Origin of the sequence: Salegentibacter sp. BDJ18, from assembly GCF_017579965.1 — a bacterium.
In the GTDB taxonomy this organism is placed as follows: Bacteria; Bacteroidota; Bacteroidia; order Flavobacteriales; family Flavobacteriaceae; genus Salegentibacter.
In genome coordinates this window covers 57,672-114,627 of record NZ_JAFLQX010000014.1, presented here as the reverse complement: position 1 = coordinate 114,627, position 56,956 = coordinate 57,672, and the positions used below count along the sequence as shown (strand labels likewise).

Sequence of the window (56,956 nt, the reverse complement as noted above, 5' to 3'; positions counted from 1 at the left end):
ATTGAAAACGGAGGGAAAAATGTGATTTTATCGGTTCCCCCAGAAGACGAAGAAATTAAAATGGTGGTTTTAGGAGTAAATGAACATATCCTGGACGGCACTGAAAAAATAATTTCAAATGCCAGCTGCACCACGAATAACGCAGCGCCAATGTTGAAGTTAATTCACGAAAATTTTAAAGTCCAACAGGCTTATATTACCACGATACATTCGTATACTTCAGACCAAAGTTTACACGATAAACCTCATCGCGACTTAAGAAGAAGCCGTGCCGCAGCACAATCTATAATCCCAACAACCACGGGAGCAGCAAAAGCCTTAACTGGCATTTTTCCTGATATTAGTGATGTTATTGGAGGTTGCGGAATTAGAGTTCCTGTACCAAATGGTTCTTTAACCGATATGACAATAAATGTAAGCAAAGAAACCAATATTGAAGAAATCAATAAAATCTTCAAAAAAGCGTCCGAAAGTTCGTTAAAGGGAATTCTTAGTTATACCGAAGATCCAATAGTGTCTATTGATATTAATAATAATCCGCATTCCTGTATTTTTGATGCCCAAATGACGTCGGTAATTGATGGGAAATTAATTAAGATAATTGGTTGGTATGATAATGAAATCGGGTATTCCAGTCGTCTTATCGATTTAATTTCTATCGTTAATGATAAATAACTATATTTATCTCAATTAAGCTTTTAGCTGAATTTCCCGAATGAAGAACTTTACTCTTATACTACTTCTCGCATGTTGGTGCTCGTTCGCTTATGCAATTCAGCAAGATGAAACCGAAGATTCTCAAATAACTAACGAGAGAATTCAACAATTACTTAACGATGCCGAAGTTTCGGTAAATATGTTAGATTTTGATAATGCTATAGAGCAATTAAATTCTTCCCTGGAACTTTCAAAATCTATTAACGATAAACGTGCTATTGCACTTTCCAGCAGTATTCTCGCCAAACTTTATTACTTAAGGCACGATTTTGATAAAGCCATTACCGAGCTGCAACGAGCAATTTCGATTCAAAGAGATATTGAAGACCAAAATGGTTTAGCATATAGTTATGTAAATTTTGCCAAGATTTTAATGGGACAAAAAGATAAGGAAAGAGCCAATCGCTACCTGAATCTTGCTGAAGAAATCTATCTAAAACTCGATAACGAAGTATACCTTGGTATTGTAAATTTAAACCGTGCCATCATAATCCTTAATACGGAAAATGAACCAGCAAAAGCATTAAATCTTCTTCAACAGGCAAGGACCACACTTTCAGAGACCGATAAGAAATATGAACTTTCTCGCCTCTATTATTATACTGCCCGGGCTCATTTAGAATTAAAAAATTATGCATTAGCCAAAGAAAATAATAAACGTGTTTTAGAGATTGCCTATGCTCAAAATTTTGGAGGGATGATTATGTCTGCCAATAAACTAATGAGTAAGCTATACGAAGAAACCGGAGACTTTGAATCTTCATTAGTTTTTCTACAAAAAAGTTTTGCCCGCAAAGATTCTATAATCGCTATGAATAATGCAGTACTGGCCGAACAGGTTAATGCCAGATACGGTGTAGATGCGTTACAAAGTAGCCTAAATGAATTAAGTCTTCAAAACGCAGAACAGGAAAGAAATTTAAAAGTGAATAAGCTAACCACAATTTTAAGTGTGGCTCTTATCACTATTTTATCACTTTTAACCCTTTCTCTATATAAGAATAATAATTTAAGAGCGCGCGCTAACGAGTTGCTGCAGAAGAAAAATGCCGAACTTACAAAAGCCAAGGAAAATGCTGAAAAAGCTTCCCTCGCTAAAGCGCAATTTCTCTCTACAATTACCCACGAGTTAAGAACTCCTTTATATGCAGTAACGGGGCTTACCCATTTATTGTTAGAAGAAAGCCCTACCGAAAATCAAAAAGAACATCTTAATTCGCTAAAATTTTCTGGGGAATACCTGCTTTCACTTATCAATAATATACTAGATCTAAACAAATTAGAAGCGAACAAAGTGGAGATCATGGAAGCTTCTTTTGATCTTAAAAAACGAATTTCGGATGTTTTGGTAGCTCTAAAGAATTCGGCTGATGAAAAAAATACCAAAATCCATTTTAATTACGACGATTCTATTCCGCAGGAATTAAAAGGCGATCCGCTAAAAATTTCCCAGATTCTTATAAATCTTATCGGGAATTCCATAAAGTTTACTGAAGACGGTGATATTTGGATCAATGTTTCTAAAAACAGTCGGGAAGGGAGTTTTGTGCTGCTGGATTTTGAAATAAAAGATAATGGGGAAGGCATAAGCAAGGAGAAACAGAAAGCTATTTTTGAAAATTTCACCCAGGGCTCTACTCAAATTAACCGCAAGTTTGGAGGAACAGGTCTAGGCCTATCTATTGTGAAAAACTTACTGAGTTTACTGGGGAGTGAGATAGATTTAAAAAGCGATTTAGGAGAAGGGTCTACTTTTGCTTTTCAGTTAAAATTTGAAGCTAAAGAGGTTGAAAACCAACTTAACAACAGCCCAAGAATTGAAGCCGAACCCTTAGAGGATAAATTAGAAGGAAAAAACATACTTATTGTAGAAGACAATAAGATTAACCAAATGATTACCCGTAAGATCTTGGAAAAGCAAGGGGTAACTTGTGAGGTGGCAGATAATGGAACTATCGCGATAGAAAAAACAAAAGAAAAAGACTACGATCTTATTTTAATGGACATTCATATGCCGGGAATTAGCGGGATTGAAGCTACAAAAGAGATTAGGAAATTTAATACTGAAATTCCTATCGTTGCCTTAACCGCAGTAACCTTAGACGAAAACCTTGATGAGTTCTTCTTAAATGGCTTTAGTGATATTATCCCGAAACCTTATAAAACAGAAGAATTCTTCCTAAAAATTAACAGGCAATTAGCAATTAGGGAAAGTGCCGTTTAATCCTTTGGCACGCGCTTTGTAAATTCAGGCTTAATTGAATTATATATCAAAGAAAAACATATATAGTTTGAATTAGCCAAAATAAAAATGAGGTGTGAATTCACCTCATTTTTTATGTGCAAAACTCAAAATTTCCTGTTTAAAAACTTCTTCTTTATTTAAAAATGCAGTTTTTACTGGTAAATAAAATAGCTGCCCATTTTCAAAATTCTCGCGTAGTCTAACATAATCTTTCTCGGTGGTTAAAAGCAATGGTTCCTTTTGTAAACGGGTTATTTCGGCTTTGGTAAAATTATGATGGTCGTTAAAAGCCAGGTGTTTAAAATCAAGTTCTTGTGCTTCCAGGTAATCTGTGAGAGGTTTAGGGTTCGCTATTCCGGTAACGAGGGTAAAATTTTTATCCTTTAAACTGCTTAAGGGAGCTATTGTAGTTTCAGAAATAATTTCTTCATCGTAATCAATAAAACTAAAATAAAGTTGCTGATAATTCTGTAATTTAAGCTTAACCCTAATCGATTCCATTTCGGCCGTGGTGAGATTTGGAGGGCACTTTGTAACAACTACTATTTTTGCGCGTTCTGCACCTACTGTAGGTTCGCGTAAATATCCGGTGGGTAGCATAAAATCGTTTACATAGAGATCGCCGTAAGCGGTGAGTAAAATATTGAGTCCAGCCTGTACTTTTCTATGCTGAAAAGCATCGTCCAGTAAAATAATTTCGGCATTTTCCTGCTGAAGTTTATCAATCCCATTCCGCCTGTTGGCATCTACCGCAATAAGTGCATTTTTAAACTTTCTTTTAAATTGTAAGGGCTCATCCCCTACTTTTGTGGCAGTTTCCGTTCCGCTTAATAATCTATAACCTTTGCTGCTACGTTTATACCCCCGGCTTAACGTAGCTACTTTAAATTCAGGTAGTAAAAGCTTCAGCAAATATTCTATCATTGGAGATTTTCCGGTTCCTCCTGCATTAAGATTTCCCACACATATCACTGGAAATTTATAAGATGTAGATTTTAGAATTCCGGAGTTATAAAAGAAATTTCTGCTCCAGGTTACAAATCCGTACAACAAAGCAAAAGGAAGTAGCATTTTTCGTAAAATCTTCATACAGGGCAGGCTATAATAATTATATTTGAAGTTGGGCTGAAATTAACTACTACGAAATTAATAAAAAGCAACCTGCTAAGTTTATAAAAACCAAAAAAACAAGATGCTTGTAAAAGAAGTTATTGATATAATTGAAGAATTTGCGCCAACGGCGTACGCCGAAGATTTTGATAATGTAGGTCTTTTGGTGGGCGATAAAAATGCTGCTGTAACCGGCGCGCTTATCACTTTAGACACTTTGGAGACAGTGGTAGATGAAGCTATTGAAAAAAAATGCAACCTTATTATTAGTTTTCATCCTATTATTTTTTCGGGTTTGAAAAAGCTTACCGGGAAAGACTACGTAGAAAAAACAGTGATTAAGGCTATTAAGAACGATATAGCTATTTATGCCATTCACACCGCACTGGACAATCAATACAAGGGTGTGAACGATATGATTTGCGAAAAAGTGGGGTTAAAAAACCGGAAAATTTTAATTCCGCGGAAAGACAGCATTAAAAAACTTACCACTTTTGTTCCCAATAAACAGGCTTCAGCAGTAAGAAAAGCGCTTTTTGAAGCTGGGGGAGGAAGTATTGGAAATTATGATAATTGCAGCTTTAATTTAAAAGGAGAAGGCAGTTTTAAGCCTAATGAAGAAGCCAATCCGGTAATAGGAAAACGCGGGGAAGTTCATTTGGAAGTAGAAACACAAATTAGTCTTATTTATCCATCTATTATTGAGAAAAAGCTGCTTCAGGCACTTTTTAGCGCTCACCCATATGAAGAAGTAGCTTATGAAGTAAGTGCTTTAGATAACGAAAATCAGCATTTGGGAATGGGAATGATTGGGGAATTAGAAACCCCTGAAAATGAAAAAAGCTTTTTAGAACGCATAAAAAACGAATTCAATTGTGGCTGTATAAAGCATTCTCAATTACGCAGAAAACCAATTAAAAAAGTAGCAGTTCTGGGCGGTAGCGGAAGTTTTGCTATAAGTAAAGCAAAAGCTGCAGGAGCCGATATTTACCTTACCGCAGATTTAAAATATCACGATTTTTATAAAGGTGATAATGACTTCATTTTAGCCGATATTGGACACTACGAAAGTGAGCAATACACAAAAGATTTATTACATTCTTATCTTACAAAAAAAATTAGTAATTTTGCACTTATTTTAGGAGAGACAAACACCAATCCAATCAAGTATATATAACTATGGCAAAAAAGAACGATGTTACTGTAGAAGACAAGTTAAGAGCGTTGTACGACCTTCAACTGGTTGATTCCAGAATTGACGAAATAAGGAACGTACGCGGTGAGCTTCCGCTGGAAGTGGAAGATTTGGAGGATGAAGTAGCCGGATTGAGCAAGCGTTTGGACAAAATGGATGCCGATATTGAGGTAATTGAGAATGATATAAAGAGCAAGAAAAATCTTATTGATGAGTCTAAAGTGACCATGAAAAAGTATGCCGAGCAGCAAAAAAACGTGCGTAACAACCGTGAATTTAATGCGCTTAGCAAAGAGGTTGAGTTCCAGGAACTGGAAATAGAACTTGCCGAAAAACACATCAAAGAATACCGCGCTCAAATTGAGCAGAAAAAAGAAGTTATCGAGCAAACTAAAGAGCGTCTTGAAGAAAGGAAAAAACACCTTGAACACAAGAAAAGCGAACTTAACGAGATTCTTGCCGAAACTGAAAAAGAAGAGCAGGCGCTAATCAAGAAATCTGCAGAATTCGAGAAGAATATTGAAGATCGTTTAGTAAATGCCTATAAAAGAATAAGAAGCAACGTTAAAAACGGACTTGCTATTGTACCCGTAGAACGTGGTGCTTCTGGAGGTTCTTACTTTACCATTCCGCCACAGGTAATTATGGAAATTGCCGGTAGAAAGAAGATTATTACCGATGAGCATAGTGGTAGAATCCTGGTAGACGAAGAACTTGCAAAAGAAGAGCAGGAAAAAATGCAAAACCTTTTTGCTAAAGTTTAATTAGCAGAAAAGAAATAAATACAATAAAAAAAGCCTCCAATTTGGAGGCTTTTTTAATGGTTAATAATTGCTGAACTGAGCTGAATTTATTTTAATCGTGACAGTCTATCGCGCAAGATTCAATTGATGTAAACCAACCTTTACCGTTAGTTAAAGCAACTGTAGGAACTCCGTTAGTATTAGCGCAAACTTCTAAAGCTGCTCTACAATTCCTTAATTGTTCTTCCTGGGAGAATTCTATCATAGCTCCAATAACGGGTGTAGTTACACCAATAACCGGTTCATCGTGCCATTTGTTTGAAGAAGCATTAGCGTTACCCGGTTTGTACATTAATGATCTAAGCACTTCCCCGGTACTTAATTCTGCATCAAATTTCACGAAACCGTTTTTTAATTCTTCAAAATGTGAAAAAATTAAATACTCATCGGTTTCAGGATTCGTTATTTTAAGTCCTTCTACAGCGTGTTTGTTTTGACTGGCTTCAAATGATAACTCATTTACGAATTTGAAATTAAAATCCCTGTCCTGGCTAATAAATTTGGCGGTTTCACCGGTTTTCTTAAAAATATAGGTAGCCGATTGGATCTTAAGAACGCCGTCATTTTCTAATGCTAATTCCTGTTCTAATTCCTGATTGGCAGCCGGGTTTTCTTCAGAATCTGTACTGCAGGAATGCAGGATAACACTAAGTAATAAAATACTTAAAAGTGATTGTGTAATTTTTTTCATTTCGATTTTGGTGTTAATTAGTTATTCTATTTTAAATCAGTTAATTTTCGCTGGAACTGCTTTTCTAACTTAAAAATCTTAGAAGTTACAGGCTGGCTAATGCTATATTTCCTATGTAATTCATTTTTTAAACAGTCTCTATAAATTTCCAGCTATAAGCAACTGATTATTATGTAAATCTATTAAAATTTGTTAATTTATTTGAAATTCATTTAATAAATTATTCTATTAAAATTTTATATTAAGCTGCACCTCTCAAATTACCCAAAATTCGAGGTTTTATATTGATTAACAAGCTTTTCACATTTTTAATCTATTTTAAAGCTACCTTTATTTCTACTAACTAAAACCCTTAATTATGAGATATTATGCAAGCCTACTTTGCCTAATTTTAGTGTTAGTATCCTGTAAAAACCAAGATAAAAACCCGGAAAGTGATCCTAATTTTAAAACGGAACAAACTGAAAACAAAAGCACTTCAGAGGTAAATACTGAAAATTCTACTTCAGCAAATTCAAATTATAATAAAAGTGAAAAAGAAACCTTAGAAGCGCCAGATACTAATAACAACGAAAACGAAGCATCTTCTTCTATATTAATTGATCCCGGCGCTACTTATATAAAAGTAGATGAAAGCGATGCAAATTGTAGTTGCTACTGTCTGGAATTAGATATGAATAATAATACAGAATTATGCCTGGCTGAAAATGAAATGTATATCAATGCCCGATATGCAAAAACAGGGAATTCAGTTAATATATTTTATGTGAGGCCATCTAACAAAAACACTAATAAAGATCTGCCCTGGAAAGATTTTGATACCAATACCCCTATTGCCGTTTTAAGTCCCGCCGACAATGGTAATATAGAATTGGACTGGAAAGGTTTTTACATAGATGGTGAACTTGCGGTAGATTACGCAATTTATGGCAAAAAAACACTTGAAGGAACTTATAAAAAACAATAATTAATGAAACGATTTTTCTTACCTACATTTATATTTCTATTAATTTCCTGCGGAAATAACGCCCAGCAGAAAACAGTTACCAAACCCGAAATTGCTAACGCCGATCCTGTGGAAGTACCGGCAGAAAATGGATATGAAAAAGCCTATTTTGCCAGCGGATGTTTTTGGTGTGTTGAAGCAGTTTACGAAAGTATTGAAGGCGTGAAGGAAGCTGTTTCCGGTTATGCCGGAGGGCATACAAAAAACCCAACTTACGAATCCAGCAATACAGGTAAAACCGGTCACGCTGAAGCTGTAGAAGTTATTTACGATCCAGAAGTGGTAAATTTTGAAACTTTAGTAGAGGTTTATTTTGGTTCGCAAGATCCTACGCAGGTAAACGGCCAGGGACCCGATATTGGTTCGCAGTACCGTTCTATTATTTTTTATCAAAATAAGGAGCAAAAAGATATTATAAACAAGGTAAAAAATGAAGTAGCAAAAGATTATGAGCAACCCATTGCTGCTGAAATTTTACCATTCCAAAAATTTTGGGTAGCAGAAAATTATCATCAAAATTACGAAAAGAATAATCCTAACAATCCTTATATTCAAAAGGTTTCTATTCCAAGATTAAACCGCTTTAAAGAAAAATTTCCCGAAATCCTGAAAGATAATTCGCATTAATTTTCGTTTTAAATTTTCTAAACACTTTTTAATAATAAATATATTCGGCTTTATTTAATAGGGCCGAATATGTATTTTTACCACAGAAATAGTTTAGGAAAAACCAGGAAACCTTTCGGCTAAAAAACTTCGGTTCCCTGATGTATTTCAAATAACACAAACTGATTAAAACAACAGATAAACAATGAGCATAACAATAGAAAACATTCTCTTAATAGGCTCTCTGTTGTTATTTATTAGTATCCTGGCGGGAAAAACATCTTATCGTTTTGGCGTACCTACATTAGTACTTTTTCTTGCAGTTGGAATCCTCTCAGGATCAGAGGGAATTGGTGGAATTTATTTTAACGACCCACAACTCGCTCAATTTATAGGAATTGTTGCCCTTAATTTTATTTTATTTTCCGGGGGACTTGATACCAGCTGGAAAACTATAAAACCGGTCATGTGGCAGGGAATTTCTCTTTCCATTCTAGGGGTTTTATTTACTGCGGTAAGTGTTGGCGTTTTTGTTTGGTACATCACAGATTTTACCATTTACGAAGGCTTATTGCTTGGCGCCATTGTTTCTTCTACAGATGCCGCCGCCGTATTTTCAATTTTAAGGGCTAAAAATCTTGCGCTAAAATCTAATTTAAGGCCAACTCTGGAGCTGGAAAGTGGTAGTAACGATCCTATGGCCTATTTTCTTACCATTGCCTTTTTAGGTTTGGTGGTGAACCAGGATCAAAGTATTTATAGTATTATTCCGCTTTTTCTTCAGCAAATTTTAATTGGTGCCGCGCTCGGATTTATCTTCGGAAAGCTAAGCAAATTGGTAATTAACCGTATAAAATTAGATTTTGAAGGTTTATATCCCGTTCTCGCTATCGCGCTAATGTTTATTGTATTTTCTGCTACTGATGCACTTGGTGGCAACGGATTTTTAGCGGTTTACTTAAGCGGAGTTTACCTTGGAAACCATAACATTATTCACAAAAAGACCATCATGCGAATGTTTGATGGGCTTGCGTGGTTAATGCAAATTGTACTATTCCTTACTTTAGGATTGCTGGTTTATCCGTCGCACATTGTTCCGGTTATAGGCGTGGGTATTTTTATTTCAGTGTTTTTAATATTTATAGCAAGACCCCTGGGCGTTTTTTTAAGTCTAATATTCTTTAAAATGAAAATGCGCCGCCGTTGGTATATTTCCTGGGTGGGGCTTAGAGGAGCTGTACCCATTGTATTTGCCACTTATCCGCTACTTGCGGGAATTGAAAAGGCCGATATGATCTTTAACATCGTATTTTTTGTCTCCTTAACTTCGGTATTAATCCAGGGAACTACATTATCTGTGGTGGCACGCTGGCTGCACGTGGCTTTACCAATGAAGGCCAAACAAAAATCGCCGGTAGATGCATTTATGGCCGATGGTGCTAAATCTTTTTTAAGAGAAATTAATATTCCGGAACAAAACCATTCGGTAGGCAAAAGAATTGTAGAATTACAATTTCCAAAGAAAGCGATAATCGCCATGATTTCCAGAGACGATCAATTTATTACTCCCAACGGAAATACGGTTATTGAAGCCAATGATATGCTGGTTGTTTTAACCGAAGATCACAGAACCATGGAAGGTGTTTATGAAAGCCTGAATATAGAACCAGATTTTGAAGAAAAATTAGAATGAAAAAGCCGGTTTGTTATCCAGTAGGTTAAGAATTTTATTTTCAACTTCAATAGAATCCCATTTATTTTCAATCCCTGAAATCTCCATCACCTCGTCCATAATTTTACGTTGATAATCGCCAATCGCTAAAGCTTCAGCATAAGGTTTATCAGAAAAAGTAACCCGGGAATACAAAGGTACCCAGGTGTTGGGATGTTTGTTAGAGAACCAATTTTCAATCTTCTTCCGCAGTAGAAAATCGGGATCTGCAGTTTTGCTGCTCATTTCAATAAAATTACGGTAGCTAAGTTCTGCAATGGCATCTGTATTGGGTTTTCGGGCTTTCTGGTATTCTTCAAAAATACTTTCCCAATCGTTCCCGTATTTTTTCATTTTTTGGTTTAATACCAGAATATCTTCAAAACCCGCATTCATTCCCTGCCCATAAAATGGTACAATTGCGTGCGCTGAATCTCCAACCAAAGTCACTTTTTCCCAATAAGACCAGGGATAACATTTTATGGTAACCATACTACTGGTTGGGTTTTTAAAGAAATCCTTTTTTAAATTTTCAATCTCCTGGTTAATATCTGGAAAATGTTTCTGAAAAAATAGCTCGGCATCGGTTTCGGTCTTGATGCTTTCAAAAGAATTTTCGCCTTCAAAAGGCATAAATAAAGTACAGGTAAAACTACCATCTAAATTAGGCATTGCAATAAGCATAAATTCCCCACGAGGCCAAATATGAAAGGAGGCATTATCAAGCTTATGGCTTCCATCTGGGTTGGGCGCAATGCTCAATTCTTTGTAACCAACATTTATAAAATGTTGCGAATAATTAAACCTGCTTTGCCTTTGCATTTTATGTCTAACCCGGGAAAAAGCTCCATCGGCACCAAAAATAAGATCAAATTTATATTCTTTCCACTCCCCTTTTTCACTCTCACCGGTATACAATTTGGCTTCAGCCATATCTATATCCCAAACTTTTTCTTCAAACCTAAAAGTGGTCCCGGCATCTTCGGCCAGGGTGATCATTTTTCGGTTTAAAACCCCACGGGAAATAGAATAAATAGCTTCTTCCTCTTTTCCGTATTTCTGAAAATAAAGTGGTTTATCGTTAACGTGCATCGCCCTTTTATCTAAAGGAAGCGCCAGTTTTTTAATTTCATCTTCTATGCCGGCAGCCCTTAAAGATTTCCAGCCGCGGTTAGACATGGCTAAATTTATTGACCTACCGGAAAATTCTACATTTCTAATATCCTTTCTGCGGTCAAATACCTCAACTTCATGGCCGGCTTTTCTAAGAAAAATAGCGAGTAAAGATCCAACCAGGCCTGAGCCAACAATGGCGATTTTTTTGGGTGTTTGCATAAATTCTTGCTGTACATTTTCCAGAAAACGGTTATTAGAAAATGCAATTTTAAGTTACGAATTTACTTATTTCTACTCAATTTAAGGCTCTCTCAGCTATTTAAGAAAAACCTATTTACCATTTAATTAACAGCACTTACTATATGCTTCCCTTAAATTTAATATTAAAATTCAATTAATATGCATAGTACTCAAGCCTTACTAAAATCGGTTACTATTGGAGACCTAGAATTAAAAAACCGGATTATTATGGCTCCAATGACCCGTAATCGCGCTGATAATAAAGATAATGCACCTTCCCAGTTACACGCCGAATATTATGCGCAACGCGCCGGTGCCGGACTTATAATCTCTGAAGGTTCTCAAATTTCTGATGCCGCAGTGGGTTATATAAATACCCCGGGAATTTATACCGAAAACCAGGTAAAAGGCTGGGAAAAAGTAACTGAAGCTGTTCACAAAAATGAAGGAAAGATATTTTTACAATTATGGCATTGCGGCCGTATTTCTCACCCTAAATTTCACGATGGAGAAAAACCATTGGCGCCAAGCGCCGTGAATCCAAATACGCAAGCTTATACCCCAGATGGCTTTGAAGACACTGTAGAACCACAGGCGATGAGTGTAGCCGATATAAAACAAACCGTCCTGGATTTTAAACACGCCGCAGAAAATGCCAAACGTGCCGGTTTTGATGGGGTAGAGATTCACGGCTCTAACGGTTATTTAATTCATCAATTTCTCAATAAAAATGCAAATATTAGAACCGATGATTACGGGGGAAGTATTGAAAACCGGGCACGTTTCTTTTTTGAAATTCTTGAAGCTATAAGTGAAGTTTGGCCAGAAAATAGAATTGGAGTAAGGTTTAATCCTTCGCTAAACGACGCCTTTGGAATTACAGCTTCAGAAGAATCAATTGCAACCTTTGATCACATAATTGAAAAATTAAATGCTTACGATTTAGCGTATTTACACCTCTCTGAACCTTTTACAGATGTTAGCCAGATAGATTACCTGGAAACAAACATTGCAAAACATTACCGCCCTATTTATAAAGGAAAATTAATGATTAATGCAGGCTTTGATCAGGAATCAGGAAATAAAGTTATTGACGAAGGTAATGCCGATATGGTTTCATTCGCTAAACTTTTTATTTCTAATCCCGATTTACCAGAGCGCTTTTCTAAAAATGCACCTTTAGCCGATTGGGATGAAGATACTTTTTATACGCCGGGCTCAAAAGGTTACACAGATTATCCCGAATTCGATTCTGAAAAACCTAAATAGAAAAATTCTTAATTTTAGATTAAATCTCCTTAAAAGCAGGTTAATTGCAGGAAACGTCTAACCAGAAAAAAGTAAATTTAATATTCAACCCTATAAAACTTAAAATATGGATGAGTCGAAAATTGAACAAATGAGGTCCACTTTGAATAAGCTGGAAGATATTAAAAACAGCCAGGAAAGCATTATTGATAAAATTAATCATGTGATTACCGATTTGTTTCAACATCCCGATAAAGAATTGGAGAAAGCAATGAACAGTGCGCACCAGAAATCTTCAGATAACGTAGATGCGGTTCGCGAGGCTATGGAAGAATATGAAATGAGAATTAATAAACTGGAAAATCAAGGCTAATCAACTTTTAAAGAAAAGCTAATGGTTACAGTCTTAAGATGACTAAAGCATAAATTTGCCGATAACAGGTATTTTTATTTTTAGTCATCTTTTTTATTAAACAGATTCTTATGCAACATATTACTTCAGCAGAAATAGGGGAAATGGAAAAACTTTTCCGTCTCAACCTAATTAATAGTGTAACCGGTTATAAATCTGCCAACCTTATCGCTACAAAATCAGAGCAAAAAGGAGTGAATGTAGCGGTTTTTAGTTCGGTTACTCATTTGGGAAGCAACCCCGCATTACTTGGTTTTATTACCCGGCCAACTAAAGAGGTAGCCCGGAATACCTATAAAAATATTAAAGAGAATAAATATTTTACGGTAAATCATATTCAGAAGGATATGATAGAAAGCGCCCATCAAACCGCTGCTAAATATGATGAGGAAATTTCTGAATTCCAGCAAACAGGCCTGGAAGAAGAATATCTGGACAATTTTTTTGCACCCTATGTTAAGCAGTCTAATGTAAAATTAGGATGCGAATACGTGAATGAATACTACATTAAAGAAAATGAAACGGTAATGCTTATTGGCGCTATTAAGCATATTTATTTTGATGAAAGTATACAGGCGCCAGATGGCTGGTTAAGATTGGACGATGCAGAGACTGTGGCTATAAATGGTTTAGATGGTTATGCCCTTCCTAATCTTTTAGATCGCTTTCATTATGCCAGGCCGGGCCAGGAGATCAAGTCGTTTTTTAGGCAAGAAGACTAACCTATTCTAATTAAACTCACTGCACAGATTACCTGTATATCTATATTATTCAAAAATTTTAACATTTGAGTTAAACACTAGTTAAAAGCTATTCTTCCAAGTAACATATTCTATAAATTCGTTCATAGCTAATTATTAAAACTATAATATGAGGGATTTAATTTGGCTTATTGTAGTGATCCTTATCATAGGATGGCTTATAGGATATTTTGGTTTTGGGGAAGCCGTAGGAAACCTAATCCATATTTTATTAGTCCTGGCCATAATTGGTATTTTATATCGCTTAGCAACCGGTAGAAGACTGTAAACCAAAAATTTATATTTTTCAGTCTTTTTAAAACACAAATTTATTTATTAACTTGTATAAACAATTAACCAACGTAGCATAGCTACACAAAACCAACCAGTATGAGAGATTTAATATGGCTTATCGTAGTATTATTAGTAATAGGATGGCTTATTGGCTATTTTGCATTTCCAGATTTGGGAAGCATAATCCACATTCTAATTGTTATAGCCGTTATCCTAATTTTGTATAAATTATTAACCGGGCGCCGCCTGTAATTAATAATTTTTTCGAATCTTATAAACCCTTTGAGAACATCAAAGGGTTTTTTGTTTTATCATCTAAACCTAAAAGTTTGCCCATACCCTATTTACCAGCTAAATCTTATCTTCGAAATTAAAAACTAATATGTGGAACTTAAATAATAAATATGCCCTGATTACCGGTGGCACTAAAGGAATAGGTAAAGCTGCAGTTCTGGAATTACTGGAATTGGGAGCAGAAGTACTCTTCACTTCCAGGACACAAAAGGATATTGACCTGCTGTTAGAAGAACTAAAACAATACGATAAAAAAATACACGGGCTGGTAGCTGACGTTACTGTAGCAGAAGACCGACAGAAAGTGCACAATTTTATTGATAAAATCTGGGGCAAACTGGATATTCTGGTAAATAATGCCGGGATAAATATCAGAAAAAAAGCAAATGATTATTCTGAAGAAGAGTTTAGAAAAGTAATGGAAATAAATCTTAATGCTCCTTTTCAACTAAGCCGAAAACTTCACTCCCTACTTCAAAAAAGTGGCAGTGCAAAGATTGTAAATATAGCGTCTTCTGCAGCGCTCCAGGATGTTGGTACTGGTACGCCTTATGCAATGTCTAAAGCTGGATTATTACAGCAAACAAGAAGTCTTGCAGTAGAATGGGCCGCAGATGGAATTCGGGTAAACGCAGTATCACCCTGGTTTACGGTTACGCCACTCACCCAGGGACTTTTAAGCGAAAGCGACAGAATGGATCCTATTATTAGAAGAACGCCTTTAAAACGAGTTGCAGAAGCTGGCGAAATTGCCTCGATTATTGCCTTCCTGGCAATGGACAAATCGTCTTATATTACCGGGCAAAATATTATCGCAGATGGTGGAATGAGCATTAATGCAATATAAACCCAGTTTTTTGTATCTTTAATGGAAAACCAACACCATGAAAAAACTACTACTCGTTACTTTTCTATTTTCAGCATTTATAAGCTGTAAAAATAACGAAACCAAAATAGGACAGGAAGTTGACACTGAAGCCGAAAAAAGCATTGAGCAACAAATAGCCGAAGCACACGGATTAAATAATTTTGAAGAAGTTAAGGAAATTCAATTTACTTTTAATGTAAAGGTTGGGGATTCCCTTAGAACCAGCCGGGAATGGACCTGGAAACCCAAAACCGACGAGATTAGACTTACCGAAGGTGATATTAGCCGCACTTACACCAAAACCGGCGATATTGCTGAAGAGGATAAAGATATAGACCAGAAGTTTATCAATGATTCTTACTGGTTTCTCTTTCCATTCCAGATGGTGTGGAGTGACGCGGAAATTTCTGAAGAAAAAACCGGCCTGGCCCCAATTAGTAAAAAAGAGATGAAATATCTCGAGGTTTCTTATAAAGGTGAAGGCGGCTATACTCCTGGTGACACTTATGTAGTTTATTACGAAGACGATTATTTATTAGAGGAATGGATCTACAAATCTGCAGATGGGCAGCGGGAAATGCCTACTACCTGGGAAGATTTTGAAGATTTCCAGGGCTTAAAAATCTCTAAATCCCATAAATCTCCCGATGGTAGTTTTGAATTATTCTTTACCGATATTGTAGTAAAATAAAGATTGAAATAAAAAAGCCACGAACTCATTAATCGGTGAATTCGTGGCTTTTTATTTTTTTCTAAAAGAGATTTTAATATCTTAAACCGCTCAAAATTTCCCCGGCTCCTTCTGCCGGTTTCCAATTAGAATCGGGTTCAAAATAATTCCATAATAAATTTGAAATCTCCCTTTGTAATTGCCAGGCTTCATTATTCTCCTCCCAGGATTCATCTTCATTATTCTTTGTGGCTATATAACACACATAATCTCCAGAAGGCGCATTAACCATAAAAAGTTCAGACCTCGATTTATTGACCATACCCTGCTTTGCCGCTGCCTGCACATATGGCGGCACTTGTGACAAAGCATAATCCTGGTAAAAAGAATTGCCAAGCAGCCTATACATTTCGTCACTTGCCGCAGCACTTACCAATTCTCGTTTTCTAATTTGTTCTAGAATTGAAGCCATTTCTCGCGGAGTAGTTTGTCCCCAGCCATATTTTTCCCAGTCTTTATCACGACCTTCCGTTCTTGAGTTTACCCGGGTGTGCTCCAGGCCAAATTCAGCCATTAATTCATTAATAGCTTCTCCGCCACCGGCAAGTTCTTGGTTCCATAAAGAAGTTACATTATCACTATAACTAATCATTAAAGCCACCAAAGTTCTAAGATCGGTTGTAGTGCTGTCTTTATAAAATTGCATTAAACCCGAACCACCATAAATTCTATCTTCTGAATAAACCAACGAATCTTTATAGCTTAATTCTCCCTTTTCAATCTTATCAAAAATCTTTACCAGGATTGGCACTTTTACGATACTGGCGGTAGGGAAAATAGTATCGGCATTTATTGCAGCTTCTTTCCCAGTCTTTAAATTTTTCACATAAACACCAACATCACCTTTAAATGATTCTGTAAGTTCTTTTAGTTTCTGTTCAAGTTCAGTGTCAGTTTTAACCTGTTGCGCCTGACTTACGGCAAGAGACAAAACCGCCATAAAAATGCTAAGTATTAGTTTTTTCATCCTAAAAAATTTCAAATTATACACTGACGCTAATTCATTTTTCTTTTCTCTATCTTCTATTCTCTAATCTCTCTATCCTAGAATTCCTCTCTTCAAAATTTGCCCAAATTGAAACATATCTTCAAAAGAACAATAAAACGGCGCCGGGGCAAGTCTGATTACATTGGGTTCCCGCCAATCGGTTATCACGCCATTTTTCATTAAATAATTGAATAATTCCTTTCCTTCCCCGTGTAAAAATACCGAAAGCTGGGTACCACGCTCTTCCTGATTTGACGGAGTAATTATTTCAAAACTGCTATCAACTTCCTTATCAATTTCATGTAAAACAAATTCAAGAAAAGCCACGATCTTATTTCTTTTTTCAATCAGTGCAGGCATTCCAACCTCCTCAAACATTTCCAGCGATGCTAAATAAGGCGCAAGAGCTAAAACCGGAGCGTTAGAGATTTGCCAGGCATCGGCACCGGTCTCGGGCTGAAATTCGGGTTCCATTAAAAAACGGCGCTCTTTATTGTGTCCCCACCAACCTTCAAAACGTGGAATGTCTTTTTGGTTGTGATATCTTTCATTTATAAAACATCCGGAAGCATTTCCCGGGCCGCTATTCATATATTTATAACTGCACCAGGCAGCAAAATCTACCTCCCATTCACTAAGTTTTAGTTCAATATTTCCTGCGGCGTGGGCAAGATCCCAACCTACAAAAGCGCCAATTTCGTGTCCTGCTTTGGTAATTTTTTCCATCTCCAATACCTGTCCCGTGTAATAATTAACACCGCCGATTAAAACCAAAGCGCACTCCTCTCCTACTTCATTGATCTTTGCTATAATATCTTCAGTTCTAAAATTATTTTCACCTTCGCGCCTTCTAATTTCAACAATAGCGTCTTTGGGATCATACCCGTGAAAACGCACCTGGCTCGAGATCATATACTGGTCACTGGGAAAAGCTTTTTCTTCACATATAATTTTATAGCGTTTTCCTTCTGGTCTATAAAAGGAAACCATTAGTAAATGCAGGTTTACCGTAAGGGTATTCATTACCGTAACCTCAGCTGGTTTAGCACCAACAACTTTAGCCAGTTTTTCTGAAAACCTTTCGTGATAATCCCACCAGGGTTTTTCGGCATAAAAATGACCTTCTACGGCAAGATTTGCCCAATCGGTCATTATTTCATCTACATATTTTTTTGCTGATTTTGGTTGCAGCCCAAGGGAATTTCCTGTGAAATAAATTACATTTTTCCCTTCGTGCTGCGGGAAAATAAATTGGTCGCGATATGATGCTATTTTATCCTGAGAATCCAGTTCCCGGGCATATTCTAGTGTATTTTGAAATTGCATGTGTGGTTTTAGTTTGAAGTAAAAATACAATTTATTGGCAGAAATCTCCCGAAGTGAAAACCAAGTGGTATTTGTGTTAAAAGCTATTATTTTAAAAACATTAAATTCTCTAAATTTGGTAAAAATTGAATCTTATGCATTTTCTTCCTGAAGCCATAGACCAGTATATTTTAGAACATTCGGCTAAAGAACCTGAGTTTTTGGCAAAGCTTAATCGCGAAACCAATCAAAAAGTTTTGCAACCACGAATGTTAAGCGGAAACTACCAGGGAAGAATTTTGAGCCTTATTTCTAAAATAATCGCTCCAAAAAGCATTCTGGAAATTGGAACTTATACCGGTTATTCAGCTTTATGCCTGGCGGAAGGTTTACCTAAAGAAGGGATTTTGCATACGATAGATATTAATGAAGAATTATACGATTTTCAGCAGAAATATTTTCAGGCTTCAGATTATAAAAATAAGATCAAACAATATATTGGTGATGCTCGGAAAATAATTCCGCATTTAGATCAAAAATTTGATTTGGTTTTTATCGATGCAGATAAGCCCAACTATCCTGCTTATTTCGATTTAATTATTGAGAAAATGAATCCCGGCGGCGTTATTTTGTCAGATAATGTTTTATGGAGCGGAAAAGTAGTAGAACCCGTTAAAGCCGAAGATGAATCTACCCAAGCGCTTTTAAAATATAATAAAATGTTGGCAGAAGATGAACGCGTAGAAACCGTGATTTTACCTATTCGCGACGGATTAACTTTAACGCGCGTTAAATAAAGCGTTTTCCAGATCGTTGATAGAGCATAAAGAAAATAATTGCGAAAATAATTCCTACAGCCGCACCTACTAATACATCACCGGGATAGTGAACGCCCACATAAATTCGACTCAACATAAATAATAACGGCCAGATAAGCACTACCCAAATCCAGGGGTATTTATCTTTTAATGAAAGGATAAAAAATAGGGCCGCAGCGGCAGAAACCGCAGAATGCCCGGAGAAAAAACTATAGTTATCTGGAGTTTGTAGAATTCTAATAACATCAGCAATTTCGGGTTGATTGTTAGGCCTAAGACGTAAAAAAAAGTTTTTAACAACGTTGGTAAAACCATATGTTGAAAGCGCTGTGGCAAGAATAAACAAAGTGGTAAAAAGTGCCTTTTTCCAGTGAAAAGCCACAAAATAAAGAATAAAAAAAGTGATATAAAGCGGGATCCAGTTTTGGATGGTAGTTACGGTAATCCAAAAATTATCGTAGGTTTCAATTCCCAGTCCGTTGAGATAAACAAACAGCTCTCGATCCCATTGTTTTAGCTGTTCTAGCATAAAAAGTGATTAAAATCTACGTTTTACTGAACCAGTAATCTCGTCTATATCTTCTTTTACTTTATCAATCTCACCTCTCACATCTTTAGAAATATCGGTATCAATGCCTTGCTTTTCGGCACTTTTCTGAATTTCGGATTTAATATCGTTAGAGGCATTACGAAGCATTTTCATCCCTTTACCCATACCACGGGCTATATCGGGAATCTTATCGGCACCAAAAACCATTACCAGAATAAACAGGATAAATGCGATCTCGGCACCACTAATAAAAAGAGGTATGATGTTCATATCAAAACAAATATAGCCACAAATTTAAGCATAAAAAAAGCCGACTCGTTAAAGTCGGCTAAATTTATTTTAATTTCCAAGACTCTCCTTGAATTCTTCAAATTTACTGGTAGTTTCTTCTTTAGGCCAGGTATTGTTACTTACATCAACATCGGCCGTTTCTAGATTTGGATCTACTACCATTTTTATAATTTCTTTATTGGTAGCGATTGCTTTTGTAGCCACCTCATCGTTCATTCTCCAAAGCTGTACTGGATATCTTTTCATTTCTGTGGAACCATCGGCATAAGTGAATTCTACGATTAAAGGCATTGGGATTCCTCCCGGTTTTTCGAAAGTCACCTGGTAGAAGTATTTAGGATCCTTTAGTTTTGCTCTTTCTTTTTGGGTAAAGTTATCCATCACATACTCTTTTAAAGTAGGCGAATTTTCTAAACCCGAATTTCCTTTTAAATTTTCATCAAAATCTTCGCTGTCTTCTTCTACTACATAAATAGCATCAATTTCTTCTGGATCTGCTCCATAACGCTCCAAAATTTTTTTTCCTTCTTTAGTTGCATTATCTGTGATATATAGTTTCTTAACTTCTTTAATTCCCATATCTACATTATGCGTAGTATAAAACCACCCTCTCCAAAACCAGTCTAAATCTACTGCTGAAGCATCTTCCATAGTTCTAAAGAAATCTTCTGGTGTTGGGTGCTTAAACATCCAACGATGTGCAAATGTTTTATAAGCGTGATCAAAAAGCTCGTGTCCCATTACAGTTTCACGTAAAATATTAAGCGCGGTTGCAGGCTTACCATAAGCGTTATTTCCTAACTGGTATACATTCTCCGGGTTAGACATAATTGGCGCGATATATTTTTGGTTTCCTTTCATATAAGGAACAATTTTCGCGGGAATTCCTCTGCGAGAAGGATATTGTTCTAAAGGCGTAATGGCTTCAGGATATTTCTCTCCAAATTCCTGCTCGGCAAGAAACTGGCTAAAGGTATTTAAACCTTCGTCCATCCAGCCCCACTGGCGTTCATCACTGTTTACAATCATTGGGAAGAAGTTATGCCCAATTTCATGAATAATTACACTTATCATCCCGAATTTAACCCTATCGGAATACGTTCCATCCTCATCGGGACGGCCATAATTCCAGCAAATCATAGGATATTCCATTCCCTGGTTTCTAGCGTGAACCGAAACCGCTTTATGATATGGATATTGAAAAGTTTGCTTAGAATAAGATTTTAAAGTGCTGGCTACTGCCTTTGTAGACCATTCTTCCCAAAGCGGATTTCCTTCTTTAGGATATAAAGAAACCGCCATTACATCTTTACCACCAACATCTGTAGCCATCATATCAAGAATAAATTTTCTTGAAGTAGAGAATCCAAAATCCCTAACCATTTCGGCTTTATATTTCCAGGTTTTGGTTTTATTAGAAAAAGACTTTTCGGCTTCTTCGGCTTCAGCTTGAGTTCTAACTATTACAGGCTTATCGTAAGATTTCCTTGCCTGTTCATAACGGCTCATCATTTCTTTGGTATAAACATCCTTGCGGTTTTGAAGTTCTCCTGTAGCCTCCATAATATGATCTGCAGGAACGGTAATATTCACTTCGTAATCACCAAAAGGAAGGGCAAACTCACCACTGCCCCAAAATTGCATATTCTGCCAGCCTTCAACATCGTTATAAACCGCCATTCTAGGAAAGAATTGTGCAATTACATAAGCATTGTTTCCATCTTTAGGAAAATGCTCGTATCCGCTTCTTGCTCTATCGGTAATATGATTATTGATATTGTACCACCATTTCATTTCAAACTCAAAAGATTCACCGGGCTCTAAAGCCTCTTCCAAATCTATTCTTAGCATCGTTTGATTTATGGTGTAATTTAATTTATCACCATCGTGAGTTAAACCTACAATATTGAAGCCGCCGTCAAACGACTCTTCCAAATGCTGATTTACAAAACGCTGCGGAGTAGCCACGGGACTCATTCCACTAGGATTTCGCTCTAAAGCCGGTGCATCTTTTTTACGTACGTTTTGGTCTAATTGCACCCACAAATACTCTAGTTTATCGGGAGAATTATTATAATAAGTAACCTCTGCCTCACCATCTAAACGGGTATTTTTATCGTCTAAAACGATATCCATTTTATAGTCGGCCTGGTTTTGATAATAAGCTTCTCCGGGAGCTCCGGCACCGGTTCGGTATTGATTGGGAGTTGCGAAAGTCTCGTAAAGTTGTTTAAACTTATTGTTATTTTCGTGACCTTCCTGTTTAGGTTGCTGCTCTTCGGCTTCCGGTTCCTGGGCCTGAAGACCGCTTACAAAAAGCATCACTAAAGCGAAACTTAAGAGTCTTAATTTGTTCATCAATTATGTTTTAATTTAAAGATTGTTAAAAATAAATATTTTAATCAGGTTTTCCTTAAGGAAATGTGAGTTTTTCTGTCTCTTGCTGCCGCATAAGTAATAAACTTTTAGTTTTGTTATTTACTTTTACGTGCACCACGTTTTTCTGGTCATCAAAAAGATCGGTTAAAATCTCGTTGGTGACTTCAATTTCATCAAAAGCAGCTACGTTTTCTACTTCAATATAAAGCACCAGTTGATCGGCATCGTATTCTTTTCCCAAATAATTAAGCTGAAGCTCTTCGCCATTTATTTTCAACCTTAATTTTTGATTAAGATATTTAGAAATATGTTCAGTTACCGCGCCTTCTTCTGCTTCTTGAGAAAGCTGAATATCAGCATCAAAACGTTCGTTTAAAACATTCTGAAAATCGTCTATAAAAACCCTGGTAATAATTTGTAAACTTTGCTCCTCGTTATTGTATTCAATCTCTGTAACGCTTAGGTAAAACTCGTGAGCGCCAGATTTAAATGCTGAAAGCAAAAAAAAGCTGGCCAGGATTAGGCTTATTTTTCTCATTAATCTTTTTCTTTTCTTTAACAAATATTAATCCAAAGCACCTAAAGCTTTAAAGATCTTCCTCCAGTTTAATTGTAAAATTGTTTTGCTGAAGTTTTTCACGATCTATTACAATCGTTTTCTTTTTATATTGAACCGAAGAAAAAACTAAAGAATCACCTATGTTTACCGCTACAGAAAAATGACCTGAAAGTTCACTAACTCCCCCTTTTTGCCGGGTAATGTTAATTATGTGAACCGGAGATAAAAGTGGTTCTTCGGTAATTATTTGGCCTGAAAAAATAGTTTCTTGCTGGGAAAACACAGCAAAAGGTAGCAACAGTATAAAGAAAAAATTAATGCTTTTAATCCTTGATAAACTCATTATATTCTGGAAGCTTTTCTTTAAGGAACTCCATTAAAACCAGGGGATCATTTTTTTTGACTAATTCCTCAAAATCAGGTTTTAAGCTACAATAGTAGAGAAAATCCATAATTTTATTAGAAGGTAAAAGCAAGGTTTCAGTAAAGTACTCATCAGGCACAAATTCCCTGGCCTTATAAACCAGTGCACTTAACCTGTTATTTTCTATAGCTTTTTTAAGTTTTTCTCTTTCTCCTGAAATCGCTCCATAAATAAGCCCAACAGGATCCATAGGACTGCTCATTGCAACCAGTTTTCGCTCTTCAATACTTAATGGTTCTTTATCAGAAAGGGCAAAACCTATTATTCGTGGATCAAAGGTTTTAATTTCTTCAATATCACTTGCCAGGTTTCCGCTTAATTGGTGCAACCTAACTTCGTCTAATTCTGTAAGGTCTTTTTGCAATTCAACTTTTAAAACTTTAGAAGATAAAATATCAGCATTAATTAAAATTTCTTTTTTCTGAAATTGTACTGATGAAAATAATAGCAAATCATTTTCTCTTACTTCTATAGAAAATTCACCGTTTGTTTCGGTTACCGTACCTTTTTCAGCAGTAATATTTATAATATGAATTGGTGCTTCAATAGAATCAGCAAGAATTTCCCCTTTTTGTAGTACCCGATCCTGGGAAAATAAATGAGCTGAAAAAATAAACAGAAATACAACAAAGAAACTGTTTTTCATCTATTCAGCTATATATTTGCGGTAAGCTTCGCTTTGCTTTTCCAAAAAAACTACAAGCTCTAAAGTGCGTTCTTCTTTTAATAAATTTTCCTGAAAACCATTTTCAAAAATATAGGTTAGGAAATTCATTATATGCGTAGAATCAATTTTTAAATGATTGGTAAAAAAGTAATCATCAAATTTGTTACGAAGGCTATTACCTACCTCTCTTTCACGGTTAACAGGAGATTTAGATTTGGCTCCTATTATGCCAAAATTTGGTTTACCAGTAATTAATCCCACCAAACCTAAAATATTCCCACCGGCCGGCGCCTGAGTTTGACTAGCATTAAATGCTGCGTTTGGAGTGCCTCGTGGAATCACGCTAGTAGGGGAAGGCGGCACATTAATAACCGGCATATTTATTACCTTAATGTTGGCAATATCTTTTTCCAGGTTTCCACTAAGATTATGAACCCTTACCTGTTCGAGTTCGGTTAGGGCAGGAAGTAATGCTATATTTAGTGTTTCTTCATTAAGAATTTTAGAAGTGATCTTTATTTCTTTTCGCTGAAATTGCACCGAAGAAATTAACAGCAAATCATTTTCTGAAACTTCAATCTTAAAATTTCCCGCTTTATCGCTTACACTGCCCTTTTCTTGCGTTATGTTGATAATGTGAATAGGAGCTTCAATACTATCGGCTTTAATTTTACCGGTGAGCTGTATTTTTTCCTGGGCACTTACTGCAAGTGCAAAAAAACACGATAAAATAGATAAGAAATATTTCATTGATTGATGTTGATGATGAATAATGATGATTGATGAAGGTTTTTAAGTATTATTCCCGAGCGTGAAATGCTTTATATTCTTTACTTTTTTCTATTAGAAATTCAATTAGGTTTAATTCGTTTCCGTCTTCCAACAAGTCATTATCTAAACCGTGATCTGTAACGTAGTAAATAAAGTCATTTATTTTATCTTTTTCAATATCCAGGTTGGTTCTAAAAAACTCATCGTCATAAAGATCCCGTAATTTTTCGTCGAGTTCCTGTTTCGTAAAAGGATTGTTTTCTACCTCAGCCCCCACAAGGAATTTAAAGATGTTCACAAAGTTGAGTCCGTTTACCAGCCTGGTATTTCCGGCAGCCAGAGCTGCATTTCTTCCGGGCCCCATTAAAGAATCGGGTTGCCTTCTAACATTCATGGCTTCCAAATCGGCTGCAGAATACCGGGGAACATCTGGATCGCTAACTGCAATACGGCTAACATCTACCCTAATATCTCCAGAAAGTTTATTATCAGATAACAGCACCTCTGGCAGTTCGGTTACAGATTCTGTTAGAAAAACATTCATTTCTCCAGAATTTATAACGCCTTCTTCTACAACTACTCTAAATTCTTCAAATTGAATGGAAGAAAATACTACCGTATCATTAAGCGCAACACTTAACTTAAATTCCCCGTCGGGATTAGATATGGTACCGCGTGCGGTGTTTCGGTTAAAAATGGTCATTCCCTCAGGAGTGTCTTCTTCAGGAACAATAATTTTACCGTTTACCAGAGTGCGTTCCTTCTCCTGGGCAATTAAAATACTGCTGGATAAAATAAAAATAATAAAAAATGTATTCTTTAACATAGTTGTGGTTTTCCTATTAATAAAGTAACAATTCTTAGTCCTTATTTATAGTAAAGCAGCTTGTAAACTTTTGTTAAAACCCCTATTTAGACTAATTTTAAGTCAATATATATTATACTAGCATTAGAAAAATAAAAGCATTTATGAGCAAAGCATTATTGGCCAGCACATCAACTTTACATGGGCAGGATTACCTGGAATATTTAATTCCGGAATTAAAGGTATTTTTTAATAATATAGATGAAGTGATCTTTATTCCTTTTGCCCGTCCCGGCGGAATTTCGCATACTGAATACACTAAAAAAGCTTCAGAAGCTTTTAACAAGGCCGGACTTAATTTACGAGGAATTCACGAATTTGAAGATATGACTGAAGCTATAACTCAAGCTAAAGGAATTTTTACCGGTGGGGGCAATACTTTTTTACTGGTTTCTGAGCTCTACCGAAATAAGCTAATGCAACCGCTTAAAGAAAGTATTCAAAATGGCGCAGCTTATATGGGCACCAGTGCAGGGACGAATATCGCGGGCTTAACAATGCAAACCACCAACGATATGCCCATAGTCTATCCGCCAAGTTTTAAAACTTTGGCAGTAGTTCCTTTTAATATTAATCCTCATTATTTAGATCCCGATTCAAATTCTACGCATAAAGGAGAAACCCGGGAGACGCGAATAAAAGAATTCCACACTATAAATACGCAACCTGTAATTGGACTTAGGGAAGGTAGCTGGATACTGGTTTCAGATAATAAAATTGAGTTAAAAGGTAGCTTGAGCGCTCGCATTTTTAAATCAGAAAAATTACCTTTCGAGATAGAAACCAATTCAGACTTAAGCGAATTAAATTAATATGGACTACCAAAGTATACTAAATACCATAAATGATGAACTGAGTTACCGGGATGTAACCGGCAAAGTTGCCTCGTATATTCCTGAACTCGCCAAAGTAGATCCGCGTAAATTTGGTATGCACGTTTATTGTGGAGACCGGCAACATTTTAGTTTTGGAGATAGCGAAGAGCTTTTTTCTATTCAGAGTATCTCTAAAGTTTTTAGCCTTTCTATGGCTATGCGTATTATGGGAGAAGATCTTTGGGACCGGGTAGATGTAGAACCCTCGGGAGATCCATTTAATTCGTTAAGCCAATTAGAATATGAAAGCGGTGTGCCCCGAAATCCATTTATAAACGCCGGCGCTTTAGTAATATCAGATATTTTAGTAGATCAATTAGAAGATCCAAAACAGGAATTATTAGATTTTGTAAGGAAAATTACCGAAGATAATAGTATTAATTTTGATCCTAAAATTGCAGCTTCAGAACGTTCCACAGGATATAGAAATGTAGCACTGGTAAATTATATGAAAGCACTGGGGAATATTAAATGTGAAGTAGAACCTACTGTAGATTTTTACTTTCATCTCTGTTCGCTGGCAATGTCTTGTAAACAATTAGCCCAGGCGTTTATGATCTTTGCCAATAAGGGTAAAATATTAAGTACAGATGAAGAGATTTTAACTCCCACCTCTGTAAAAAGGATAAATTCTTTAATGCAAACCTGTGGTTTCTATGATGAAGCCGGGGAATTTAGTTTTGAAGTAGGATTACCGGGGAAAAGTGGTGTTGGCGGAGGTATTGTAGCCATTCATCCAGACCAGTATTCAGTAGCGGTTTGGAGTCCTATTTTAAATGAAAAAGGAAATTCAGAATTAGGAATGAAGGCTTTAGAACGCCTTACTTCCCTAACCGGTCTTTCGGTTTTTTAAACCCAAAAACTATTAAAAATAAAAAAATGCTTTCCGCAAACGCAGAAAGCATTTTTTTATAATTGAACACTGTAATATTATTAAAGCGCAGCTACGTGCTTAGCAAGTTGCGATTTTAAGTTCGCAGCTTTATTATCATGTATAATATTTTTCTTTGCTAATTTATCTACCATAGAGATAACAGAAGGCAAAAGAGCTTCAGCTTCTTTCTTCTCAGACTCCTTCAACTTTTTAATTGCGTTTCTGGTAGTTTTATGCTGGTAGCGGTTTCTAAGACGTTTGGTCTCATTGCTACGAATCCTCTTCAATGCTGACTTGTGATTTGCCATTACAAAATTGCTTTAATTATTTTTTAAAGTAGTCCGTAGGGGAATCGAACCCCTGTTACCAGGATGAAAACCTGGCGTCCTAACCCCTAGACGAACGGACCATTAATTTATTTCAAATTGCCTTTTCAGGACTTTAAAAACACAAAACTTAAACTTGTGTTCTGTTGTAGTCCGTAGGGGAATCGAACCCCTGTTACCAGGATGAAAACCTGGCGTCCTAACCCCTAGACGAACGGACCATTTTTTTGTTTCAATGCGGATGCAAAAATACAACTATTTTTGAATGCCGCAAGAGTTCCACAAAAAAATTTTAAAAATTAATATGCCTTCGCAAAAAGCACTCTTTGCTCAGACGGTTTCCCTGTAAGCACACAGCTTCCCGACTCTTTTTTGGAATTAAATGGTATACAGCGAATTGTGGCTTTGGTAAGCCCTTTTATCTTGTTTTCTGTCTCTGCAGTTCCATCCCAATGGGCAGAAACAAACCCTCCTTTTTCTTTTAAAACTTTTTTAAATTCATCAAAAGAATCCACCTCGGTGATATGTTCATTTCTAAAATTGAAAGCTTTTTCAAATAAAGTATCCTGCATTTCAACCATAAGGTGCTTTACCTTCTCCACTACTTCTGTTTGGTTTACAAACTCTTTAGTGAGGGTATCTCTTCTTGCAAGTTCAACACTTCCCTTTTCCAAATCTTTAGGACCAATAGCCAATCTCACCGGCACGCCCTGTAACTCGTACTGCGCAAACTTCCAGCCAGGTTTTTGAGTATCTCTATCATCGTATTTAACCGAAATGCCGGCTTCTTTAAGATCGTCTGCCAGTTTATTGGCTACTTTAGAAATTTCTTCCAGCTGTTCTTCTCCTTTATATATAGGAACAATTACTACCTGGGTAGGCGCTAAATTTGGCGGAAGCACCAAACCGTTATCGTCGCTATGCGTCATAATAAGCGCTCCCATTAAACGCGTGGAAACGCCCCAGGAAGTTGCCCAAACATTTTCTAATTTTCCTTCTTTAGAAGTAAATTTAACATCAAAAGCTTTTGCAAAGTTTTGACCTAAAAAGTGAGAAGTTCCTGCTTGTAGCGCTTTTCCGTCCTGCATCATTGCTTCAATACAATATGTTTCTACAGCGCCGGCAAAGCGCTCACTTTCGGTTTTGCTTCCTTTTATTACCGGCATTGCCATAAATTTTTCAGCAAATTCGGCATAAATATTATTCATTAATTCGGTTTCCTCCAATGCTTCCTGTTTGGTGGCGTGAGCGGTATGCCCTTCCTGCCAGAGAAATTCTGAAGTTCTCAAAAACAAACGGGTTCGCATTTCCCAACGCACCACATTGGCCCATTGGTTAATTTTTATAGGAAGGTCTCTGTAAGATTGAATCCAGTTTTTATAAGTATTCCAGATAATAGCTTCAGAAGTTGGTCTCACTACAAGTTCTTCTTCCAGTTTAGCTTCAGGATCTACTATTAATTTAGATTTATCGTTAGGATCTGTCTTAAGCCGGTAATGAGTAACTACAGCACATTCTTTCGCAAATCCTTCGGCATTTTTTTCTTCAGCTTCAAAAAGATGCTTGGGAACAAAAAGCGGAAAATAAGCATTTTGGTGGCCGGTATCCTTGAACATTTTATCAAGCTGGGCCTGCATTTTTTCCCAAATGGCAAATCCGTAGGGTTTTATAACCATACAACCCCGTACTGCGGAATTTTCAGCTAAATCGGCTTTTACCACCAATTCATTATACCATTTTGAATAATCTTCGCTTCTTTTGGTTAACTTTTTACTCATTCTCTGTATTTGGCATAAATCTTGTATTTTATTAAACACAAGCTAAATGCAGTTTTAGTTAGCGCAAAACTAACTATTTTTGTAATGTTCAACAATAAAATACCAAGCTAATGATACGCAATTACAACTTACACAAAAAAGCAATTCTATTTGTTGCTCCTATGTTCTTGCTATTGTTAGCATCTTGCGGTTCTTACCAGTATTCTGGTTATGAGGATGGGATCTACGGTGATTCTAACCAACAGCAATCAACTTCTGAAGAGCCATCCCAATATGCTAATAATAATCAGGATCAGGGAAATTCATATTATAAAAACCTTTTTTCAGAAAAATCAGAATTTTATGGCCAAATGGCCGATGAAATCGTTTTTACCGATGTAGAATCTTATTCTTCTGCTGATGGTAATGGAGACGAAATATATTACGAAGACCAACAATCTTATAATAGTGGTCGCGCTCCCTGGGGTGAAGATCCAGATCAATACACCATAAACATTTACAATACCGGTTTCCACGGTGGATTTTACAATCCCTGGAGATGGAATCGTTTTGGATATGGTTACGGTTTTGGAGGTTACTGGAATGATCCGTTTTTCTGGGATCCATTTTATGGCCCAGGTTATTGGGGTGCCGGTTTTGGTCCCTGGGGCGGAGGATTTGGCCCGTGGGGTGGCGGTTTTGCATACGGCTCACGATGGGGCTGGGGTAACCACTTTGGCTTCGGATTTGGATATGGAGGCTTTGGAGGCTTTTATAACCCATATATGGGAAGAGGATATCTAAACAATCCATATTATGGCTATCGTAACAATTACAGAGACGTAGCTTATAATAACGGAAGAAGAGCCAGCTATTCAGATTATGGTACAAATTCAAGGGATAATGTTTCCCGTATTAGAAGTAACGAATCTTCTTATTCCAGAAGCATTCGAAATATAAGAAGCAATGATAATGCTTCAAGAAGTAGAAGTAATACCAGAAGCAATTCAGATAATTCTAACGTTTATTCCCGATCTAGCAGAAGAAGCGAACCATCTAGAATCAACACTTCTTCTTCAAGAACAAATTCGGCTATAAACCGGTCTAATAGAAGCTCAAGATCCAACTCTACTTATAATAGATCTTCTAACAGTTCTTCAAGAAGTAGCGGGACCGTTCGTAGTAGCTCTAGTAGTTCCAGAAGTTCTGGAACAAGAAGTTCAGGCGGAAGTAGTCGTTCTTCTTCATCCAGAGGTGGCGGTAGAGGATAATCAACTTCTGGCGTGAAAGTATTTTAAAAAAATTTGAATCAACCTTACAGTTTCCCGCTGTAAGGTTTTTTCTGAAATCAGTAAATATACTCCGGTCTAAAACCCGGTAAACCGTAAAAGGAATTAAAAATAGTTTATGAAAAAGATATTTATAATATTGAGCATTCTTTTAGCAGGAAGCGTCCAGGCTCAAAACATTACCGATGCTTATAGATACAGTTCTGAAGAACTGAATGGAACCGCCAGGTTCCAGGCACTTAGTGGTGCTTTTGGAGCACTTGGGGGAGACTTATCTGCCATTACAGTAAACCCGGCCAGTTCTGCCGTTTTCCTTAATTCTTTTGGAACTATGACTTTGTCTCACCGTTCTACCAATAAAAATGTAGATTATTTTGGATCCGGTACTACAAATGAAAATTCAGATTTTAACTTTAATCAGGCCGGTGGTGTACTTGTTTTTGATACAAGAAGTGATAGTCCCTGGAGAAAATTTAGCTTAGGTTTAAATTATAGCCAGACCAATAATTTTGACGATGCTTTTTTGGCTACCGGAACAAGCCAGACTTCTATAGACCAGTATTTTCTAAATTATGCTAACGGCATACCATTAGATTTACTACAAACCCGCGAAGACGAAAGTATCTCTGATCTTTATTCCTATTTAGGAGAAAACGAAGGTTATGCTGCACAGCAGGCATTTTTAGGCTACCAGGGCTACGTTATAGACCAGGCAGAAGATTCCCCAGATAATACCGAGTATAATTCCTTTATAAGCCCCGGGAATTTTAACCAGGAATATCGTTCTGTGGCTACAGGTTTAAACGGAAAATTTTCTTTTAACTTAGGGACACAGTTTAGAGATTTCTTATACTTGGGTGCTAACCTAAATACCCATTTTTTAAACTACGACCGTACTACAAGATTTAGAGAAAACAACAGTAATTCAGGTAGTGCTACCAATCAGGTGATTTTTAATAACAACTTAAGCACAACCGGAGACGGATTTTCTTTTCAGTTAGGTGCGATTGCCAAAGTAAGTGATAGATTTAGGGTTGGCGCATCATACCACTCTCCTACCTGGTTTAATATCGTGGAAGAGGCTACCCAGTATCTTGAAACAAATAACGAAGCGAATGAGCGTGTGGTGGTAGACCCCAACGTTTTAAACCTCTACCCTGATTACAATCTTAAAACTCCCGGTAAAATTACCGGTAGCCTTGCTGTATTATTCGGTACCAAAGGATTAATTAGTTTTGATTATTCCTACAAAGATTATTCAGCCACTGAATTTAGACCTACAGATGATCCCGAATTCGATTTTCAGAATGGGCTTATTTCAGAAGAACTTCAGGCGGCTTCTACTTTTAGATTGGGTGGAGAATATAGAATCAATAACTGGAGCTTAAGAGGTGGTTATCGTTTTGAGCAAAGTCCCTACGCTAACGAATCTACTGTAGGCGATTTAACCGGCTACTCAGGTGGTATAGGTTACGATTTTGGAAGTATGAAATTAGACCTTGCCTACACCAACGCAAATTACGAGGAAAATGCAAGACTTTATGAAACCGGTTTAACCAATACGGCAAATATAGACAGAGACCTCTCCAAAGTGATTTTATCGCTTAGCTTCGGCTTATAGGAAAAGGATCTTTTGTTTTTAACTTAAAACGCCCTTTTTGGGCGTTTTTTAATTTAAATTCTACACTAAATCCCCTTATACCACTATTTTTCAGTAACTTATACAACCTATTTATTGAAGCCTCATCTATCATAGCTGCATTACTAACATTTAAATACACAGTTATGAAATCAATTTTTTACTGGATGATGCTAATTCCTTTTTTGGTATTCTCCCAAAATCAGTCAGATAATAATGAGGAATACCTCATTGTTGGATCCACTATTTTTTCAGCAAAAAGCGATAAAATAAAAGAGTTTTCTGAAGGTATGAAAAATCACAATGAGCAGTTTCATGCAGAAGGAGCTATGGGAGTACGAATTTTTACAATCATGAATGGCCAAAATGCGTATGATTATATGGCGGTAATTGGGCCAATGCCGTGGAGTGCTTTTGATGAAGCCAGCCCTACCCAGGAAGCACATGATGAAGACTGGACCAATAATGTGATCCCTTATTTAGAGAGCGAAGAGGAAGTGACTTTTTGGAGATTCCATAATAATTTATCTCATTTTCCTTCTAATTTTGAAATGAGCAAACTTAGAGTAAGCGTTTGGGACATAGCAAGAGGAAAATATGAAGATATGATTTCTAAGCTAGAAATGGTAACAGGAGTTTTAAAAGAAAAATCACCTGAAACGCCTTTCGCAATTTACACCAATGAATTTTCGTCTACCAACTCTGGCCAGGATCTTTCTGTAGTATATTTCTTCGATGATTTTGCCTGGCTGGGAAAAGATCAAAAGCTTAAAGAGAAATTTGAGGAGGTTCACGGGGCAGGTTCTTTTAATTCTTTTACACAAGATTGGATGAATATTACCAATGGCGCTTCTCAGGAACTTTGGGTTTATAACCAAAACCTAAGTGGGATTGGCCCGCAGGTAACCACTTCTACCGAAGATTAAAATTTAAAATATGAGTTATAAAAAAGTCAGCATAGGAAAATTTTCTATGCCGACTTTAATTTGTATAAACTTCCTCTTCAGTAAGCATCCATTGAAAAATTTAATTTAATTCTTTAAAAACTCAAAATTTCATATCTTGTAAAAAATTAACAGTTTATCATGTTTGAGTTTGACCAGGAAACCTGGATTTACTTCGCGCTTATTGCGGCTTTTCTCGTTTATTTTATTTGGAATTCCCGTAGAGCAAAAAAGAATCGTAAGGCTCGTAAGAACAGAAATTTTAGAAGGCGCTATATGGAACGCCGAAGAGAGGAAAAATCTGAAACTAATATATAACTTCTTAGCCTCATTAATTGCCGTCTTAATTCTTCATTTTGTACTTTTGAAAAGTGAATTCCTTTACCAGGGAAGGCAAAGTCCTAAGTAAAATAATTTAGGACCGGGACTAAAAATGTAAATTGAAAAAGCCTGGAATTCAAGTAAGAATTTTTGAGTATTTTAATTTCATTTATCCAGTAAGAAACAAAACATTTATATGAAGATTTATACAAAAACCGGTGATAAAGGTACTACTGCACTTTTTGGAGGCAAAAGGGTTCCTAAACACCATATTCGCATAGAAAGTTACGGCACTGTAGACGAACTTAACTCTCATATTGGACTTGTTCGCGATCAGGATACGGGCGAACATACCAAACAGGTTTTAAGCAGAATTCAGGATAGGCTTTTTACTATTGGCTCTACCCTGGCGACAGATCCTGAAAAACAAAAATTAAAAAACGGAAAAGAGCGATTAAATATTCCTAAAGTTTCGGCAGAAGATATAGAAATGCTGGAAAAAGAAATGGACAAAATGAATGAGGAACTTCCTCCTATGACTCATTTTGTGCTTCCGGGAGGCCACCAAAGCGTGTCATTCTGTCACATAGCGCGGTGTGTATGCCGGCGTGCAGAGCGACTTGCCACCGCTTTACACGAAATTGAAGCTTTTGACGATAAGGTTTTACAATATCTAAATAGACTATCTGACTATCTATTTGTACTGGCACGGATGTTGTCTAAAAAATTAGAGGCCGAAGAGGTAAAATGGATTCCCGAAAAATCTTAGTTCTTATTTTAAGGCTTCAGCAAGAATTATTCAGTAAAATCTATAATTTTAGCGTATGTTCTTAACAGTATTGATTAAATAATAGATTTTTTTCTTGGCTATTACCACAAAAAATTTATTTTTGCAAAAATAATAAACCTGAGCAACCCATGTATTGGACTTTAGAATTAGCATCTTATTTAAGTGATGCACCCTGGCCTGCAACTAAAGACGAATTAATTGATTACGCCATTAGAACAGGTGCTCCACTAGAAGTAGTAGAAAACCTACAGGCGATTGAAGATGAAGGAGATTCGTATGATTCTATTGAGGAAATTTGGCCCGATTATCCCACTGATGAAGATTATCTTTGGAATGAGGATGAATATTAAATAATAACACGCAAAAAATAGAAAAAAGTCTCCAAAGTGAGGCTTTTTTTTTGCGTACATTTGAACCCCGTATTAAACAAAAACTATTATGAGTTTTTTAAATTCTGTATTAAAAGTATTTGTTGGCGATAAATCTAAAAAAGACGTCAAAGAAATACAACCTGTAGTCGATAAGATAAAGGCGCTGGAAGGTGAGTTTGAAGCCCTTTCTATAGACGAACTTAGGGCTAAAACAGCAAGCTTTAAGGCGAAGATCGCTGAAGCTCTAAAAGATATAAATAAACAAATTGAAGAGCTTGAAGCCGAGGCCGATGCCAGTGACGATATTACCCGAAAGGAAGATATTTATGCTGAAATTGATGCGTTGAAAGCTAAATCTTACGAGATCTCTGAAGGGGTTCTTAACGATATTCTACCCGAAGCCTTTGCAACGGTAAAAGAAACCGCAAAACGCTTTTTCCATAACGAACAACTTAAAGTCACCGCCTCAGAATTTGATCGTGAGATTTCTGCCGAAAAAGACTATGTAAATCTTGAAGGCGATCACGCAATCTGGAACAATTCCTGGGATGCTGCCGGAAAACCGGTAACCTGGGATATGATTCATTACGATGTACAGCTAATTGGTGGTGTGGCTATGCACCAGGGAAAAATTGCCGAGATGCAAACCGGTGAAGGTAAAACCCTGGTGGCAACCTTACCAATGTATCTTAACGCTCTTACCGGAAATGGAGTGCACCTTGTAACGGTAAACGACTACCTGGCAAAAAGGGATAGTGCCTGGATGGCGCCACTTTTTGAATTTCACGGTTTAAGTGTAGATTGTATAGATTATCACAGGCCAAATTCAGCCTCCAGAAGAAAAGCCTATAATGCCGATATTACTTACGGAACCAACAATGAATTTGGTTTCGATTATTTGCGTGATAATATGTCTCACGCTCCAAACGATCTCGTACAACGCCCACATAACTTTGCCATTGTAGATGAGGTAGATTCGGTTTTAATTGATGATGCGCGTACGCCGCTTATTATTTCCGGGCCAATCCCAAAAGGGGATGTTCACGAATTTAACGAACTCAAACCTGCGATTTCTAATATTGTAGAACTTCAGCGTAAACACCTTACTAAGGTTCTTGCTGAAGCTAAAAAACTTATCAAAGAAGGAAACACCAAAGATGGTGCATTCTTGCTATTAAGAGTTTATAGAGGTCTGCCAAAAAATAAAGCACTTATTAAGTTCCTTAGTGAAGAAGGTATAAAACAGTTGCTGCAGAAGACCGAAAATCATTACATGCAGGACAACAACCGCGAAATGCCAAAAGTAGATGCGGACCTTTATTTCACTATTGAAGAAAAAAGCAATCAGATAGACCTTACCGATAAAGGTATTGAGTTTCTTTCTGCCGATGGAGATTCTGATTTCTTTGTTATGCCCGAAATGGGAATGGAAATCGCCAAGATTGAAAAAGAAGGACTTTCTAAAGAAGAAGAAGCCGAGAAAAAAGAAGAACTTTTTAGAGATTACAGCGTAAAAAGTGAACGTATTCACACCTTACGACAACTGCTAAAAGCCTATACCCTATTTGAAAAAGATGACGAATATGTGGTAATAGACAACAAAGTGAAAATCGTAGACGAGCAAACCGGGCGTATCATGGATGGGCGCCGCTATAGCGATGGTTTACACCAGGCAATTGAGGCCAAGGAAAATGTGAAAATTGAAGATGCCACCCAAACTTTTGCTACGGTAACGCTTCAGAATTACTTTAGAATGTACAGCAAGTTATCTGGTATGACAGGTACAGCTGTAACAGAAGCTGGAGAATTCTGGGAGATCTATAAATTAGATGTGGTAGAAATTCCTACCAACCGTCCTATTGCCAGAAAGGATAAGGACGATATGGTTTACAAAACCAAAAGAGAGAAATATAACGCGGTAATAGACGATGTTACCCAGCTTTCTAATGCAGGAAGACCCGTTCTTATTGGTACAACTTCTGTAGAAATTTCAGAATTACTTTCAAGAATGCTGAAATTGAGAAATGTTCCGCACAACGTGCTTAACGCAAAACTGCATAAACGAGAAGCCGATATTGTTGCTGAAGCAGGTAAATCTGGTATTGTAACTATCGCCACTAACATGGCAGGTCGTGGTACCGATATTAAACTTAGTAAAGAAGTTAAAGAAGCCGGTGGTTTAGCCATTGTAGGTACAGAGCGCCACGATTCACGGCGTGTAGACCGCCAGTTAAGAGGTCGTGCCGGCCGTCAGGGAGATCCGGGAAGTTCACAGTTCTATGTTTCTCTGGAAGATAATCTAATGCGTCTATTTGGTTCTGAAAGGATCGCGAAATTAATGGATAAAATGGGTCTGGAAGAAGGTGAAGTAATTCAGCATTCCATGATCTCAAAATCTATTGAGCGTGCGCAGAAAAAAGTAGAGGAAAATAACTTCGGAATTAGAAAGCGTTTACTTGAGTATGATGACGTAATGAATGCTCAGCGGGAAGTTATCTATAAACGTCGTTACCATGCTTTATTTGGAGATCGTCTGCGAGTAGATATCGCGAATATGATTTTTGATACTTCTGAAGCGATTACCGAAAATAATAAAGTTGCCCAGGATTATAAGAATTTTGAATTTGAACTGATTAGGTATTTCTCTATGAGTGCCCCGGTTTCAGAAGAAGAATTCGAGAAAATGGGCGTACAAAAAATTGCCGGAATTGTCTATAAAGAAGCCTACCAGCATTACCAGGAAAAGATGAAGCACAGCGCTTCCAGGGCTTTCCCGGTAATTAAGCAGGTTTACGAAGACGAAAGCAACAATTTTGAAAGAATTTCTGTGCCATTTTCAGACGGGCAAAAAACGCTTCAGGTAGTTACTAATCTTGAGAAAGCTTACGAAACCGAAGGTGTTCAGTTAGTTAAAGATTTTGAGAAAAATATAAGTCTTGCTATAATTGATGATGCCTGGAAAACCCACCTTCGCAAGATGGATGAGTTAAAACAGAGCGTTCAATTAGCGGTTCACGAGCAAAAAGATCCTTTATTGATCTATAAATTTGAAGCTTTTGAATTGTTTAAATCTATGCTGGATCACGTAAATCGGGATGTAATTTCTTTCCTTTTCAAGGGTGAAATTCCAGAAGGAAATGTTTCAAATATCCAGGAAGCAAGACAACGCAAAAAAGAAAAAGTAGAAACTCAAAAGGATGAAATTCCTAATATAGACGAAAGAGCTGCTCAAAGTCGCGCCGCTGGAAACACCCAACAGCAACGCCGCCCACAGGTGACCGAAACCATTACCAGAGACCAACCAAAGATTGGCCGTAATGATAAAGTGACTATAAAAAATGTAATGAGTGGTGAGAATAAAACTCTTAAATACAAACAGGCTATTCCGCTTATTGAAAAAGGAGATTGGGTTGTTGTGAATCAGTAATTTAATTTCAAATTATACAAAAGGGCTGTTTAAACCTCCTAAATAGAGGAACTTTTAAACAGCCCTTTCTTTTTTTGAGTACATTAGCTTTTCATTCAATCATCAAAAAAATGAAAAACTACCAAATAGAAATAAAGTGGGGCGTAATTTTCTTCGCTGCATCTTTACTTTGGATGTATTTTGAGAAACTCATGGGCTGGCACGATGTGCTCATTGCCAAACACGCTATTTACACCAACTTTTTTGGCTTAATTGCAATAGCAATTTACTTCTTTGCCATTCATGATAAAAGAAAGAATTTTTTCCGCGGAAAAATGAGCTGGAGACAGGGATTCGTTTCGGGAGTAATTTTAAGTATTGTTATTGCCTTACTCTCTCCTATTGGCCAACTAATTACACACTATCTTATTTCTCCCGAATACTTTGAAAATGCTATAGAAAGCAGCGTAGAAAGAAATGCTATGAAGCAGGAAGATGCTGAAGCTTATTTTAACTTAAGCTCATATATAGTACAATCTATAGCCGGTGCATTAATGATGGGTGTAGTAACCTCAGCTATTGTCGCGTTGATTTTAAGAAAAAAATAATCAGGAATTTTTCAATTTCAGCAAATAATTGGGATCTGGGCAGTTTTGCAGATAAAAATCCAATTCCCGGCGGGAAGTAACCCCGGGAAAATCACCAATTTTTTCAACTAAATCTTCAATTATCTGAAAATGTAAATGTGGTGCATAATCGCCATTTTCTTCGGGTGTTCCCAATTCAGCAATTTTTTCGCCTTTTTTCACAAAACTCCCCGGAACAAGACCGTTTAATGAAGATTTACTTAAATGACCATACAGAGAATAGAACTTCTTTTCTTCAAATTCGTGTTCTAAAATTATGGTTGGGCCGTAATCTCCGAAACTGGAATTATCGTTAAAACTATGAATTCTTCCATCTAAAACCGCTAAAACATCGGTATGTGCATCAGCCCAAAAATCCAGGCCTAAGTGTATATTCCTGTTAGAATCTTCATCTTCAGAAGTTGTAAAAAGTTCACTTCTCTTATAAAGTTTTCGTACTTCAGAATAGCCTCCAAAAGCCACCTTTTTTCCGAAGGCATTTAAATATTCGGCTATATAATTAGAAAAAGCCCGGGAAGAAGAAATATCTACTTTCCCGAGCTTTACATTGTTTTCAGATAAATCTATGATTATATAATCTTCTTCCCTTAAATTCACATCCAGAACCTGGGTAAACCCCGGTGTTAACTGCGAAAGAAATTCAGAAAAATTTGTGGTTCCCATAAGCGATCTTTAAAACGATTTGCCGTTTAAGAATCGCTAAAATTACACCTTGAAATTTAATTTAACAAGACATCGCTAAAATTAGCTTTAATGCTAATATTCCCTCCAGAATCTTTAGTTTTATGAAATCCCGTGAGTTTTTTATTATCGTAAGATTCGCTACTTGTTACCTTTAAAGAACCAGGATGTTTAATATCGCTCTGGGTGCCACTGTATATAAAATTAAAAGCTGATGAAGGCAAGCCAAGTTCCAGATCGCTATTCTCTAAATTAATATCAAGATTTTTAAAATTAGCCCCTACTCTTGCAATATTCAACTCCCCAAAATTTCCCGATAAAATCCCGGTATCTTCCAGCACCTCAATATTTACATTACTGGAATTGGAACTTAATTTGATGCTTTTCACCTTCTTAATTTTAAAGTTTTTTACATACCTGGCATCCATTATTCCATAAGTCCAATAGTTGATGTTCACCGGAGTGTAAGCTGCCTCTACATTGGTATTTTTACCACTTATCCTATCGGCGGTTAGTTTACTGTGAGAAAGATCGGCGTGAAGATTATTTGTTGTTCCCGAAAGGTTTACATCCCCGTGGCGTACATCAAGATTAAGCTTTGCATTTTTAGGCATTTTTACCTTAATGGTCTTTTTGGCCTTAGAATTATTTAAACCTATCACTTTTGGTTTTCCATTTTCTGCATCACCAAAACGGGCTTCCATTTGCGCTCCAAAAGATTCGCCCCAGGCTTCCATATCTTTACCAAAACTTTCGGCCCATTTTTCCATAGACTTTTCAAGCTCTTCACTGTTTATTTCCATCTTCATTTCAAAATTCTTCTCCCATTTCTCGGCATTTTTTTCAAACTGAGAAGCCCATTTTTCCATATCTTTTTCAAAATCTTCTCCAAAATTGGCCTCTATTTGCTTTTCAAATTTTGCAATGTATTTGTCACCGTCTTTTTTATAAGCTTCATAGTCAAATTTGATATTGCCCATTTTTTCACTGAATTCTGGCGGAAGCGGCGCTCCCATACTTTCGCCCATACTTTGCATCAAAGGCGTCACCAAATTATTCATTAATGGCTCCAGCATCTGCGGTAGCCTGGCCAGTGGTTTTTCCAATCCGCTAAGATCTATATCTCCGCTCCACTGCATTCCCCCGCCTGAAGAAATATTTACTTCTGAAGCATTTCCGGAAGTATTTAGTTTCCAGGCCGCAAGAATATCTTTTATTTCACTTTTTTCAATTTCCCCAGTTTCCAGAGAGGCTTCAATTTGCACTTCATTTTTATCCCAGTAATCTACAATAATATTGGTGTGACTGGCATCAATTTTCACTTCTACATCGCCGGAGGTTTTATAAGTTTTATCCAGCTTTTTTGTTTGCGCGCTCAATGTTACCGGAAGGTAGAGCAGCAGCGCAACTATTAAATTATACCTCGTAGTTTTCATATTCGTTGTCTTTTGATTGTTTAATTTCCTTTAATTTGCTTTTTAGCTTGTAGAGTAAATCCAGTCTTAGTTGAAGATTCGCTATCATCGCTTCCAGGGTTTGCTCGTTTGGCCCGGCTTCTTTAATTTCTGTATTTAAGCGTTGGTATTCCTTATCCAGTTCAGCCATTTGGTTCATAAAAGAATCTATAAGGGCTTTATTTGCTGGTGTTATATTGATTTTGGAAAGTTCAATATTAAGACTGGCCATATAATAATCTTCAATCTTCTTGAATTCAGGTGAAACTTCACTTAGCTGAAAATTATTTTCAGTTGTTCCCGGCTTATTTTCTTTTTCTTCTGAATTTTCCTGATTTGGAGTATCAGCTACCGATGGCTCATTCGTAAAATTATCTCCCCCTGAATTCAGAAAAAAGAATCCCACGCCCAGCGCAACAATTAAAACCGCTGCGATCTTTAAAAAAAAGAACGTATTATTCTTCTTTTCTACGGGAAATTCTTTCTCCAGGCGATCTTCAAATCGCTTTTGGTGCCCTTTGGGTAAAGTGTTGGGTTTGGGCTCCTTCTCATTCCTGAACATTTCTCTAATATCCTGTGCCATTTTTTATAGTCTTTAATTCTTCCTGCAATTTTTTCTTACCTCTGTGTACTAAAGTCCGCGAGGCTACCGGACTAATATTTAAAATCTCTGATATTTCTTCGTGGTCATAGCCTTCCATTAAGAATAGCATCAGTGGGTATTTATATTTTTCGGGAAGTTTTTCCATACTTTGCTTTATTTCTTTCATTCCAATCCCATCGTCTACCTGCCAATTATCGTCTTCTTCGGCTGTGCTCAATACCTGTTCATTAATAGCGACTAATTCCAGCTTTTTCGCTTTTAATTTATCTATACACTTATTAATTACAATACGTTTAAGCCAAGCGCCAAAAGTAACTTCCCCCGTAAATTGCTGTAGTTTTGCAAAGGCTTTTATAAAAGCTTCCTGCATTGCGTCTTCTGCCTCATAAGGGTCTTTCAAAAAACGTAAGGCCACATAATGCATTCCCTTGCAATATTGATTGTAGAGCTTCAGCTGGGCCCTGCGATCTTTGTTTTTACAGGCTTCTATTAATTGATGCTGTATCATTTTCTTTGATTGGTTGTACTTTAAAGACGAAACTATTTTTGCAATGTTGCAAGCTTCTGTTATTTTGTAGCTGAAAATACGTTTTTTCCTTTTTAAAGTCTGAAAAATTAGTTTGCACGCTTTTTGAACTGTAATATTTCAAAATAAATTAATAATGAAAAAACCGGTAAAAACGTTTTTAAAGATTGGCGGAATTATTATTGTATTGGCCGCTGTACTGGTATTTATAATGCGCTACAGTACTAAAGCTCATAGTCCCGAAGCCACCGTAAATTATACACAGGGCGATTTAAAAATAGAAGTTTTTTATAACCGCCCTTATAAAAAAGAACGGGTAATTTTTGGTGAACTGGTACCTTATAATGAAGTATGGCGTACCGGTGCCAACGAAGCCACGACTTTTGAAACCAATAAAGATATAATGGTAGATGGCTCACTTTTAGAAGCCGGGAAATATACCTTATGGACTATCCCCATGGAAGATTCCTGGAAGGTGATTTTTAATAAAAATATGTACCCCTGGGGAATTGATATGGAGGAAAAAGCCTATCGTGATCCTGAGTTTGATGCGCTGGTACTGGAAGTTCCTACCAAAGATTTACAAAGAACTATTGAACAATTTACTATAGCTTTTAATGAAGAAAATGAATTTATAAATTTAAACCTGGCCTGGGCCGAAACACTGGTTAGTGTTCCTATAAAACCTGAAAAAGCATAAAAAATTAAACCTCACAGGGTCATAAAATCCTGTGAGGTTTATAATTTAAGTCACCCTGAACTTGTTTCAGGGTCTAATTTCTTAAAGTTTTAGATGCTGAAACAAGTTCAGCATGACGATAAGGAAATTTTAAAATTTCATCTTAATCTTCGTCTACTAAAAGATTAAGCGTCACATCTATATTGTCTCTTGTGGCTCTAGAATAAGGACAAATTTCGTGCGCTTCATTAACAATTTTTTCACCGGTTTCAACATCTACACCTGGTAAATAGCAATCTAATACTACAGATAGTTGTAAATTTTCTTCCTCATCAGTCAGGCCTAATTTTACTACTGCGCTCACACTAACATTTTCATCTATATCTATACCGTGATTCTTAGCAGCTAACTGCAATGCACCTCCAAAACAAGCAGAATACCCCGCTCCAAATAATTGCTCCGGATTGGTATAATTTCCGCCTTCACCGCCCATAGATTTTGGCATACTTAATTTTACATCCAATATTCCATCATCACTTTTGGCGTGGCCTTTTCTTGCTCCTTTTGTAGTTACCGTTGTTTTATACAAATTTTTCATCGTTATTTAAGTTATATTAATTAGGCCTGAATATACCAAGCATAAACAAGGCTCCCAAAGATCGAATTCATAAATTTGTCATAAATAAGTATAGTTTGAGCAAGAAGAACCAAGAATCGGCATTAAGTGAATCTGGCAGTAAGCCGGCCTCGGCGAATGTGAATCCAAAATCAGCTCAAAAGATTAGAGCGTCCCGAAAAAATAAATTTGAGGAAGAAGATTTGCTTCAGCAACTTCTAAATGGAAATAAGACTGCTTTAGGCCGTGCAATTACTTTGGTAGAAAGTAATCAATTTTCACATAGAAAAAAGGCGCAACAGTTATTGGAAGGCGCCCTGCCCTATTCTCAAAAATCTATTCGAATTGGAATTACAGGCGTGCCCGGCGTGGGCAAAAGTACTTTTATAGAAAGTTTTGGCTCATATTTAATCGAACAAGGAAAAAAAGTAGCGGTACTGGCGGTAGACCCCAGTAGTAGTGTTTCCCACGGAAGTATTTTAGGTGATAAAACCAGGATGGAAAACCTTGTAAAAGAAGAAAATGCTTTTATACGGCCATCGGCTTCGGGTTCTTCTCTTGGTGGGGTGGCCAAAAAAACCCGCGAAAGTATTATTCTATGTGAAGCTGCAGGCTTTGATGTTGTGCTTATTGAAACCGTTGGGGTTGGCCAAAGTGAAACCACGGTGCACAGTATGACCGATTTCTTTTTATTGCTGAAACTGGCCGGAGCCGGAGACGAACTACAAGGCATAAAACGAGGAATTATAGAGATGGCCGATGCAATTGTGATCAACAAAGCTGATGGAGACAATATAAAAGCTGCAAGGGAGGCAAAACTGGAGTTTAACCGTGCGCTGCAACTTTACCCAAGCAAAGAAAGCGGCTGGAAACCAAAAGTTGCTCTTAGCAGTGCTTTAAAGCAAACGGGAATTGATAGTGTTTGGGAACTGATTAAAGAATTTGAAAAGCTAGGAAAAGAAAATGGTTTTTTCCTGAAAAACAGAAAAGAGCAGAATAAATTCTGGCTTCTACAAACTATAAACGAACATCTAAAAAACCGCTTTTACCAAAATCCTGTGATGAAAAACGAACTTGAAATTCAATTAAAAGCTATAGAAAATAATAAGATAACCGCTTTCGCCGCAGCCGATTTATTAATTGAAAAGTTTGAAAATCTGGATTAATTCTTTTTGAAAATTTTCTGCTGTGCCCATTCGTGAAGTTTATAGAAAATAAAGCCTAAGAGCCCACCAATCAACATTCCTACAAGTATATCTCCCGGATAATGCACTCCTAGATAAACCCGACTATAAGCTACAAGTAAAGCCCAGGCAACTAACCAAAATATCATTTTAGGAAAGACTTTTCTAAATAATAATCCAAGAAAAATAGCAACGCCCATCGAGTTAGAAGCGTGTGCTGAAAAGAAACCATAAGAACCGCAACGAACCGCCACAAACCGGGTATATTCCATAATGCCTTCCTGCCGGCAGGGTCTTAAACGTTCAAAAGCATCTTTAAAAACATTTCCTAATTGATCTGTAGCGGTAATTAATAAGGTTATAAATACCACCGTGACCAGGCTTGATTTCCAACCGAATTTCCTAAAAATTAGGAATAAAAGTAAAGCGTATAACGGGATAGCTGTCCATTTATCGGTAATGAGCAGCCAAAGCCAATCCCAGGTTTCATTACCCAGGTTATTTAGCCAAAGAAATAATTTATGATCTAACTCTATTAATTTCTCCATTAATCGTCCTCGTATCTTGCAATTTCCCTATCGTAAAATTCTGAAGCTTCTTTAATAAGGTTTTCGGTTTCATTTTCAAGTTCTTCTTCATCGTGCTGGTCAAATTCTTCCAGCCATTCTACTTCATCGTTCTCGAGATTAATGATAAATCGTGGGAATTCGGTATGTATTACGAAGATAGCAGTGGGATAGTCAGTATTATCACCGAGAAGAAATTTAGGGAAATCCATAATTATATTTTTGATTGAACAAGAATAGACTCTTGCAAAATAAGTTTTTTTGTTAAATAGTTAAATCGAATGTACAACATTAATGCCGAAACAGAGAGCCCGGCAAGGAGCCCAAGCCAGATTCCCATGCTTCCAAGATTTTCGGCTTTGCCAAAATACCAGGAAACAGGAAAGCCAATAATCCAGTAAGAAATAAAACAAATTACCGTAGGAATTTTCACATCCTGAAGCCCTCTTAAAGCCCCAAGAATAACCACCTGCAAACCATCACTAAGCTGAAATAACGCAGCTACCACTAACAATTGTGCAGCAAGTAAAATCACCTCGGCATTATCTATATAAAATGTAGGCAGCCAATCTTTAAGCAGAATAAAGCCTAAAGCAAATACTGCTTCTATTAAAAATACCAGCAGAAATGTTGAAAATGCAATTCTGCGTAAATCTTTAAAATTAGCAAGACCTTTTTGATTTCCTACTCTAATAGTAGCTGTAACTCCAAGTCCAACCGCGATCATAAAAGTCATTGAAGCGAGATTCAAAGCAATTTGATTTGCCGCTTGTGGATTAGTACCCAACAAACCGGCAAGGAAGACGGTAGCGGTAAAAATCCCAACTTCAAACAGCATTTGCAGGGCCGTTGGAAAACCGAGGTTTAATAATCTTTTAAAAACATCGGAGTTTAGAGATTCCTTTTTTCCCCATTTAAAGTATTCGGCAAATTTCTTTTTTCGTCTCAAAATTTCCCAAACAAACCATAACATAAAGAAACGGGAGATTAATGTACCTATTGCTGCACCTTCCAGCTCCAACCTTGGAAATATCCAGATTCCGTAGATTAAGAGGTAATTAAAAATCACGTTTACCACGTTAGCAATTAAAGTGGCATACATGGCATATTTTGTTTGCGAGAGTCCGTCAGCGAATTGCTTAAATGCCTGGAAAATCATTAACGGAATCATTGAAAACGCCACAATATTAAGATAGGGAATGGCAAGTTCTACCACCTCTGGCGGTTGATCTAAATAGTATAATACAGGTTTCGCTACGAGTAAAGTGAGAAAAAGAAGAATCCCATTAATAGTACATAAAATTACCCCGTGGTGAAAATAGCTTCTGCCCTTGTTTATATCCTGCGCGCCATCGGCTTCAGCAATTAAAGGTGTAATGGCAAAAGAAAAACCAATTCCTAAAGAGAGGGCTATAAAAACCAGCGAATTTCCCAGGGAAACCGCCGCTAGTGGTGCCGGCCCTAATTGGCCAATCATTAAATTATCTACCAGCCCAACTAATACATGGCCTAATTGCCCGAGCATTACGGGAAAGGCAATGTTTAAATTTTTGCTGAATTCTTGTGTGTAGGCGCTTAGCTGCAAAACATAATTTTAGGCGGCAAAGATAGTAGGATTTTGCTGCTCTAAAATTTAAATTGCGATAAAGAATAATTAAATTTTAAATCTAAAGTTTCTGATCTTTTTCCAGATTAATGCGCTTTATTCCATACTTATCTACTAAATAGATCAATGAGGTCATGGTAGCAGCTCCAAGTTCCAGCTCGCGTTTGTTTACATGCTCAAAAGTATCAGTTGCCGCGTGATGATGATCAAAATATCTTTGTGAATCTGGTCTTAACCCCGCAAGCACAATATCTCCCTTTTTCAAAGGACCAATATCGGCTCCACTTCCACCTTTTTCAAAATAATGAATTAGATAAGGTTCAAAAAGTGGTTTCCAACTTTCAATTTGCGCAAATTGTGCATCATCGGCTTCAAAAGAAAATCCGCGAGGAGTGAATCCTCCGGCATCACTTTCTAAAGCAAAAATGTGATTCTCGTTTTTACTATGTGCTACATCGGCATACTTATTCCCGCCGCGTAAACCGTTTTCTTCATTCATAAAAAGCACCACTCTAATGGTTCTTTTAGGTTTATAGCCGGTCTCTTTAAATAAGCGCAAAACCTCCATAGATTGAACTACACCCGCACCATCATCGTGAGAACCATCTCCCAAATCCCAGGAATCCAGGTGACCGCCAACTACCATAATTTCTTCCGGAAATTCGCTACCTGTTATTTCGCCAATTACATTGTAAGATTGTACTTCCCCGTGATTTTCTGAACTCAATTTAAAATAAAATTCAAGGTCTTTTTTCAGCTTTAAAATTCCGGAAAGATATTCGGCATCTTTAGTACTAATCGCCGCAGCTGGAATTCGTTTACTATTTGGTAAATTGCCATAACTCATTGAACCCGTATGCGGATTTTCATCTATTTTATGACTTAAAGAACGTACAATTACCCCGGCAGCACCGTATTTAGCAGCAGCTTCTGCCCCGGAATAACGCTGATCTACACACCCGCCGTACGCCTCAAAAGTTTGAATAAGTTCAGGATTCATTGGGCGATTATAAAAAACAATTTTGCCCTTTATTTCATCTTTATAATTTTCTAAATCTTCAATTCCCTGCACTTCTATCACATTTGCTTTTAAACCGCCGGTAGCAGTGGCAACAGAGCCCCCAAGAGCTGTTATACTTACTTCTGTAGTCATTCCCGGGCCGGTTTGTATATAAGCGTGTTCACGAGCTCCACGCGTCCATTTTGGAACCATAACTGGTTGTAGCCAAACCTTATCAAGACCAAGTTCTTCCAACTGTGTTTTAGTATATTCTACCGCTTTTTGCGCATTTAAGGAACCCGATAACCTACCTCCAATTTTGTTAGAAAGATGGTCCAGCCAATTGTAGGCTTTACCATTTACCAGCGCAGCAGAATATATCTCCCTAATTTTAAGAGAATCTTCTTTGGTTTCAGGAGCCTGTGCATTAAGATTTAGTGAAAGAAAGAGGCCAAAAAAGGCGAAAATGTATAATTTCATCGGGAAAATAGGATTTAAATTTTCAAGTTTTGACTGCTAAAATAAATATTCCTTTGGAAGCTTCTGTTTTAATTCTTTATAGTTTCTATAAAATTTGGAAAACAATTTGTAGCTACCTGTGTGATAACAAAGAATATGCCTTAAAAGTATTTGAATTTGCAGAATTTTAATCGACTTACTTTAAACCTAAAAAAAGATAAATTTTATATCTTCGCCGCTAAATTATAGCAGTTTGAACAAAGCAGAAAAAGAAGAGATAATTACCAAAGTTACCAGCCTTTTAAAGGAAATCCCGTCCTCTATGGATATTGTAAAAAAGGGAGGTAACCGTCACAAACGTTTTGAATATCTCGCCACACATATGGTAGAGAAGGCGATTGAAAAAGATGCTCTTATTATTTCTGAAAACCGAATGGGAATTGCTATTTTATTTAAAACCAGCAAAAAGGACGATAACTTCCTGAAAGATATTTGGAGCCAAATAGGTTTGGTTTTAAATGTTACCGGAATAAAAAACGCTTATCGTATTGTAAAAAACCAGAATTATATTAAAAAACAACGCCCACAAACCGGGGAATATCTTTACTGCTGGTTCTGGGGTATTTTGGCTGAATCTCGCGGTGCAGATACCCAGGTTGGTAAAGAAATGAAAGACGAATTTTACCGACAGGCAATAGAATATCAAATTCCACTATATGCTGAAACCAGAATGCGTAAAAACGCACTGGTATATCAACGATTTGGGTTTGAATTATTCCACGAATGGCAGCACCCAAGCGGTGATACCATGTATTTTTTAAGATATAATCCGCCGCCAAAAAAAATCGATTAAATTTTTCTAAAATTTGCTTCCGAAGAGTTTTACGTCTTCTTCAGTAATTTTATCGCCTCCTAAAATAATGAGCCGTTCTACAACATTACGAAGTTCACGTATGTTTCCGCGCCAGTCATATTCTTTAAGAGTTTTTAAGGCATCTTCGGTAAATTCTTTTTTACCCGAACCGTGTTCCGCAGAAATCTTTTCGCTAAAATAATCTATAAGTAAAGGAATATCTTCCCGGCGTTCGTTTAGTGATGGTACCTCTATTAAAATTACCGCAAGCCTATGATATAAATCTTCCCTAAACTTTTTGTCTTCTATTTCTTTTTTTAAGTCCTTATTGGTTGCCGCAACAACCCGAACATCTACTTTTATGTCTTTGCCGCTACCCACGCGAGAGATTTTATTTTCCTGAAGCGCTCGTAAAACTTTGGCTTGCGCCGAAAGACTCATATCACCAATTTCATCAAGAAAAATTGTACCTCCATTGGCAACTTCAAACTTACCGGCACGATCTTTATTCGCTGAAGTAAACGCCCCTTTTACGTGACCAAAAAGTTCACTTTCTATTAATTCTGAAGGAATTGCAGCACAATTTACCTCTACCATTGGCCCTTTTGAACGTTCACTTTTTTGATGTATCCAGTGAGCCACCAATTCTTTCCCTGTACCATTTTGCCCGGTAATTAGCACCCGGGCATCTGTAGGAGCTACTTTTTCAATAAGTTCTTTAATACGCTCAATCCCTTCTGATTGGCCTACCATTTCAAAATTCTTGCTAACTTTTTTCTTAAGCCGTGTATTCTCTACAACAAGCTCTTTGCGGTCTAGCGCATTGCGAACGGTGTTAAGCAGCCGGTTAAGATCTGGTGGTTTTGCGATATAATCAAAAGCGCCTACTTTCATCGTATTCACGGCGGTATCCAAATCTCCGTGACCAGAAATCATTACCACGGGAATTTCAGGTTTTATTTTCATGATGGCCTCCAGGACTTCTACTCCATCCATTTTGGGCATTTTAATATCACAAAGTACAAGATCATAATCTTCGTCTTTTATCTTTTCAATTCCTTCCAGGCCATCTACTGCTTCTTCAACTTCATAACTATCATTTTCTTCGGTAAGGATTTTAACTAAAACCCTTCTAATTGCTGCTTCATCTTCTATTAATAAAATACGTGCCATATTATAAAATACTAAATTTTAAGCCGCCACGGGCGTAGAATGTATTGTTTTCGTCTATTGTGTACAGGTCTTCCCTGTCTTTATCTCTTAATCTAATATCATTCATAACCGTATAACCGGCATAGGTATAAAATGCTATATTATCTGTGATATTATACTGGTATCCCAAACCGCTTAAAACTATGGTCATGGACATACTTTCTGCAAGCCGGTTGGCGCCAGGATTTGTTTGCGGATAAGGATTAAAATTTTGCTGAATATTAGCAAAAAATCCATCTAATGTTACAAAGCCCTGAACTTCATGTTTGTCGTTAAAATAATATTTAAGATTGGTTTTTGGTATTCCAAGCCCATAAGACCAATTTTCATCAAAACGCTTGTAATAATTTATTACTGGCAATGGAAACGGAAACCCGGTTGTAGTAGAATAACTAAGTCCTAAAATAAGTCGCCAGGGTTCTATGTAACGCTCATCTTCTTTAATTTTTATAAAATAAACCGACCCGGTGTAAATAAAATCGTCCTTAACCAACTCGCTGGTAGCGAAGTTAGAAGCAATTTTCACCCCGGTCTCAGCGCCAAAACGCCATAACTCGTTCATTTTAAAGGTGTAGCCTATTTTACCGGTAAACGATTGAAACCTATCCAGGTTATTAGTAGTAAAAGCTTCGCTATTTTTATATTTAAAATTTACGTTTCTATATTCTACTCCCGGAATTAAATAGGCTCCTTTTCCATTTAATTTAATAGGTAAATTAACAAAGGTCCTAAATCTACGAAATGAATTATCTGAATCTGACTGCGGAAAATAGGTATATTCTATTCGGGCTAAATCTGTAGTTTGGGACGTTGCCGGAAAAGTTACAGCTCCTAACAACAGGAAAGCCATAATTTTAAAGGTCTTCATCATTTTTAGATAAATTTTGGGTTAGGTTTTGGGTAGGATAAAAATGCACATCTCGCTGTGGAAACGGAATTGTGATGTTATTTTTCCTAAATTCTTCATCTATTTTAAATCTAAGCTCACTTTTAATTTTTGGGTCTACAAAGCTATCGGTTACATAAAAATGGAGTGAAAACACTAAAGAAGATGCCCCAAAATCGTCAAATAGCACAAATGCTTCAGGGCTTTTCACAATACTTTCGTTTTCACTGGCACATTTCAACAAAATATCTTTTACTTTTTGGGTGTCACTCCCGTAGGCCACACCAACCTGAACGCCTTCCCGCGTAGTTGCATGGTTTTGGGTATAATTATAAATTACATCGCTAATAAATTTATGATTGGGAATAATCATCACCTTATCATCCCTGGTAAGGGCACGGGTGGTTCTTAGTTTAATTTCAAAAACACGGCCTACCCTGCCTTCCATTTCAATAACATCTCCAACTAAGAGCGATTTATCTATAATTATAAAAACCCCTCCAATAATATCCTGAAAGAGCTCTTGTAAAGCTAAACCTATACCAACAAAAAGTGCAGCCGAAGCTGTTAAAAGTATGGTAATATTTATTCCTGCAGAGCTTAAGGTGATTAAGATCACTACTAAATAGACAAAATATTTTATAAACTTAAAAACGCTTATAAACTTCTGTTTGTCTCCCTTGGCCAGTTTACTTGTAATAAAAGCTCTAATTAACCTAAGAACAACACTGGTCACGATAAATGCGATAACTACCAGTAAAATAAGTCCTACAGTTATTTCTATTGGCGTACCACTAACCTCATATTTGAAAAGGATAAGATTCCAAAAGTCCACCAGGCTACCCCAGATATCTTCTTCCACCACTTCTAAGATCGCCTCTGATGTTTCTGATTTTTGCTGTTCCTGCATTCCCTAATATTTGAGCCATTTGAATAGTTCTTTGTAACTGGCTTTTTTACCATACATAAGAATTCCTACCCTATAAATTTTAGCTGCTATCCAAATTACTATAAAATTGGTAATAATTAAAAGTGCTACAGAAATTGCAAGTTCCCACCACGGCACTCCAAAGGGTATACGCATTAACATAACTATTGGAGAAGTAAGGGGCACCATTGAAAAAATAGTAGAAACTGTACCATGCGGATTTTCTATTACCGAAAAGAAACCCACATAAATGCCTAACATTAAAGGTAAAATTACCGGAAACATAAATTGTTGGGTATCGGTTTCACTATCTACCGCCGCACCAATTGCCGCGTAAATAGAACTGTAAAGAAAATAGCCTCCAATAAAATAAATAAGGAAAAATATAATTAAACTTAGAATTGGCAAATTAAGTACATCCATTACCAACTGGGCAATTTCGGGTTGTGCAATTTGCTCTACGGTTTCTAATTGAGATTTTTGAACGGTAAAAATATCTATACCTAACACGTAAAAAGAAGTCATTGCTAAAACTCCAGCTAATAATACCCAAATTGTGAATTGCGTGATTCCGGCTAAAGAGGTACCTAAAACTTTTCCCATCATAAGTTGAATGGGTTTTACTGAAGAAACAATAATTTCAATAATTCTATTTGTTTTTTCCTCAATAACACTGCGCATTACCATGTTACCATAAATGATAATAAACATCATTAATAAATATCCCGCAGCGCCACCAAAAAACATTTTTATATAATTAGACATTTTGGAAGTACGCTCTCCAGAGAAATTCTGAATTTCAATCCTTACCTCGGTTTTAGCTTCGTTTAATTGGTTTACATCAATACCTCGCTCAATAAGTTCTTCGCGTGTAAGCCTGTCGGCAATGGTTTTTTCTATGGCCTGGATAGTTCCTAAACCGGGAGATTCTTTTCCAAAAAACTGAACGCCTTGAAGATCTCTATTAATATTTTCAGGAATATATATAAGCCCGTAATAATCCTGTTCATTAACCATTTGTTTTGCTTCTTTAAAGCTCTTTCCAGAAAGGTCTAAATATTGAACCTGTTCCTGATCTTTAAATTCTGAAGCAAACATTTCAGTCTCATCATACAAACCAATAATGCGTTGTTCGCTGCTATTCAGCATACTTAAATAAGCGATAAGTGCGAACATCCCAACCAGAATTAGCGGACTTAAAAAAGTCATGATAATAAAGGTTTTATTCCTTACCCGCGCCAAATATTCCCGCTGAATTATAAGCTTTAAATTACGCATGTTGAGTTACGGTTTTTATAAAAATATCGTTTACTGATGGAATAACTTCTACAAAATGATTTATCCTGGCTTTAGCAAGAAGATAATTTAATAGCTGGTTAGGGGTTTCACCTTCTTTAAGCTGAATAGTTAATTTAAGATCGTCGTTTATACTTTTAAAATTAGTATTCCCAACCACGAATTTTTCTTTTAATTCTGCTAAAAGAGCGGTATCATTTTCTGTTTCCAAACCTACTTCATAGGTGTTAGATTTATATTCCCGTTTTATTTCTGAAACTTTTCCGTCTAATAATTTATTAGACAAATGAATTAAAGCCATATAATCACATAATTCTTCTACACTTTCCATTCGGTGGGTAGAAAAAAGTATAGTTGCTCCTTCTTCTTTAAGCTGAAGGATCTCGTTCTTAATTAAACCGGCATTTACGGGATCAAAACCACTAAATGGTTCGTCAAAAATCAACAATTTAGGCCTGTGTAAAACGGTGATAATAAACTGAATTTTTTGAGCCATTCCTTTAGAAAGTTCCTGGATCTTTTTATCCCACCAACCTTCAATTTGTAATTTCTTGAACCAGTATTCCAGGCGTTCTTTAGCTTCAGCTTTAGAAAGCCCTTTTAATCGAGCCAGGTAAAGTGCCTGCTCCCCAACTTTCATAGATTTATAAAGTCCGCGTTCTTCAGGCAGGTAACCAATATGCGCAATATCATTGGGGTGTAAGGGTTTACCATCTAGATAAACCTGGCCCTTATCTGGCATGGTAATTTGGTTAATTATACGTAGCAAAGTGGTTTTTCCTGCACCATTAGGGCCTAAAAGACCAAAAATACTACCACGCGGAATGGCTATTGAGACATTATTTAGTGCAGTAAAATTGCCAAATTGTTTGTAGATATTTTCTGCTACTAAAAGATTTTCCATATAAAAGTGTTGGTAAAAAAAAATAAAAAAGCTCGAGAGATAATTCACCGGGCATTCATAGCGAACAACTGTTTAATTTTCCGGGCAATTATGGCTAATTTTAATCTCCATTATCGAGTAAATATATTGAAATCACCCGAGAGATGTTTTGGATTAAGAAGAAATTATAACTTTCCAGACTGCTCTAAAAAACAAAACCCACCCTTAATAAATTAAGGATGGGAAAAAAATTGCTATGAAAAAGAAAAATTGTCACTAAAAGACTTAGTGATAATCAAATATATAAATTTTTTCTTAAAACCGGGGTTCTAAGAAAACATATCTTTAACTTTTTCAAAGAATGACTTATCGCTTTTCTCCGGATTCGGCTGGAAGTTCTCGTCTTCAGCCATTTTCTCAAAGAAATCGCGTTGTTCTTTATTTAAATTTTTCGGGGTCCAAACATTTACATGAACCAATAAATCCCCTTTTCCGTAGCCGTTAAGATTTCCAATTCCTTTTCCTCTAAGTCTAAGAATTTTTCCAGATTGTACTCCTTCTTCAACCTTTATTCTCACTTTTCCGGTTACGGTATCTATTTCTCTTGAAGAACCTAAAACAGCTTCAGACAAACTAATGTACAAATCGTAATGCAGGTTATCTCCTTCACGCTGCAGGCTATGGTGCTCTTTTTCTTCAATAGCTACCAACAAATCTCCTGGAACTCCATTTCCCGGAGCATCGTTTCCTTTTCCGGCAACTTTTAACTGCATTCCGTCTTCAACCCCAGATGGGATTTTAATAGAAACAGTTTCTTCTTTTTGTACCAATCCGTGCGCATCAGCCTCTGGCGGTCTATGGTCTATAATCTGTCCCGAACCGCTACAAGCTGTACAAGGCGATGCAGTTTGCATTCTTCCTAATATAGTATTGGTTACACGAGTTACCTGGCCTGTACCTTTACAGGTGGTACATGTTTTATAAGTGGTACCGGGAGCCTGGACTTTTCTTTTTACCTTAATCTTTTTCTCGGCACCATTAGCAATTTCTTCTAAAGTAAGACTCACCCTAATTCTAAGGTTGCTTCCTTTAGCACGTCTTTGGCCACCGCCAAAACCGCCACCAAAACCAGAGAAGCCTCCGCCACCGCTGAAGCCACCTCCAAAGATGTCTCCAAACTGGCTGAATATATCGTCCATATCCATTCCGCCGAAGCCTCCGCCTCCGCCGCCACCTTCAAATGCCTGGTGGCCAAACCTGTCGTAACGGGCTCGTTTATCTTCATTGCTAAGTACTTCGTAAGCTTCAGCCGATTTTTTAAACTTTTCTTCAGCCTCAGCATCTCCCGGATTCTTATCTGGGTGATACTTAATGGCCATTTTTCGGTATGCTTTCTTTATTTCGGCGGTTGAAGCATTTTTACTAATGCCTAATATGTCGTAATAATCTTCTTTCATGGTCTCGTTTTGCGAATTCTAAAAAAGCTTTTATTTGCCGGTTACAACCTTTGGATACCTAATAATACGATCTCCCAATTTGTAACCTCGCTCTACTACATCAACTATCTTGCCTTTAAGCTTGTCTTTAGGTGCTGGTATTTGGGTAATAGCTTCGTGAATTTCAGAATCAAAGGCATCGCCTTCTTTTATATTCATTGCCTCAAGCCCTTTACTGTTAAGCGTTTCCTTAAATTTATTGTGAATAAGTTCTACGCCCTGTACTAAATTTTTATCACCAGATTTTCCAATTTCTTTTAAAGCCCTGTCAAAATCATCTAAAACTGGCAACATGGCGGTCATTACCTCCTGGTTGGCAGTTTTAAAAAGCTCTAAACGCTCTTTAGAAGTTCTTCTTTTGTAATTTTCAAACTCTGCAAAAAGACGTAAAAATTTATCTTTTTCTTTCTGAAGATCTTCTTTTAGCTTTTCTTCCTCAGTAAATTCGGGCGAGTCGTCATTGTTATCCTCGTTTTCCTTTTCACCTTCTACCTCGTCTATAGCTTCATCTATAGCATCTTCAATTTGATCTTTAACAGGTTGGTCCTGTTGCTCTTCTCTTATATCTTCTTTCTTGTTGCTCATTTTTATGCATTTTAATACAGCCTCAACGGGTCAAAATCATTGCCAATTATGATTCGGTGTCAAAATGTCACTACCCAATAATTCTTAAAATTATTTAGTAAATATTTAGCATTAGGGTGTATGAAGTTTATGTAATTTTGCAGACTAAAATAAAACTAAATTTTAACACAAATGAGAAAATTAATTTTAAGCACTTTTGTAATTGCAGCTATTTTAACTGCGGTTGTAGGATGTAAAAACGATAAAAATAAAGCAGAAACTTCTGAAGCTAAAGATGCAGCTACTGCTCAAGCTGAAGCTATGGAATTTTCAGTAGATACTTCGGCTTCTACTATTGAGTGGAAAGGTAGCAAACCTACAGGTGAGCATACTGGTACTATTAAACTTGCTGAAGGTACTTTTAGTGCTAATGACAGCATTATTGAAAGCGGAAATTTCGTTATTAATATGCAGTCTATTAATGTAACCGATCTTGAGGGAGACGATAAAAAAGATCTTGAAGCTCATTTAATGGGAACTGTAGAAGGTAAAGAAGGAGATTTCTTTAACGCTACAAAATA

The 56,956-nt window shown here is 36.8% G+C and carries 60 protein-coding genes and 2 tRNA genes (2 of these 62 only partly in view); 29 read left to right on the top strand and 33 right to left on the bottom strand.

All coding sequences use genetic code 11. The annotated features are described in order from the left end of the window. Positions 1-675 carry the 3' portion of a type I glyceraldehyde-3-phosphate dehydrogenase gene (gene gap / locus J0871_RS08970; RefSeq protein ID WP_208224916.1) on the top strand. 333 nt of this gene lie to the left of the window's left edge, so only the last 675 of its 1,008 coding nucleotides appear in the window; its start codon lies beyond the left edge, outside the window; the stop codon is at positions 673-675. 40 nt (positions 676-715) lie between these two features. Next, on the top strand, positions 716-2,941 hold the full coding sequence (locus J0871_RS08965; protein WP_208224915.1) for a response regulator: 2,226 nt from the start codon (positions 716-718) through the stop codon (positions 2,939-2,941). A 105-nt stretch (positions 2,942-3,046) separates the two neighbouring features. Here J0871_RS08965 and lpxK read toward each other — a convergent pair whose 3' ends face one another. After that, positions 3,047-4,051, bottom strand: coding sequence for a tetraacyldisaccharide 4'-kinase (lpxK, locus tag J0871_RS08960; protein WP_208224914.1), 1,005 nt, complete (start codon positions 4,049-4,051; stop codon positions 3,047-3,049). A gap of 103 nt (positions 4,052-4,154) precedes the next feature. Between lpxK and J0871_RS08955 the strand changes: the two genes are divergently transcribed. Both J0871_RS08955 and J0871_RS08950 read left to right on the top strand, forming a co-directional pair. Further along, positions 4,155-5,249 (top strand): Nif3-like dinuclear metal center hexameric protein, encoded by a 1,095-nt coding sequence (locus J0871_RS08955; RefSeq protein WP_208224913.1) that lies wholly within the window; start codon positions 4,155-4,157, stop codon positions 5,247-5,249. A gap of 2 nt (positions 5,250-5,251) precedes the next feature. Then, positions 5,252-6,031: a C4-type zinc ribbon domain-containing protein gene (locus J0871_RS08950; RefSeq protein WP_208224912.1), complete on the top strand. Its 780-nt coding sequence runs from the start codon at positions 5,252-5,254 to the stop codon at positions 6,029-6,031. Positions 6,032-6,122: 91 nt separating this feature from the next. Here the strand turns inward: J0871_RS08950 and J0871_RS08945 are convergent, their stop codons facing one another. Continuing rightward, positions 6,123-6,761: a hypothetical protein gene (locus tag J0871_RS08945; RefSeq protein WP_208224911.1), complete on the bottom strand. Its 639-nt coding sequence runs from the start codon at positions 6,759-6,761 to the stop codon at positions 6,123-6,125. A 358-nt stretch (positions 6,762-7,119) separates the two neighbouring features. On the opposite strand from J0871_RS08945, the gene J0871_RS08940 reads away from it, so the two are divergent. The 3 genes from J0871_RS08940 to J0871_RS08930 all read left to right on the top strand — a co-directional run bounded on the left by J0871_RS08940 (position 7,120) and on the right by J0871_RS08930 (position 10,066). Beyond that, positions 7,120-7,728, top strand: a complete 609-nt coding sequence (locus tag J0871_RS08940) for a hypothetical protein (RefSeq protein WP_208224910.1) — start codon at positions 7,120-7,122, stop codon at positions 7,726-7,728. Between the two features lie 3 nt (positions 7,729-7,731). Then, on the top strand, positions 7,732-8,394 hold the full coding sequence (gene msrA, locus J0871_RS08935; protein ID WP_208224909.1) for a peptide-methionine (S)-S-oxide reductase MsrA: 663 nt from the start codon (positions 7,732-7,734) through the stop codon (positions 8,392-8,394). A gap of 184 nt (positions 8,395-8,578) precedes the next feature. Further along, positions 8,579-10,066: a potassium/proton antiporter gene (locus J0871_RS08930; protein WP_208224908.1), complete on the top strand. Its 1,488-nt coding sequence runs from the start codon at positions 8,579-8,581 to the stop codon at positions 10,064-10,066. Here J0871_RS08930 and J0871_RS08925 read toward each other — a convergent pair. Then, the gene (locus tag J0871_RS08925) at positions 10,058-11,419 is read right to left on the bottom strand and encodes an NAD(P)/FAD-dependent oxidoreductase (RefSeq protein WP_208224907.1); all 1,362 of its coding nucleotides are present in this window, start codon (positions 11,417-11,419) and stop codon (positions 10,058-10,060) included. The genes J0871_RS08930 and J0871_RS08925 overlap by 9 nt on opposite strands. Positions 11,420-11,599: 180 nt before the next feature. Here J0871_RS08925 and J0871_RS08920 point away from each other — a divergent pair, with 180 nt between their 5' ends. From J0871_RS08920 to J0871_RS08890, 7 genes are all read left to right on the top strand, one after another. Continuing rightward, entirely contained in the window at positions 11,600-12,709 is a 1,110-nt protein-coding gene (locus J0871_RS08920) for an alkene reductase (protein ID WP_208224906.1), read from the top strand. Positions 12,710-12,815: 106 nt separating this feature from the next. After that, positions 12,816-13,061 carry a hypothetical protein gene (locus J0871_RS08915; protein WP_075326206.1) on the top strand — a complete coding sequence of 82 codons (246 nt, stop codon included), beginning with the start codon at positions 12,816-12,818 and terminating at the stop codon, positions 13,059-13,061. Positions 13,062-13,171: 110 nt separating this feature from the next. Continuing rightward, a complete protein-coding gene (locus J0871_RS08910) occupies positions 13,172-13,822 on the top strand; it encodes a flavin reductase (RefSeq protein WP_208224905.1) in 651 nt (216 codons plus the stop codon). 148 nt (positions 13,823-13,970) lie between these two features. After that, a complete protein-coding gene (locus J0871_RS08905; RefSeq protein ID WP_143083605.1) occupies positions 13,971-14,129 on the top strand; it encodes a lmo0937 family membrane protein in 159 nt (52 codons plus the stop codon). A 101-nt stretch (positions 14,130-14,230) separates the two neighbouring features. Beyond that, on the top strand, positions 14,231-14,386 hold the full coding sequence (locus J0871_RS08900; protein ID WP_106197114.1) for a lmo0937 family membrane protein: 156 nt from the start codon (positions 14,231-14,233) through the stop codon (positions 14,384-14,386). A 130-nt stretch (positions 14,387-14,516) separates the two neighbouring features. Then, positions 14,517-15,275 carry an SDR family oxidoreductase gene (locus J0871_RS08895; protein WP_208224904.1) on the top strand — a complete coding sequence of 253 codons (759 nt, stop codon included), beginning with the start codon at positions 14,517-14,519 and terminating at the stop codon, positions 15,273-15,275. A gap of 37 nt (positions 15,276-15,312) precedes the next feature. After that, complete coding sequence (locus J0871_RS08890) at positions 15,313-15,987, top strand: hypothetical protein (protein ID WP_208224903.1); 675 nt, start codon at positions 15,313-15,315, stop codon at positions 15,985-15,987. A gap of 73 nt (positions 15,988-16,060) precedes the next feature. Here J0871_RS08890 and J0871_RS08885 read toward each other — a convergent pair whose 3' ends face one another. Then, complete coding sequence (locus J0871_RS08885; RefSeq protein ID WP_208224902.1) at positions 16,061-16,993, bottom strand: serine hydrolase; 933 nt, start codon at positions 16,991-16,993, stop codon at positions 16,061-16,063. A gap of 72 nt (positions 16,994-17,065) precedes the next feature. Continuing rightward, positions 17,066-18,340, bottom strand: coding sequence for a kynureninase (gene kynU / locus J0871_RS08880; protein WP_208224901.1), 1,275 nt, complete (start codon positions 18,338-18,340; stop codon positions 17,066-17,068). A 134-nt stretch (positions 18,341-18,474) separates the two neighbouring features. On the opposite strand from kynU, the gene J0871_RS08875 reads away from it, so the two are divergent. Next, positions 18,475-19,116 (top strand): O-methyltransferase, encoded by a 642-nt coding sequence (locus J0871_RS08875; protein ID WP_208224900.1) that lies wholly within the window; start codon positions 18,475-18,477, stop codon positions 19,114-19,116. Here the strand turns inward: J0871_RS08875 and J0871_RS08870 are convergent. From J0871_RS08870 to J0871_RS08835, 8 genes are all read right to left on the bottom strand, one after another. Beyond that, positions 19,109-19,666: a phosphatase PAP2 family protein gene (locus J0871_RS08870; protein ID WP_208224899.1), complete on the bottom strand. Its 558-nt coding sequence runs from the start codon at positions 19,664-19,666 to the stop codon at positions 19,109-19,111. The genes J0871_RS08875 and J0871_RS08870 overlap by 8 nt on opposite strands. A 9-nt stretch (positions 19,667-19,675) precedes the next feature. Beyond that, positions 19,676-19,957: a twin-arginine translocase TatA/TatE family subunit gene (locus J0871_RS08865; protein WP_208224898.1), complete on the bottom strand. Its 282-nt coding sequence runs from the start codon at positions 19,955-19,957 to the stop codon at positions 19,676-19,678. A 69-nt stretch (positions 19,958-20,026) separates the two neighbouring features. Then, positions 20,027-22,336 (bottom strand): M1 family metallopeptidase, encoded by a 2,310-nt coding sequence (locus J0871_RS08860; protein ID WP_208224897.1) that lies wholly within the window; start codon positions 22,334-22,336, stop codon positions 20,027-20,029. A gap of 55 nt (positions 22,337-22,391) precedes the next feature. Next, positions 22,392-22,895, bottom strand: coding sequence for a DUF6702 family protein (locus J0871_RS08855; RefSeq protein WP_208224896.1), 504 nt, complete (start codon positions 22,893-22,895; stop codon positions 22,392-22,394). Between the two features lie 49 nt (positions 22,896-22,944). Then, a complete protein-coding gene (locus J0871_RS08850; RefSeq protein WP_208224895.1) occupies positions 22,945-23,259 on the bottom strand; it encodes a hypothetical protein in 315 nt (104 codons plus the stop codon). Continuing rightward, positions 23,240-23,986, bottom strand: coding sequence for a hypothetical protein (locus J0871_RS08845; RefSeq protein WP_208224894.1), 747 nt, complete (start codon positions 23,984-23,986; stop codon positions 23,240-23,242). Before J0871_RS08845 ends, J0871_RS08850 begins: the two co-directional genes overlap by 20 nt. Beyond that, positions 23,987-24,757, bottom strand: coding sequence for a carboxypeptidase-like regulatory domain-containing protein (locus J0871_RS08840; RefSeq protein ID WP_208224893.1), 771 nt, complete (start codon positions 24,755-24,757; stop codon positions 23,987-23,989). It lies immediately after the preceding gene. 49 nt (positions 24,758-24,806) lie between these two features. Continuing rightward, entirely contained in the window at positions 24,807-25,604 is a 798-nt protein-coding gene (locus J0871_RS08835) for a hypothetical protein (protein WP_208224892.1), read from the bottom strand. A gap of 143 nt (positions 25,605-25,747) precedes the next feature. Between J0871_RS08835 and pepE the strand changes: the two genes are divergently transcribed. Both pepE and J0871_RS08825 read left to right on the top strand, forming a co-directional pair. Continuing rightward, positions 25,748-26,455, top strand: coding sequence for a dipeptidase PepE (gene pepE / locus J0871_RS08830; protein WP_208224891.1), 708 nt, complete (start codon positions 25,748-25,750; stop codon positions 26,453-26,455). A 1-nt stretch (position 26,456) separates the two neighbouring features. Beyond that, positions 26,457-27,371, top strand: coding sequence for a glutaminase (locus J0871_RS08825; RefSeq protein ID WP_208224890.1), 915 nt, complete (start codon positions 26,457-26,459; stop codon positions 27,369-27,371). 80 nt (positions 27,372-27,451) lie between these two features. Here the strand turns inward: J0871_RS08825 and rpsT are convergent, their stop codons facing one another. The 4 genes from rpsT to proS form a co-directional block, all read right to left on the bottom strand. Further along, the gene (gene rpsT, locus J0871_RS08820; RefSeq protein WP_075326189.1) at positions 27,452-27,700 is read right to left on the bottom strand and encodes a 30S ribosomal protein S20; all 249 of its coding nucleotides are present in this window, start codon (positions 27,698-27,700) and stop codon (positions 27,452-27,454) included. Positions 27,701-27,729: 29 nt separating this feature from the next. Continuing rightward, positions 27,730-27,801 (bottom strand) — tRNA-Glu (locus J0871_RS08815). Between the two features lie 66 nt (positions 27,802-27,867). Continuing rightward, positions 27,868-27,939, bottom strand: a tRNA-Glu gene (locus J0871_RS08810). Positions 27,940-28,017: 78 nt separating this feature from the next. Continuing rightward, positions 28,018-29,496: a proline--tRNA ligase gene (gene proS, locus J0871_RS08805; protein ID WP_208224889.1), complete on the bottom strand. Its 1,479-nt coding sequence runs from the start codon at positions 29,494-29,496 to the stop codon at positions 28,018-28,020. Positions 29,497-29,606: 110 nt separating this feature from the next. Between proS and J0871_RS08800 the strand changes: the two genes are divergently transcribed. From J0871_RS08800 to J0871_RS08765, 8 genes are all read left to right on the top strand, one after another. Then, a complete protein-coding gene (locus tag J0871_RS08800) occupies positions 29,607-30,746 on the top strand; it encodes a hypothetical protein (RefSeq protein ID WP_208224888.1) in 1,140 nt (379 codons plus the stop codon). 136 nt (positions 30,747-30,882) lie between these two features. After that, on the top strand, positions 30,883-32,385 hold the full coding sequence (locus J0871_RS08795; RefSeq protein WP_208224887.1) for an outer membrane protein transport protein: 1,503 nt from the start codon (positions 30,883-30,885) through the stop codon (positions 32,383-32,385). A gap of 164 nt (positions 32,386-32,549) precedes the next feature. Beyond that, entirely contained in the window at positions 32,550-33,329 is a 780-nt protein-coding gene (locus tag J0871_RS08790; protein WP_208224886.1) for a hypothetical protein, read from the top strand. Between the two features lie 159 nt (positions 33,330-33,488). Continuing rightward, on the top strand, positions 33,489-33,665 hold the full coding sequence (locus J0871_RS08785; protein ID WP_177195632.1) for a hypothetical protein: 177 nt from the start codon (positions 33,489-33,491) through the stop codon (positions 33,663-33,665). Positions 33,666-33,864: 199 nt separating this feature from the next. Further along, positions 33,865-34,437: a cob(I)yrinic acid a,c-diamide adenosyltransferase gene (locus J0871_RS08780; RefSeq protein WP_208224885.1), complete on the top strand. Its 573-nt coding sequence runs from the start codon at positions 33,865-33,867 to the stop codon at positions 34,435-34,437. Between the two features lie 149 nt (positions 34,438-34,586). Then, the gene (locus tag J0871_RS08775; RefSeq protein ID WP_008272287.1) at positions 34,587-34,808 is read left to right on the top strand and encodes a DUF2795 domain-containing protein; all 222 of its coding nucleotides are present in this window, start codon (positions 34,587-34,589) and stop codon (positions 34,806-34,808) included. An 88-nt stretch (positions 34,809-34,896) separates the two neighbouring features. Next, complete coding sequence (gene secA / locus J0871_RS08770; RefSeq protein WP_208224884.1) at positions 34,897-38,256, top strand: preprotein translocase subunit SecA; 3,360 nt, start codon at positions 34,897-34,899, stop codon at positions 38,254-38,256. A gap of 110 nt (positions 38,257-38,366) precedes the next feature. Beyond that, positions 38,367-38,843 (top strand): DUF4199 domain-containing protein, encoded by a 477-nt coding sequence (locus J0871_RS08765; RefSeq protein WP_075326183.1) that lies wholly within the window; start codon positions 38,367-38,369, stop codon positions 38,841-38,843. On the opposite strand, the gene J0871_RS08760 is transcribed toward J0871_RS08765, so the two are convergent. The 4 genes from J0871_RS08760 to J0871_RS08745 are packed head-to-tail and all read right to left on the bottom strand — an operon-like array spanning position 38,844 to position 42,129. Next, positions 38,844-39,545 carry a peptidoglycan DD-metalloendopeptidase family protein gene (locus tag J0871_RS08760; protein ID WP_208224883.1) on the bottom strand — a complete coding sequence of 234 codons (702 nt, stop codon included), beginning with the start codon at positions 39,543-39,545 and terminating at the stop codon, positions 38,844-38,846. 56 nt (positions 39,546-39,601) lie between these two features. Further along, positions 39,602-40,999 carry a hypothetical protein gene (locus tag J0871_RS08755; RefSeq protein ID WP_208224882.1) on the bottom strand — a complete coding sequence of 466 codons (1,398 nt, stop codon included), beginning with the start codon at positions 40,997-40,999 and terminating at the stop codon, positions 39,602-39,604. After that, a complete protein-coding gene (locus J0871_RS08750) occupies positions 40,980-41,600 on the bottom strand; it encodes a hypothetical protein (RefSeq protein WP_208224881.1) in 621 nt (206 codons plus the stop codon). The genes J0871_RS08755 and J0871_RS08750 overlap by 20 nt, the downstream gene beginning before the upstream one ends. Next, positions 41,584-42,129 (bottom strand): RNA polymerase sigma factor, encoded by a 546-nt coding sequence (locus tag J0871_RS08745; RefSeq protein WP_208224880.1) that lies wholly within the window; start codon positions 42,127-42,129, stop codon positions 41,584-41,586. Before J0871_RS08745 ends, J0871_RS08750 begins: the two co-directional genes overlap by 17 nt. A gap of 154 nt (positions 42,130-42,283) precedes the next feature. Here J0871_RS08745 and J0871_RS08740 point away from each other — a divergent pair, with 154 nt between their 5' ends. Next, positions 42,284-42,847 (top strand): DUF2911 domain-containing protein, encoded by a 564-nt coding sequence (locus J0871_RS08740; protein ID WP_208224879.1) that lies wholly within the window; start codon positions 42,284-42,286, stop codon positions 42,845-42,847. Positions 42,848-42,989: 142 nt separating this feature from the next. On the opposite strand, the gene J0871_RS08735 is transcribed toward J0871_RS08740, so the two are convergent. Continuing rightward, on the bottom strand, positions 42,990-43,424 hold the full coding sequence (locus tag J0871_RS08735) for an organic hydroperoxide resistance protein (RefSeq protein ID WP_075326177.1): 435 nt from the start codon (positions 43,422-43,424) through the stop codon (positions 42,990-42,992). Positions 43,425-43,519: 95 nt separating this feature from the next. On the opposite strand from J0871_RS08735, the gene meaB reads away from it, so the two are divergent. After that, positions 43,520-44,608 (top strand): methylmalonyl Co-A mutase-associated GTPase MeaB, encoded by a 1,089-nt coding sequence (gene meaB, locus J0871_RS08730; protein WP_208224878.1) that lies wholly within the window; start codon positions 43,520-43,522, stop codon positions 44,606-44,608. Here the strand turns inward: meaB and J0871_RS08725 are convergent. The 4 genes from J0871_RS08725 to J0871_RS08710 form a co-directional block, all read right to left on the bottom strand. Continuing rightward, positions 44,605-45,174: a phosphatase PAP2 family protein gene (locus J0871_RS08725; RefSeq protein WP_075326175.1), complete on the bottom strand. Its 570-nt coding sequence runs from the start codon at positions 45,172-45,174 to the stop codon at positions 44,605-44,607. The genes meaB and J0871_RS08725 overlap by 4 nt on opposite strands. Then, positions 45,174-45,404 carry a hypothetical protein gene (locus J0871_RS08720; RefSeq protein ID WP_075326174.1) on the bottom strand — a complete coding sequence of 77 codons (231 nt, stop codon included), beginning with the start codon at positions 45,402-45,404 and terminating at the stop codon, positions 45,174-45,176. Before J0871_RS08720 ends, J0871_RS08725 begins: the two co-directional genes overlap by 1 nt. Before the next feature lie 2 nt (positions 45,405-45,406). Beyond that, positions 45,407-46,777 carry an MATE family efflux transporter gene (locus J0871_RS08715; RefSeq protein ID WP_208224877.1) on the bottom strand — a complete coding sequence of 457 codons (1,371 nt, stop codon included), beginning with the start codon at positions 46,775-46,777 and terminating at the stop codon, positions 45,407-45,409. 82 nt (positions 46,778-46,859) lie between these two features. Then, positions 46,860-48,278 carry a M20/M25/M40 family metallo-hydrolase gene (locus J0871_RS08710; protein WP_208224876.1) on the bottom strand — a complete coding sequence of 473 codons (1,419 nt, stop codon included), beginning with the start codon at positions 48,276-48,278 and terminating at the stop codon, positions 46,860-46,862. A gap of 232 nt (positions 48,279-48,510) precedes the next feature. Between J0871_RS08710 and J0871_RS08705 the strand changes: the two genes are divergently transcribed. Then, positions 48,511-49,110 (top strand): hypothetical protein, encoded by a 600-nt coding sequence (locus J0871_RS08705; RefSeq protein ID WP_075326171.1) that lies wholly within the window; start codon positions 48,511-48,513, stop codon positions 49,108-49,110. Positions 49,111-49,116: 6 nt separating this feature from the next. Here J0871_RS08705 and J0871_RS08700 read toward each other — a convergent pair whose 3' ends face one another. The 7 genes from J0871_RS08700 to J0871_RS08670 form a co-directional block, all read right to left on the bottom strand. After that, positions 49,117-50,283, bottom strand: a complete 1,167-nt coding sequence (locus J0871_RS08700) for a sigma-54 dependent transcriptional regulator (RefSeq protein ID WP_075326170.1) — start codon at positions 50,281-50,283, stop codon at positions 49,117-49,119. A 1-nt stretch (position 50,284) separates the two neighbouring features. Further along, positions 50,285-51,193 (bottom strand): DUF6268 family outer membrane beta-barrel protein, encoded by a 909-nt coding sequence (locus J0871_RS08695; protein WP_346014339.1) that lies wholly within the window; start codon positions 51,191-51,193, stop codon positions 50,285-50,287. Then, on the bottom strand, positions 51,177-52,118 hold the full coding sequence (locus tag J0871_RS08690; RefSeq protein ID WP_208224875.1) for a mechanosensitive ion channel domain-containing protein: 942 nt from the start codon (positions 52,116-52,118) through the stop codon (positions 51,177-51,179). Before J0871_RS08690 ends, J0871_RS08695 begins: the two co-directional genes overlap by 17 nt. Positions 52,119-52,121: 3 nt before the next feature. After that, positions 52,122-53,414, bottom strand: coding sequence for an ABC transporter permease (locus J0871_RS08685; protein WP_208224874.1), 1,293 nt, complete (start codon positions 53,412-53,414; stop codon positions 52,122-52,124). Then, complete coding sequence (locus J0871_RS08680) at positions 53,407-54,336, bottom strand: ATP-binding cassette domain-containing protein (protein WP_208224873.1); 930 nt, start codon at positions 54,334-54,336, stop codon at positions 53,407-53,409. Before J0871_RS08680 ends, J0871_RS08685 begins: the two co-directional genes overlap by 8 nt. Before the next feature lie 308 nt (positions 54,337-54,644). Beyond that, positions 54,645-55,772: a molecular chaperone DnaJ gene (gene dnaJ, locus J0871_RS08675; RefSeq protein WP_075326166.1), complete on the bottom strand. Its 1,128-nt coding sequence runs from the start codon at positions 55,770-55,772 to the stop codon at positions 54,645-54,647. 30 nt (positions 55,773-55,802) lie between these two features. Then, positions 55,803-56,396 (bottom strand): nucleotide exchange factor GrpE, encoded by a 594-nt coding sequence (locus J0871_RS08670; protein ID WP_208224872.1) that lies wholly within the window; start codon positions 56,394-56,396, stop codon positions 55,803-55,805. Between the two features lie 171 nt (positions 56,397-56,567). Between J0871_RS08670 and J0871_RS08665 the strand changes: the two genes are divergently transcribed. Beyond that, positions 56,568-56,956 carry the 5' portion of a YceI family protein gene (locus J0871_RS08665; protein WP_208224871.1) on the top strand. It continues 280 nt past the right edge of the window, so only the first 389 of its 669 coding nucleotides appear in the window; it begins with the start codon at positions 56,568-56,570; its stop codon lies off the right edge, out of view.

Excerpts from the sequence above, each read along its gene's own strand:
- J0871_RS08915 (WP_075326206.1), top strand. The coding sequence starts at position 12,816 with ATGGATGAGTCGAAAATTGAACAAATGAGGTCCACTTTGAATAAGCTG.
- J0871_RS08850 (WP_208224895.1), bottom strand. The coding sequence starts at position 23,259 with ATGAGTTTATCAAGGATTAAAAGCATTAATTTTTTCTTTATACTGTTG.
- J0871_RS08895 (WP_208224904.1), top strand. The coding sequence starts at position 14,517 with ATGTGGAACTTAAATAATAAATATGCCCTGATTACCGGTGGCACTAAA.
- pepE (WP_208224891.1), top strand. The coding sequence starts at position 25,748 with ATGAGCAAAGCATTATTGGCCAGCACATCAACTTTACATGGGCAGGAT.
- J0871_RS08860 (WP_208224897.1), bottom strand. The coding sequence starts at position 22,336 with ATGAACAAATTAAGACTCTTAAGTTTCGCTTTAGTGATGCTTTTTGTA.
- msrA (WP_208224909.1), top strand. The coding sequence starts at position 7,732 with ATGAAACGATTTTTCTTACCTACATTTATATTTCTATTAATTTCCTGC.
- J0871_RS08670 (WP_208224872.1), bottom strand. The coding sequence starts at position 56,396 with ATGAGCAACAAGAAAGAAGATATAAGAGAAGAGCAACAGGACCAACCT.
- J0871_RS08680 (WP_208224873.1), bottom strand. The coding sequence starts at position 54,336 with ATGGAAAATCTTTTAGTAGCAGAAAATATCTACAAACAATTTGGCAAT.
- J0871_RS08870 (WP_208224899.1), bottom strand. The coding sequence starts at position 19,666 with ATGCTAGAACAGCTAAAACAATGGGATCGAGAGCTGTTTGTTTATCTC.
- J0871_RS08890 (WP_208224903.1), top strand. The coding sequence starts at position 15,313 with ATGAAAAAACTACTACTCGTTACTTTTCTATTTTCAGCATTTATAAGC.
- J0871_RS08785 (WP_177195632.1), top strand. The coding sequence starts at position 33,489 with ATGTTTGAGTTTGACCAGGAAACCTGGATTTACTTCGCGCTTATTGCG.
- J0871_RS08755 (WP_208224882.1), bottom strand. The coding sequence starts at position 40,999 with ATGAAAACTACGAGGTATAATTTAATAGTTGCGCTGCTGCTCTACCTT.
- J0871_RS08690 (WP_208224875.1), bottom strand. The coding sequence starts at position 52,118 with ATGCAGGAACAGCAAAAATCAGAAACATCAGAGGCGATCTTAGAAGTG.
- proS (WP_208224889.1), bottom strand. The coding sequence starts at position 29,496 with ATGAGTAAAAAGTTAACCAAAAGAAGCGAAGATTATTCAAAATGGTAT.
- J0871_RS08955 (WP_208224913.1), top strand. The coding sequence starts at position 4,155 with ATGCTTGTAAAAGAAGTTATTGATATAATTGAAGAATTTGCGCCAACG.
- J0871_RS08760 (WP_208224883.1), bottom strand. The coding sequence starts at position 39,545 with ATGGGAACCACAAATTTTTCTGAATTTCTTTCGCAGTTAACACCGGGG.
- J0871_RS08735 (WP_075326177.1), bottom strand. The coding sequence starts at position 43,424 with ATGAAAAATTTGTATAAAACAACGGTAACTACAAAAGGAGCAAGAAAA.
- J0871_RS08905 (WP_143083605.1), top strand. The coding sequence starts at position 13,971 with ATGAGGGATTTAATTTGGCTTATTGTAGTGATCCTTATCATAGGATGG.
- J0871_RS08780 (WP_208224885.1), top strand. The coding sequence starts at position 33,865 with ATGAAGATTTATACAAAAACCGGTGATAAAGGTACTACTGCACTTTTT.
- J0871_RS08800 (WP_208224888.1), top strand. The coding sequence starts at position 29,607 with ATGATACGCAATTACAACTTACACAAAAAAGCAATTCTATTTGTTGCT.
- rpsT (WP_075326189.1), bottom strand. The coding sequence starts at position 27,700 with ATGGCAAATCACAAGTCAGCATTGAAGAGGATTCGTAGCAATGAGACC.
- secA (WP_208224884.1), top strand. The coding sequence starts at position 34,897 with ATGAGTTTTTTAAATTCTGTATTAAAAGTATTTGTTGGCGATAAATCT.
- J0871_RS08745 (WP_208224880.1), bottom strand. The coding sequence starts at position 42,129 with ATGATACAGCATCAATTAATAGAAGCCTGTAAAAACAAAGATCGCAGG.
- J0871_RS08855 (WP_208224896.1), bottom strand. The coding sequence starts at position 22,895 with ATGAGAAAAATAAGCCTAATCCTGGCCAGCTTTTTTTTGCTTTCAGCA.
- J0871_RS08740 (WP_208224879.1), top strand. The coding sequence starts at position 42,284 with ATGAAAAAACCGGTAAAAACGTTTTTAAAGATTGGCGGAATTATTATT.
- J0871_RS08900 (WP_106197114.1), top strand. The coding sequence starts at position 14,231 with ATGAGAGATTTAATATGGCTTATCGTAGTATTATTAGTAATAGGATGG.
- lpxK (WP_208224914.1), bottom strand. The coding sequence starts at position 4,051 with ATGAAGATTTTACGAAAAATGCTACTTCCTTTTGCTTTGTTGTACGGA.
- J0871_RS08835 (WP_208224892.1), bottom strand. The coding sequence starts at position 25,604 with ATGTTAAAGAATACATTTTTTATTATTTTTATTTTATCCAGCAGTATT.
- J0871_RS08930 (WP_208224908.1), top strand. The coding sequence starts at position 8,579 with ATGAGCATAACAATAGAAAACATTCTCTTAATAGGCTCTCTGTTGTTA.
- J0871_RS08700 (WP_075326170.1), bottom strand. The coding sequence starts at position 50,283 with ATGGCACGTATTTTATTAATAGAAGATGAAGCAGCAATTAGAAGGGTT.
- J0871_RS08965 (WP_208224915.1), top strand. The coding sequence starts at position 716 with ATGAAGAACTTTACTCTTATACTACTTCTCGCATGTTGGTGCTCGTTC.
- J0871_RS08845 (WP_208224894.1), bottom strand. The coding sequence starts at position 23,986 with ATGAAAAACAGTTTCTTTGTTGTATTTCTGTTTATTTTTTCAGCTCAT.
- dnaJ (WP_075326166.1), bottom strand. The coding sequence starts at position 55,772 with ATGAAAGAAGATTATTACGACATATTAGGCATTAGTAAAAATGCTTCA.
- J0871_RS08825 (WP_208224890.1), top strand. The coding sequence starts at position 26,457 with ATGGACTACCAAAGTATACTAAATACCATAAATGATGAACTGAGTTAC.
- kynU (WP_208224901.1), bottom strand. The coding sequence starts at position 18,340 with ATGCAATTTCAAAATACACTAGAATATGCCCGGGAACTGGATTCTCAG.
- J0871_RS08950 (WP_208224912.1), top strand. The coding sequence starts at position 5,252 with ATGGCAAAAAAGAACGATGTTACTGTAGAAGACAAGTTAAGAGCGTTG.
- J0871_RS08925 (WP_208224907.1), bottom strand. The coding sequence starts at position 11,419 with ATGCAAACACCCAAAAAAATCGCCATTGTTGGCTCAGGCCTGGTTGGA.
- J0871_RS08945 (WP_208224911.1), bottom strand. The coding sequence starts at position 6,761 with ATGAAAAAAATTACACAATCACTTTTAAGTATTTTATTACTTAGTGTT.
- J0871_RS08720 (WP_075326174.1), bottom strand. The coding sequence starts at position 45,404 with ATGGATTTCCCTAAATTTCTTCTCGGTGATAATACTGACTATCCCACT.
- J0871_RS08840 (WP_208224893.1), bottom strand. The coding sequence starts at position 24,757 with ATGAAATATTTCTTATCTATTTTATCGTGTTTTTTTGCACTTGCAGTA.
- J0871_RS08795 (WP_208224887.1), top strand. The coding sequence starts at position 30,883 with ATGAAAAAGATATTTATAATATTGAGCATTCTTTTAGCAGGAAGCGTC.
- J0871_RS08875 (WP_208224900.1), top strand. The coding sequence starts at position 18,475 with ATGCATTTTCTTCCTGAAGCCATAGACCAGTATATTTTAGAACATTCG.
- J0871_RS08725 (WP_075326175.1), bottom strand. The coding sequence starts at position 45,174 with ATGGAGAAATTAATAGAGTTAGATCATAAATTATTTCTTTGGCTAAAT.
- J0871_RS08685 (WP_208224874.1), bottom strand. The coding sequence starts at position 53,414 with ATGCGTAATTTAAAGCTTATAATTCAGCGGGAATATTTGGCGCGGGTA.
- J0871_RS08775 (WP_008272287.1), top strand. The coding sequence starts at position 34,587 with ATGTATTGGACTTTAGAATTAGCATCTTATTTAAGTGATGCACCCTGG.
- J0871_RS08765 (WP_075326183.1), top strand. The coding sequence starts at position 38,367 with ATGAAAAACTACCAAATAGAAATAAAGTGGGGCGTAATTTTCTTCGCT.
- J0871_RS08940 (WP_208224910.1), top strand. The coding sequence starts at position 7,120 with ATGAGATATTATGCAAGCCTACTTTGCCTAATTTTAGTGTTAGTATCC.
- J0871_RS08790 (WP_208224886.1), top strand. The coding sequence starts at position 32,550 with ATGAAATCAATTTTTTACTGGATGATGCTAATTCCTTTTTTGGTATTC.
- J0871_RS08885 (WP_208224902.1), bottom strand. The coding sequence starts at position 16,993 with ATGAAAAAACTAATACTTAGCATTTTTATGGCGGTTTTGTCTCTTGCC.
- J0871_RS08750 (WP_208224881.1), bottom strand. The coding sequence starts at position 41,600 with ATGGCACAGGATATTAGAGAAATGTTCAGGAATGAGAAGGAGCCCAAA.
- J0871_RS08710 (WP_208224876.1), bottom strand. The coding sequence starts at position 48,278 with ATGAAATTATACATTTTCGCCTTTTTTGGCCTCTTTCTTTCACTAAAT.
- J0871_RS08920 (WP_208224906.1), top strand. The coding sequence starts at position 11,600 with ATGCATAGTACTCAAGCCTTACTAAAATCGGTTACTATTGGAGACCTA.
- J0871_RS08865 (WP_208224898.1), bottom strand. The coding sequence starts at position 19,957 with ATGAACATCATACCTCTTTTTATTAGTGGTGCCGAGATCGCATTTATC.
- J0871_RS08695 (WP_346014339.1), bottom strand. The coding sequence starts at position 51,193 with ATGATGAAGACCTTTAAAATTATGGCTTTCCTGTTGTTAGGAGCTGTA.
- J0871_RS08910 (WP_208224905.1), top strand. The coding sequence starts at position 13,172 with ATGCAACATATTACTTCAGCAGAAATAGGGGAAATGGAAAAACTTTTC.